Here is a 57,671-nt window from a genome sequence, read left to right as displayed (position 1 = left end):
AACACACTGCAGCTTATGGATGTTGAGTTTCATATCATCTAAATCCCTGGAAAGCAGTATCCCTCCCCTGTGAAGAAGCCCCACATGATCGCAGATATCCTCTAACTCCCTTAAGTTATGGGAAGCAATGATAGGAGTTAAATTTCTCTCAGACATATCATTTGCAAATATGCTCTTCACCGCCTGGCGCATCACCGGATCAAGCCCGTCAAAGGTTTCATCACAGAAAAGGTAATCCGTATTGGCACATATCCCGCAAATGACGGAAAGCTGTTTTTTCATGCCCTTAGAAAAAGTGTGGACCTTTCTCCGGGCTTCCAGTCCGAAACTTCCTAAAAGATTGTGAAAGCGTTCCTTGTTAAACTGAGGATAGATCCTGCTGTAAAACTCCATCATATCAAGGGGCGAAGCGTTATTAAAATAGTATTGGTCGTCGGAAATGTAAAAAAACCGGCCTTTCACCTTTTCATTTTCAAAGATCTGTTCTCCATCGATGGTAACGCTTCCTTCATCAGGCTTTAAGATACCGCTCAGCATCCTTAAAAATGTACTTTTTCCAGCTCCATTGGTTCCAATCAGGCCAAATACATTTCCATCCCTTATCTGTGCACTTACATGGTCCACTGCCACTATATCGTCAAATTGTTTTGTCAGATTCTCTGCTTTTATCATCCTCTCTCTCCTCCCCGGTCAAATATTCTTGTCTTACCCATTCCTCTGCAACCCATGTATGAGCTTTATCCTCTGTCAGACCTGCCCGCTTTGCTTCATGGATCCAGTTAAGAAGCTCCTTTTTCAGTTCACTGTTCTTAAGCGCACGAATGGAACTGGAGTCCGCCACAAAGCTGCCTCTTCCTTTCACGGAATAGATGAATCCTCTTCGTTCCAGCTCCGCATAAGCTCTCTGAATTGTATTGGGATTAATGGATAAGTCTGTTGCCAAAGCGCGGACAGACGGCAGCTGCGCATCCTGTTCCAACACGCCGCAAATCATAAGATCCTTTAGCTTTTCTACTACCTGCTCGTATATCGGCCTGCGGTCTTTGTAATCAAGCAGTATCATATTCCACCTCCTAGTCTGTATTAATACTCCTAATACACTTAGTATAGCAAAAAACCTCTGATCTGTCAATCAGAGGTTCCATTTTTTTCTAAGGCCTTTGGTCTTCAACAATCAGGATACGAATCGCATCCTCCACATTACTCCAGTTAAATACGTACAGGGTATAGGAAGCATTGCCCCGTATATAGATATCAGAGGTCAAAAGGAGGCTTCCGTTACGAGTGGTGCTGTTCATCACAGAGACCATATAAAAGCCTGTTGTGATATACTGAAAGCTGGTCACCTGCATATAATCAACATCAAAGAACGTTACGCTTCCTCCATTTAGGATCACATGAACCCCTGGGTTTGTTATGGATAAGTTGCATACGCGGAAACAGCCTGTGCTAATTCCGGCATTGCAATACATATCTAAGATTACCATCAAATCCAGTCCGTGATCCGTATTGATGACCGCGACAGTAACTGCACGGTCAACCGGAACCGTAATCTTCTTTTCCACGTATACATATCCGTTCTGCCCGCCTACGGTTATGGTCTGCTCTCCTGCAGAAACCCGGCCATATTGGCTCATTTCTCCGTTATTCAATCCGTTCACAACCAACTGATTGTTTATATATATAAGAAATGGATTATAGCCGGCTACCGCATTTAAAAACCGGACAAGGCCATTTTGATCCGTCTCGCAAAAGTAGCACGGGATGATTGGTTTTGGAAATACCGTAATAATAGAGGTTCCTGTGCCTTCAGGACCTGACTCAGGAATCTGTAAATCAGGAACAGGCTGTTCCGTTTCCAGATTCGGCGGAGGTGTGTTCTCATTATTTTCTTCTGATGGTTCCGCCCCTGGTTCTTCTGATGGTCCTTCTGATGGTTCTTCTGATGGTTCTTCTAATGGTTCTTCTAATGGTTCTTCTGATAATTCCTCCCCCGGTTCTCCTGTTTCATCTGTATGGTTTCCGTTTTCTTCATTCGCTGGAAACTCGTCTTCTTCCGGAGCTGGCGGCATATTCGGCTCCATATCCGTATCATTCTGCATATAAAATAAACTTTCCATAGAAGCCCTCATTTTTATCGTTATATAGTAAGTTTATTCTCTCATAAATGCCCAGTGCCTGTCTTATTTTAAATACTCCCGCCTTTTTGGGGAAATTCTTTGAATTCATCCATAAAAACAGGCCCGGATGGTTTCATCCGGGCCCGTAACTTATTATATGAAGATCAATTAATCATTGCCGTATAAAGTAACCAGCTTCTTCAGGTATTCATACCGATCTTTTGCATCTTCCTCATTCCTTGCAAATAATTCAGCTGCTCTCTCAGGATTCTTCATAGCTAAGGATGCATAACGAACCTCGCCCTTTAAGAATTCCTGATATCCTTCTAATGCAGGAGCCTTGCTGTCTAAGGTAAACTTCTTCTCAGCAGCAGGATTGTAGCGGAAGTTGTTCCAGTAACCGCACTCTACAGCCAGCTTCTCTTCTGTCTGAGCCTTGGACATACCCTTCTTGATACCATGGCTGATACATGGAGCATAAGCGATGATCAGAGATGGTCCTGGATATGCCTCTGCCTCAGAGATTGCCTTAACAGTCTGTGCATAATCAGCGCCCATGGCGATCTGTGCAACGTATACATAACCATAGCTCATAGCGATGCTTGCAAGATCTTTCTTTCTTGTTTCCTTACCGCCTGCTGCGAACTGTGCAACAGCACCTGTCTTGGTAGCCTTTGAAGACTGACCGCCGGTATTGGAGTAGATCTCTGTATCGAATACCATAACGTTAATATCCCTGCCGCTTGCAAGTACGTGGTCAACGCCGCCGAAGCCGATATCATATGCCCAGCCGTCACCGCCGAATACCCACTGGGATTTCTTAGCAAGGAAATCCTTGTCCTTAACGATGGCCTTGCAGGAATCACATTCAATTCCATCTAATGCTGCAACTAACTTATCAGTTGCGGAACCATTGGTTGCGCCTATCTCAAAGGTATCTAAGTATTCCTTGCAAGCTGCCTTCACTTCATCGGAAGCCTTCTCGGAATTCATGATCTCTTCAACTTTGGTCTTTAATCCGCCTCTGATGGCGCTCTGAGCCAGCATCATACCATAACCAAACTCTGCATTATCTTCGAATAAGGAGTTTGCCCATGCAGGACCCTGTCCCTTTGCATTTACGGTATAAGGTGTGGATGGTGAGGAGTTGCCCCAGATGGAAGTACATCCGGTTGCGTTTGCAATATACATTCTGTCACCGAATAACTGGGTGATCAATTTTGCATAAGGTGTCTCGCCACAGCCTGCACATGCTCCTGAGAACTCAAGAAGAGGCTTCTTGAACTGGCTGCCCTTAACGGTATTCTCTTTAAACTTGTCGATAACTTCCTGCTTGATCGGAAGTGTTTGGCCGAAATCATATCCTTTCTGCTTCTCTTCGCAGTTTTCTTCCATGTTGACCATAACAAGAGCCTTCTCGCCCTTCTTTCCAGGACATACGTTTGCACAGGAACCGCAGCCTGTACAGTCAAATGCGGATACAGTCACAGCGAACTGGTATCCTGGCATGCCTGTCATAGGAAGAGTCTTCATTTCCTCTGGCTTTCTTGCTGCTTCTTCCTCGGTCAGAGCCACGGAACGGATAACAGCATGAGGACATACATAGGAGCAGAAGTTACACTGGATACAGTTTTCCGGAACCCAGCCAGGAATAGTAACTGCGATACCGCGCTTCTCGTATGCAGAAGAGCCAGATGGTGTGGAACCATTGACATAATCGCTGAATGCGGATACAGGCAGGGAATTTCCTTCCTGTGCGTTTACCTTGGACTGAATGTTATTAACGAAATCAACAGCATCCTTTCTGCCTTCCGTAATAAACTTATAATCAAGGCCTTCATCTTCGCAGTTTTTCCAGCTTTCCGGAACGTCTACCTTAACAACGCCCTTTGCACCTGCATCGATGGCTGCCCAGTTCTTCATAACGATTTCTTCACCCTTACGTCCGTAGGTTGCCTTTGCAGCAGCCTTCATCAGTTCGTTGGCTTTCTCGGAAGGAATGATTCCGGTCAGTTCGAAGAATGCGGACTGAAGGATGGTGTTGATACGTGTCTGGCCCATACCGGTCTCAATACCGATCTTCACACCGTCAATGGTGTAGAATCTGATATTGTGGTCAGCAATGTACTTCTTCACCTGTCCTGGCAGATGCTTCTCAAGACCAGCTGCATCCCATGGACAGTTTAATAAGAAGATACCGCCGTCAACCAGTTCCTGAACCATGTTATACTTACGGATATAAGCCGGATTGTGACATGCCACAAAGTTCGCCTGACGGATCAGGTAAGTGGATTTGATCGGCTTGTGTCCAAAACGTAAGTGAGACATGGTAACGCCGCCGGACGTCTTGGAGTCATAAGCAAAGTAAGCCTGAGCGTACAGATCCGTGTTGTCACCGATGATCTTGATGGAGTTTTTGTTGGCGCCTACGGTACCATCTGCACCAAGACCCCAGAACTTACAGTTTGAAGTTCCTTCCGGAGTTGTAACGATTGGTGTTCCTGTCTCAAGAGAAAGATGGGTCACGTCATCTACAATACCGATCGTAAACGGACTCTTTTCCTTGTTATCATAAACAGCAACGATCTGAGTCGGTGTGGTATCCTTGGAACCTAAACCATAACGTCCGGTTAAGATCTTCACCTGGTCAAACTTAGTTCCCTTAAGAGCTGCAACAACATCAAGATATAACGGCTCGCCTAAGGAACCTGGCTCTTTTGTTCTGTCTAATACAGAAATGGTCTTAACTGTATCCGGGATAGCTTCAATGAAAGCCTGTGCGGAGAAAGGACGGTATAAGCGAACCTTGATTACGCCTACCTTGTTTCCTGAAGCAAGAAGATAGTCAAGTGTTTCCTCAATGGTATCGTTTACAGAACCCATGGAAATGATTACGTGCTCTGCATCCGGTGCTCCGTAGTAGTTGAATAATTTATAATCCGTTCCGATCTTTGCGTTAACCTTGTCCATATATTTCTGAACAATTGCAGGCAGAGCATCATAATAAGGGTTGCAGGCTTCTCTTGCCTGGAAGAAGATATCAGGGTTCTGAGCGGAACCTCTTAATTCCGGATGGTTTGGATTTAATGCGCGGCGGCGGAATTCGTCAATCGCATCCATGCTTACCATCTCTTTTAAGTCCTCATAATCCCAGGTTTCGATCTTCTGGATCTCGTGAGATGTGCGGAAACCGTCGAAGAAGTTGATAAATGGTACTTTTCCCTCGAGTGCTGCCATATGAGCAACCGGAGTTAAGTCCATAACTTCCTGTACGCTGGATTCGCATAACATAGCACAGCCTGTCTGACGGCAAGCATATACGTCGGAGTGGTCACCAAAGATAGATAAAGCATGGCTTGCAACTGCACGTGCGGATACGTTGATTACACCTGGTAACTGCTCGCCTGCGATTTTATAAAGGTTTGGGATCATGAGTAAAAGACCCTGAGAAGCTGTATAGGTGGTGGTCAGCGCACCTGCTGCTAAGGAACCGTGTACTGCACCTGCTGCACCTGCCTCAGACTGCATCTCTGTAATCTGTACTTTCTGACCAAAAATATTGGTTCTTCCGTCTGTCGCCCATTCATCTGTTGCCTCAGCCATAGGTGAAGATGGGGTAATCGGATAGATAGCCGCTACATCAGTATATGCGTATGACGCATGAGCTGCTGCATGGTTACCATCCATGGTTTTCATTTTTCTTGCCATTCTTGATTTCCTCCTGCAAATGTGAATAATGTATAAATTGGTTCCCGTATAGGGAAAGTGACCTGACATTATTATAACAATTATTCAACAAAAAGCAAATATTAAAACAGGAAAATTAAGTATTATTTTCGAAACAATCCGATAAAAAGGGACTGGAACGAGTATTCTGTCCAGTCCTGTCTGTTTTTGTTTTGTTTTTAATTTGTTTTTATTTTGTTTTTGTTTTGTTTTCAGTTAAAAGGATTGGGAGGAATCACATTCTGACCTCCGTTATCGCCTGCCGCTTCTGTGGTAGAAGATGGTCCCTGTGGCTGGGTAGGCTGAGTTTCCGGGGTACCGGGGCCTTGAGGTCCTCCGGAATTTCCAGACGTCTCATTATCGTGAGGTGCTGTGGTCTCTCCCGGTCCCTGCGGACTTGCTCCAGTGCTTTCAGGGGCAGAGGTCGCGGGATCAGTGGCCGGAATGACAACTCCGGATTTATTCCGCTTGATGGTAGCCGGCTTTCCACGGTACGTACTGTTATGGAAAAACTCATCGCTTACCACAACGCCATTCTTTTTGGTCACCAGATTGGTCACCCAGCGGCTTCCCTTGGTCTCAGCCTTAACGATCTTTTCTTCCGTAGGCTGAAGTGTCTGGTCTTCCTCGTAAACCGGCGCCGGAGCATCTAATTCCGCTGTTTTCTTCGATGTCATGGATAATGTGACACCCTCCTCCAGAATCGGAATTCCCACGATAGAGATCTTAAGCTTCCGGTCGGCAAAACTGGTCCTGATGGCTACTGCAGTGGAAGAATTATTGACAAATTTCATATCAGGTCCGCCGTAGCTGACCATGGCATCCTCTCCCGGTGTTACATAGGAAGGCTCGTAGCTGTGGGCGTGGCGCTCCGTAGTAGAAAGCCCTGAAAATACTACCGCATTATATAAGGTAGAAGACACCTGGCATACGCCTCCTCCGGGTTCCTCAACTAATTCTCCGTTCAAATAAGCGCCGGCCGGCCGATATCCCTTTGCCGGGGAACGCTCACCTGTGGCTTTATTAAAGGAAAATTCTTCTCCAGGCTGCAGGATTAAGCCGTTTAAGGCTTCAGAAGCCAGTTCAATATTCTTATTCCTTGCACTGTTAGCCGTAGTTGTTGTTGTATAAGTGCCTATGACCTTATACATTTCCTTTGCCTGGGCTTCGGTTATCTTAGGGGCAACTTCCTTGCCTTCTACCGGAATAACCGCCTGGAAATTCTTAGCCTCAAGCTGGGCCAAAATATCCGATGCCAGCTTATCCTGATTAATCACAACTCCGTTTTTCTCTCCGGAATAGACAAATTTCCCGGCACTTTTATCAAATCCTGAAATAGAACCGTTCTTGGCCGCAACATCCCATTTTCCTGCGATGGCTTTTACCTCAGCCTGAACGTCTTCATCCAGTCCGTCAAATTCAAGAGTATAACTTTCCTTCGGTTCCCCTGAATATATCTCTTCAAGCAGGGAGTCCAGCTTTTTGTCCAGCAGATTCTTAAGCTCGTACTGATCGTCATGATAGGTGACCTTCATTCCCCACTGGTATTTCTTTTCAATGGCATCCCGGGCCTCTTGCCTGGACATGCCGGCGATGGAGATTCCATCGACTTTAACTTCTTTCCGTAATTCCGTCTCTGAAACAGTTGGGGTATTGACCTCCGTCTCTTTTGCCTTACGGCCTCCAATAAGCTTAACAGCCGCCATAACGCAGATAAAAGCAGCAACAGCCAGAATGATCGCCAGAAGTATCTTTGTGATGTTATACTGAGGGCCTTTTTTTCTTTTCTTTCCCCGCTTTGACTGATAGGAGCTGCCTGTTCTGTAAGCCTGTCCTGTCCTGCGGCCTGTTTCCGATGCATTTTTACTGCTTCCATTCCGGGAAGAATTGGTTCTTCCCCCACCTCTTTGTCTGTTATCTATTTGATTCATTAACTTCACCTTTTTACATGATTTTGTAGCTTTACATTGAGTAGTATACCATACTTTGTGGGAAATGCTATTACGATTTTATGAATTTTCTTAATTATTTTTCGTCTTTTTTCTACATTTTACAGAATGAAAAAAACATGTTACTATAGTGTTACCAATCTATTTCAATTTGGAGGTTTTTATGAAATTTGTCGATTTGCATGTTCACTCCAATGCTTCGGATGGCACATTCACTCCCTCCGAAGTGGTGGCCCTGGCCGTAGAAAAGGGCCTGACAGCCATTGCACTGACCGATCATGATACCATAGACGGTCTTTCAGAAGCCCAGGCGGCTGCCGCCGGGCTTCCAATTGAAATCATTCCCGGAATTGAACTCTCCTGTGTGTACCAGGGAGAAGAAATTCACATCCTGGGGATTTATGTAGATCCCACGGACCGGGAATTTATCTCTGAAACGGATGCTCTTAAAGAAATTCGAAAAAAAAGGAATGAGGAAATGATACGCCGTTTCCAAAATGCCGGTATTTCCATCACATTAGAGGAAGTAATGGCAGGAAATCCTGACACGGTCATAACCCGTGCCCATTTTGCCCGGGTTCTTCTTGAAAAAGGCTATGTAAAGAATATGGACCAGGCATTTAAAAAATATCTGGACTATAGCGGTCCCTACTGCCCCCGCAAAGAAAAGATCACGCCAGAGCATGCCATGAAAATCCTTACCGATTGTAAGGCTTCCCCTGTTTTGGCCCATCCATACCAATATCACCTGGGAGATAAAAAAACGGAGGAACTGGTCTGCTATTTAAAGGATCTGGGGCTTCAAGGTCTGGAGGTCTACCACTCTTCCAACAATCAGCATGAAAGCGGCAAATTAAGAAAGCTGGCCCGTAAATACGACCTTTTTCCAACAGGCGGCTCTGATTTTCATGGAAGCAACAAGCCTGATATCCGCTTAGGTGTCGGACGGGGAGGCTTACGGATAACCGCGCTTCTTTTGGATGATATTAAAAGGATACGGAGGGAGAAGGGCCTTTGACCCCCTCCCCCGCCATCTTTCATCAGCCGATTTTTCCTTCGTCCATGAAACGGGCAAGTTCTATTGCGTAATACGTAATAAGGATATCCGCTCCTGCGCGGAATATACTCACCGCTGACTCGCAGACAATCTTTTCTTCCTCAATAAAACCGGCTTTGGAAGCCGCTTTTATCATGGCATATTCACCGCTTACGCTGTATGCGGCTACAGGAAGGTCGTGGCGGTCTGCCACCTCTCTTATGATATCCAGATAAGAAAGTGCGGGCTTTACCATCACGATATCGGCCCCTTCCGCCACATCTAACTCCACTTCCTTTAATGCTTCTTTCCTATTATGATAATCCATCTGATAGCTCTTCCGGTCTCCAAATGCCGGAGCAGATCCGGCAGCCTCCCGAAATGGCCCGTAAAATGCGGAGGAATATTTGGCAGAATAAGCCATGATCGGCACATTCACAAATCCTGCCTCATCAAGGGCCTGTCTCATGGAACCGATCCTGCCATCCATCATATCGGAAGGAGCTACCATATGAGCGCCTGCTTTTACATGGGACAGGGCTATCATGTTCAAATATTCCAGAGTCTTGTCATTATCAACAGATTCTCCGTCAAGGATTCCACAGTGACCATGGGATGTATATTCACACATGCATACATCCGTAACAATGTATACCATAGGATAATGCTCTCTTATAAAGCGGATGGCCCGTTGTACGACACCCTTCTCATCGTAGGCCTGGCTTCCGCAAGGGTCTTTATGATCCGGAATTCCAAACAACAGAACTTTTTCCACACCGGCATTTACCAGCCGGTCCATAATCTGAGGGAGCCGGTCCACACTATAGCGGTATTGTCCTTCCATGGAAGGGATTTCTTCCACAATCTCTTTTCCATCCACCACAAACAGCGGATAAATAAGGGATTCCTTTGAAACTCTGGTTTCCCGTACCATTTTTCTTAAGGTATCTGATGTTCGTAATCTTCTCGGTCTGTATATTAAATCCATATCCAATCCCTCCATTTTATTTCTGCAGGCAATGAGCCATTTGATCTTGTCCTATTATACACCCTCTCAAATAAGATTCAAGTAATTCTTGCAGCAATGGAAAAGATTGCTTATAATAGTATCCATATAAAATGAATCAGAAACGAGGTACTGCTTTATGGAAGAATTCTATCAGGCAATTGAAGAAGCCATCCGCATGACCGGCTATAAAGGCCCGGTGGACGGGGAAGAAATCTACGACGAGATCTGCGATGAAATTGAGGATAAGGAACCGGGGGCCTATGTATTCATGTCAAAGAAAACGGATGATACTTTTTTTGAATATAAAATCCAGGTTTTCGAAGACCAGTTTAATTTAAGCTCCATTGACATCCACTCACTTAATCAGGTTTATCACGCAGATTTTGATTAAGGCTGCTCTTTGGAAAGCCACAGGTCCGTCAGGGAATGAACCACGTTTCCCTTGCTGCCTGTGGTTGTTTTTGCCATGGCAAGAGAATTGAGGACCGCTTCCTCCGTCGCCTCTGCTGCGGCCGTAAAAGCCGTCTCCAGGGCACTTTCTTTTAGTATGCGGATAGAAAGCAGTTCTTTTTCTGCCTGTTCCGGTATCCTGTTTGCTGTGGTAAAGCCAATCATAATATCACCGCTTCCGTGACCCATATAGGAACCAGTTCTGGAAAGTCCTACCCCAGCCCGCTTTATAATTCTCTTTAACTGACGGTCTGAGACAGGAAGATCCGTAGCTATGACTGTCATTATGGAGCCTCTGTCCAGGATCTGCGGCTGTGTTATCCGGGCAATCTCCTTTCCAACCGTCCGTCCGCCTATCATCAGGTTCTCGGTGCTTCCGAAATTCGACTGCACCAACACTCCAAGGGTATAGGTCTCTCCTCCGATTTTAAACCTTCTGGAGGCGGACCCGATTCCTCCCTTTAAGCCATAGCATACCGTGCCGCAGCCGGCTCCTACAGCCCCTTCTTCAAAGTCCGGCAAAGCATCTTTTACTGCCGCCCTCACCTCTTTAAGTCCCACAACCCTTTCGCTGATGTTATTTAAGACCGAATCATTGCACTCTCCCACCACAGGATTTACAGAAGCCAGTTCTGCGCCCTCTTTCCTGCATGTCTCAAGCATCAGATCCACCAGAGCATCGTGAACCTTCCCCACATTTAACGTATTGGTAAGGGCAATGGGTGTTTCTAAAGTTCCCAGCTCTTCCACCTGGATCAGTCCCTGGCTTTTGCCAAAACCATTATGGATATAAGCCGCTGCCACCAGCTTCCTCCGGAAGGGATTATCCTTACAGGGTATAATGACCGTGACTCCTGTTTTGTGATCCATGGTATCGATTGTGGCATGTCCCACCATAACTCCTTCCACATCCGTGATTTTATTGAGGGGTCCCGGAGCCAGTCTTCCCGTGATGATGCCATATTCCCGTATCCTTTTCATGTTCCAATCCTCACTTTTCACATTTATGTTCTTATTATACATAATAAACAGTGGTTTGACTTCTTTTTCTGGTTTTTTCCATATTGTACCAGAGAAAGAACACTGCTATAATAAGGACGTAGGAAATGACATTCATTTCACGGACATTCCAGAGGAGGGATTCACATGAAAATTCAAAATATCACAGATGTAGAAAAATTCTTCAAAGTAATCGAGCAGTGCAAAGGAACCGTTGAGCTGGTTTCCAAGGAAGGGGACCGGATCAATTTAAAGTCCAAATTAAGCCAGTACCTCTCCATGGCAACCATTTTTTCCAACGGCAGCATCATCAATGAGTTAGAGCTTGTTGCCCATGACCCGGAAGATGTGGAAAGACTCATCAAATACATGTATCAGGGTGAATAACATAAAGAAGGATTTCATTTCTGATAAAAACCGTAGGATCGTGCCCTGCGGTTTTTATTTTGTTCCAGTCCCTGCCTTTATAGCGCTTAAAGCTTAAGCTTGACACTATACCCCCTTTATTGTATAATCAACTTGTTGAATATACAATAAAGGGGGTATTTATATGTCACTTAAGCATGGTCTGCTGGGATTGCTCAATTACGGCTCAATGACGGGCTATGAGCTGGATAAGGCGTTTAAGGATTCTCTTTCTTTTTTCTGGCAGGCAAAAAACAGCCAGATTTACCGTGAACTGGATGCCATGGAGCGCTGCGGCTGGCTGACCAGCGAGCGGGTTATCCAGAACCAAAAGCCAAACAAACGGGTATATAGCATAACAGACAGCGGAAAAGAGGAACTTGGCAAATGGCTGTCCTCGCCGGAAACAGATATTGCCGACGCAATGCGTATAAGAAGTGCATTTCTGATGCGCGTATTCTTTGCCGGAGAGACAAGTATCGATCAATCATTGGAAATGCTCCGCACATATCGCGGACAATGCACGGAAAGCAGCAAGGGACTGAGCGTTGCCCATGACATAATTTCCGAATATGGGGCAGTTGTCGGTGACGATAGAAAGGCGGAATACTGGAAAATAGCAGCCCTTTACGGTGAGATGTTTTATGATGCCAGCCTTAACTGGGCAGATAAGGCAATCGCTATATTAGAGGAGATGAAACGATGAAAATCTTAGTGATAAACGGTTCTCCCAAAAGCGAACGCAGCAACACCATGTGCCTTACCCGTGCATTTTTAGACGGAGCCCAATGGAACGACGCAGAAATTATTGATGCGGCCGAAGCCAACATAAAGAGCTGTTTGGGCTGCTTTGCCTGTTGGTATAAAACACCTGGAACGTGTGTCATAAACGACGATATGAATGAAATTCTCACCAGGATGATTGCAGCAGATGTGATTATCTGGTCCTTTCCGTTGTATTATTTCAGCGTTCCCGGCGGATTAAAAAACCTCATCGACCGCCAATTGCCGTTGAACTTACCATTTATGTCCCAGGGAAAGGAAAGCGGAAGTCATCCTGCAAGGTATGATTTAACGAACCAAAAACACCTTATCATTTCAACTTGCGGCTTTTGGACATCAAAAGGTAATTATGACGCCGTAATCTCCATGTTTGACCACTCTTGCGGCAAAGATCACTACACATCAATCCTTTGCGGTCAGGGAGAACTGTTCCGTTTGCCGGAATTAAAAAGCCGTACAGATGCATATCTGGATATCGTCCGCCGTGCTGGGGCGGAATATGCTTGCGGAGGAATTCGGGCCGAAACACAGGCAGAGCTTACGGAACCTTTATATCCCCGCGATGTGTTTGAAAAAATGGCGGATGCTTCCTGGGGCATTTCTAAAAGTGAGGATTTAAGTACTCCGGCAGACGACAGCCTAAGCTTTACCACGCAGATGGCGGCTTTATATAATCCGGACGGCGCGGAGCGCGTATTAGAATTTTATTATTCCGACATTGATAAGACCTATCAGCTCTTACTGACAAATCAAGGAGCTGAGGTCATAACGGATGGATTCAAACCGTATACCACAAGGATTGAAACGCCGTACTCGATCTGGCGTTCCATCTCACGCGGTGAAATTTCCGGGCAGGATGCGCTATACCGGCGGCTTTATAAAGTCCACGGTGATTTTAATCTTATGCTTAAGTGGAATGAGTTGTTTGGTATACATACGCCGTCAAAATCAACCAATAGAAAGCCGCAGGGCAAAACCAACATGAAAATTTTTCTCGCACCGTGGATTGTCATCTGGACCATAATGGGGATAAATTCCACTGCCGGTGCGGCAGCAGGCATTGCCATTGCAGCGTTTGTTCCGCTTTTATGGATTGTGTTCCGGCCTGTTGTCTATGAGCAAATCAGCATTCCATTCGTAGCCGGACTTTCCCTGGCAGTATTATTCGGTGCAGATACAAGGATTGTCGTTTCCGGCAGCTATTTGATATTCGGTTTGATATGGATCATCGGTGCCTTTACCAAAATACCGCTGACCGCCCATTACAGTGCAGAGCACTATGGCAGGGAAAACGCCCTTTCGAATCCGATTTTCATGAGAACAAACCGCATATTGACCGCCGCTTGGGGAGGGTTGTATCTTATCACGCCGATTTGGACGTATATGCTGATGGGCACTGGTTTCTCAGCTTATATAGGTTTCATCAATTCCGCTTTGCCTGCGTTTATGGGTATTTTTACCGTATGGTTCCAGAAATGGTATCCGGCACGCTGGGCGAGAGGATAATAACAGGAAGTTACTAATATAACAAATAAAAAAGCTGCCCTGCTGGCCGTAAGAACCAGCAGGGCAGCTTTCTTATTTGTTGTTTTTAGGCCTCTTCTGCTTATCCAGCCTTTCATTCACGATTTCCCGAAGAATGGCATACACCACAGAACAGAGAGGAATAAAAATCAGCATTCCTACAATTCCCATGGCGCTGCCACCGATGGTGACTGCAGCCAGGACCCAGATGGAAGGAAGTCCCACGGAGTTTCCCACTACATGAGGGTAGATAAAGTTTCCTTCCACCTGCTGAAGCACAAAGAATATGATTAAAAAAATAAACGCATCCAAAGGCCTTACCATCAGCATTAAAAATGCCCCGATAGCACAGCCGATAAATGCACCGAACATCGGTATCAGGGCTGTAAATGCAATCAAAACGCCGATAAGTATCCCATATGGAAGGCCAAAGGCCGTCAGGGTCAAGAAAAACATGCTCCCAAGAATGACTGCTTCCATGCACTGCCCCGTAAGGAAATGGGAAAAGGTTTCAGAAACCAGCGTTAAAATCTCAAGCGTCCGCAAGGTTACCGCTTCCGGAAGAAATGCCTTCATCAGCTTTTGTATCTGCCGTGAAAGAATCTCCTTCTGAAGAAGAATATAAATGGCAAAGACCAGGGCGATTAAAAAGGCGGTCATCCCACTGATAATGGAAAGGGCGGCCGAAACGGTGGAAGTAAGTACCGTACCTGCTCCTGCAGATAAAAATCCAACTGTTTTTTCCAAAAAGGATTTCCAGTCAATCTCAATGCTGCTGATATAATCTGCAATATCAGGGTTCTGGGCAAACAGCCTCTCCGCTTCCTCCTTAATACTTGTAAGAAACGCTGGAATACTGTTTTGCAGGCTCATAACGGTTTCAAGAAGCTGAGGTAACACAACAAAAATAACAAGCAGCAGGAGCCCAATTACAAACACCAGGGTAAGGCAAAGGCTTAATGGCCTGCGGACTTTGTTATCTTTCTTTACCGGCAGCAATTGTTCGATCCTGCGCATCGGCACATTGAGGATAAAAGCCATGACGCCTCCCAAAAGAAAGGGCGAGATAAATCCCACAAGCTTCATCGTCAGGGCAAATAAGCTGCGATAATTCCAGCCTGCCACCACCACGATTACGGCAAATACGATCAGACCCCGTATTTTTTTAATTGTACTGTCATCGAATTCCATCATACTCTCCTTTTATGACTCCTCTTCAAAAGCTTTTCTGATATCTTCCTGTAAAGCCTGAAAGGTGCCCTGGGCCATCAGGGAGCTTCCTCCTCCCCGGCCGTTTAATCTTCCATTCAACGCTTTGCTAAGCGTCCTCATGTCCTCCCGGCCGCTTCCAAGTGCATACTGAAAGACACCCTCATCTCCGGAACATGCCAAAACAACGCTTCCCTTCTTTCCTTCATACAGCATCGTGCAAAACTGTCTCAGCTGTACCGGGGATAAGTCACGTTCAAAAACCAGAAGAGGCGCATCCAGTTCGGGATAATCTCCGGCCTTTCTTTCTAAAAGCTCTTTGGAAAGCTGGCCGATTCTTCCATCCTTTTTCTGTCCTTCTTCTTTTAATCTGTCAACTGCCTCCAGGAGATGATCCGGTTTTGCCGACAGCAGGACGGAAATACCGGACACCGTCTTCTGTTTCTTGCGGTAATCTTTGAGAGCCATCCTTCCGCACAGCATGGTCACCCTGACACCGCCCTTATAATGAATCATCCCCGTCACTTTCAAAATACCGATTTCTCCCGCCGTTATCACATGGGTGCCACAGCAGGCGCACACATCGCCTCCCGGAAACTCGATCAGACGGACTTGTCCGGTCAATTCCTTTTTGCTCCGGTAATCGATACGGGAAAGCTCTTCCTTTGACGGATAAGACTCCAGAACCAGGATATCCTGCCAGATGAGTTCATTCACTTCCGTTTCTACCGCCTCTATCTGTTCCATGGTCAGGATTCCGTTAAAGTCCACGGTCAACTCATCCTTTCCCATGTGAAATCCTACGTTATCAAAGCCATAATGCTTATGTACGATTCCCGACAATAAATGCTCTCCGGAATGATTCTGCATATGGCAGAATCTCCTCTCCCAGTCTATGATTCCATTCACCCTGCTGCCAGCCTTTAGGGGCTTATCCGTAATATGAACAATGCCTTCCGGCCTTTCCCTGACATCTAGGACCGCCGCTTCTCCCAGACTTCCCATATCAGCCGGCTGTCCGCCGCCCTCCGGATAAAAAGCCGTCCGGTCTAGTAACACCTCAAATAAGCAGTCCTTTCCCGGTCTGCAATCTATTACTACCGCTTCGAATGTTTTAACATAAGGCCTGTCATAATATAATTTTTCCATCTTTTGCTCCTCATTTCTCTATTGTACTAATTATACACAACAATTGGATAAGTTCAATCATAACAAATCTAAAATTTTTAGAAAAATTGGAAACAGTGGCAAGCTGACATTCATACACTTACATTGTAAACAAATTATTTGGAGGAACCAATATGAGTGATCTGGCAGCAACTAACTGTGGATGCGGATGTGATGGAGGATGTGGTAATAGTGGCGGCTTCAATATTATCTGGCTGATCATTATCCTGTGCTTCTGTGGCGGTGGCGGCGGCTTCGGTTGCGGTGGCGGTTGCGGTAACAGCTGCGGTGGCGGTTGCGGTAATGATGGTGGATGCAGTTGGATTTTAATCATCATTCTGCTCTGCTGCTGCGGAGGTGGCGGAAATAACTTCTTCTGCTAAGCAAACATAAAACAAGGCCCGATCTTTTACAGATCGGGCCTTGTTTTTTATTTATTAGCGGCTCTGACCGTTGTTTTTGCCAGGTCGTTGAAAAGAGTTCTGGCTGCTTACTCCTTTTAAGGAGCTCTTGTTCTGTTTTCTCTTCATGCAATCTTCATCAATTTCATATACTGCATTTCCATCTATGATTAATCGGCTATTCATATCTAAATCACTCTCCTGTAATACTAATATATGCAGACGCATATATTGTCAACAAGAAAAGTAAGGAATCTTATGCCATGAACAACGAGCAAAATATTCGCGCAAATGATCTGGACTCCCTTATCGGTGATAATCATCTTCAGATGATGAAGGCTGCCCTGCCTTATATGAGTGTTTCCCAGCAGCGTTTTATGTCCTACTTCGTTAAAATAAACGAGCTGCGCCGCACCATTAACCTTTTTGAAGAAGGAGAGGTGGCTGCCATGGGACTCAACTCCTCAAGGGAAAGAGAGCGGAATAACAACCCCATTGACATGCTGAACACCATAAAGTCCTTTGCGAATCCGGCGGAACAGGATCTCATTGACCTTATTATCAACTTCTCCCAGGGCCTTAGGCTGGCCAACTCTTCCCCGGATCCAGGCCCGGTACCTAGTTCCACCATTCCGGTCCAGGCCCAATCCCAATCCCAGTTCCAATCTCAATCCCAGCCTGAAGGATCCGGCAGGCCTGCTGGCAGCCACCGGCAGAATAATAATCCCTTTGGACGGATGCCACTGGATCAGCTCAAGAATTTCATGCCGCCGGATCAACAGGCCCGGCTTGAAACCATGCAGCTTATGATGTCCGCCATGCAGCAGATGAATTAGTCCATGTTCCTCCCCTGGCTCCCTTACCATATCCCATAGAAAGGAAGAATAACAACCTATGAACATTAACTGGAAACAAGACCCCAGACTTAAAAATATGAATCCGCAAAAACTCTCCATGCTGACTGAATTTGCAAAGCGGGTAGAATCCACTCCAAAAGACCAGCTTGTTCCAACGCTATTAAACTTAAATGCAGAAGCAAGCCGAAAAGGCATTCAGTTCAGTAATGAAGAGACTGACCTTCTCATTACCATTATGAGCGCCAACATGACTGCAAATGAGCGGAAACGAATGGATACCTTGCGGATGCTCTCCCAAAATATAATGAAGCGCAATACAAAATAAGAACAAGGACATTATGGGCGGTCCCAATAGGGTTCCGCTATAATGTCCTTATTTTATCACTCAGCACTTTGGCCTGACCCTTGGCCGGCCTCCCTGCTTAGTCACACTCTCCATATGCTTTTCTATGTAATATTGAGTATTAATAATAAACCACATTTGATCATCGAATCTCATGATCGTCCAAATAGATAAACCCTGAAGGTTATATTCTTCTACCAGATCTGCTCTTGCATCAAAGCTTCTTGCATCTTTAAACCATATTAAATGCAAACTCCCATCACAATTCTCATAATAGAAGTAAGGCGACTGAGCTGCTTCATTAAATTGTATAACCTGACCATGTTCCGCTGCAATCTGCACCGCTCTGTTATTTGACATTACAACAGCCCCTGTGGCACCTGGAATATATGGAAGCGTCCAATCATAACCCTGAGTGGTGACTCCCAATAAGATTTTTTCACTAGGAATAATACTAACTGCGTAATCTAAGAATTCTCTTAAAAAATCAACCGGGAAAATTGAGCTTGGATAGCTGAAAGACCTTGCCCAATCATAAGAAGCAAATATGATTCCATCTACATAATCAGATAATTGGGAATAGTCCAGTTTTTCAAAGCCGGCGTAAGGAGTTTCAATATTTGTGATAGGTGTTATAGTAATCACCATCCTGAAACCTGCTGAACGAATTATCGCCGAGGCTTTTTTCAAATATTCTGCAATACTGTTTAAATTGTCATAGGTGATGTCTTCGACATATATGTTTATGCCATAATAACCTTTACTATTTAGTGTTTGAAGAGCGTTATCAATAAGACGATCTTGTACAGAAGGATTATTTAAAATAACATAGTTCACTTCATGACTGGCGATTCCTTCTTCAGAAATAGTGGAAACGAACAACATGGGCGCAACACCATATGTTTTAGCCAGCTGGATAAGTTCCGTATCGTCACTTCTTGCGACAATTTCTCCCTCACCTGTAGCCCTATAATTGAAAATAGTCAAATACGTCAGAAAAGGAAGTGTTTTTATTAAAACAGATTTATCTATATGCGGAAAGGTATAACCACTCGCAGCAATTGTTCTTGTTTTATTCGTTTGATAACTTATTACAATCGTTTCACCGGAGTACAGAAATTCTCTATCAGAGAGATAGGGATTGTTTCTTAATAATTCCATTGGTGAAACGTTATGCTGCAACGCAATGCTATTTAGAGTATCTCCAGGCTGGACAGTATAGAGTATTTCCGGTTGAACAATCACAATGGTTTGGCCTACTGCTAAATTGTCAGGATTTATAATTCCGTTTTCTAATATTATTCTGTCAACAGGTATTTTGTAATACTCTGATATTGAATGGATGGTTTCACCAGGTTGGACAACATGTATGATCATGGCTTCCCTCAAGTGATCTTATTAATTCAATTATATGCTAATCCCACCTGTTCATACGATTAAAATTCCACTTTCCTTTGGTTGAAGGCAATCTAATTATTCTTAGTAACTCTCATTCGTATCTTGCCATTGCGCCAGCTCTTCCAATTTCTTCATTTGCCGGTCAGCTCGTTCGTCCATTGTTGGAAGCCTCCGACTATCGCCTCTATAATAACTTGAAAAAATAACACTTGCAAACAACAGTGTATTGACCACCAGCAATAAAATTACACCGTTCCATGTTACGTCTTGATTTTGAAGAACTTCTTCCGTATAATTTCCGGTAATAATCGGAACCAAATTATTGTTGACAAAATGCAAAATAACAACCGTCCATATGTTATCGGTTTTTAAATAAGCCCAACCATAAAATATTCCCAATGTAACACATGTAATTAATTGTCCTGCCAAGCTTATAATCCCAACAGAGGGAGATGAATAATAAAAGAAGTTAATGGGCAAATGCCATACGCCCCAAGCAATTCCAAGAACAAACACACCACGAACCAGTCCAAACTTTTTTTGCAATATAGGCTGTAGAAAGTACCTCCAACCGTACTCCTCTCCCAAAAATGCGATAAATATCAAAAAATAGTTTATGGGCAATGTTAATAACATCAGCCAAGTAACAGGCTTTTGCATAATATCTAACATGTTTTGCATTTCACCGCTTAAGATATACATGATAACGGTTCTGCCAAAGTAAAGAATTAAATATAGCAGAATAATGAGAGCAGCTGTTTTCCAATGCCCTCCTTTCAATCCATAAGCAATACGCTTATCTTTCTTCTCCGTAAGCAGTAAAATCCATGCTATAACAGAACCAAGTATCATTATATATTGAGAAATAACATTCCAACTCATTCCAGGCACAATCATGCTTGCCACTGTACAAACCAATAACAGTAAAGTAATAATTAAAAAACCAATAAAAAATCTCTTAGGAATCAGATGATCTTCCTTGTGTGTAATGAAAGCAGCCAGTATCGCCCCCGAAGCAGGGTAGAACATTTGGGCTGAGGGGAAAACCGATACATCAAGCCCCTTCCTATAGCCAAATCCCATTAAAATCCCAAGTATATAAGGTAACGCAAAGGCTACTCCCAGAAAAATAAGCATCTGAGTTTTCTCATGATTTTTTTGACGTTCCATTTCGTTCTCCTTTTTAATAACATTTTACCTTGCTTATCTTACCACGGAATAAACTTGGATATTAATACCCTAAAAATCTTCGCTCAAGAGATAGACAGCAAAGGTGACCCCGGTCTGTGTATCGTAAATAACGGATATATAACCATCTTTATATTTAAAATGCATGTCACCATCTTGATCACTAATTGGTTCCCCAAAGGCATTATGAAAGCTTTCTGTTTTATCACCGATTTTAGCACCTTTGAAGTCCAAATCTTCCCGCTGGGTAAATACCTGGTTGACAGTACCGGTATCCGTATTAAACCATACTCGAATCCCAGTCTCTTTAAACTCCAAACCACCTTCGTCCACTGATTCCGGCTTCTCACTTATATCATTGATCAGATCCTGTTTACCTGAACCCAATAAGTCAAAATATTTTTCAAATGAATTGACTTCGGTATCCGGAGAAGGCGCCTGGTCATGAGTAACTTCTTCCTCCTCGGAAACCACAATAGGGGGAGCCTGTGTGGCAAAATCCTCACCGTCCTTTGAACTGCTTTCCGCTTCTGTGGTATTTTGCGGATTCGTTTCCGGGGCAGAACTGGACGTACTTGAGCATCCGTTTAATAAGACAAGGCACAGCAAAGCTATAACAGTCCATTTAATGAGTGTGTTTTTGTATTGTGTAATCATAATAATTCTCCTCTTGTTTTTACTTTCTGAAGCTCCTGGGTTTAAAGTCAATGTTTTATTATAAAACCCCTTCCTTATTTAAAATTGACTTAACCGACTTTTTCTCCATACAATATATTCCAGCAACCTTTTTGATGTCTCCACATTTTATATATTCATCAATAATATCCTGTACCGTAAACTCATAATAAATTGGCTCATTCATGTATTCAATCATTAAATAATAACTCTCTTTCTAGTATTTGCTATCATTATACTATTTTACGGACACAAAAACTACCGGATTTTTTAAATCCGATCGTTCTAATCGTTACTTCCAAACGGAAAGCCGCAAATGACGGTCCGGTTTCAGCAGCGGATATGCCTGGTAAAACTTTTCCGCAATCCATGTTCCAAGTGCACCTCTGCAATGCCTCTGTAACGCACCAGAACACCCATATTGCCCTTTTAACGCCATTGGTGGTATGTGTGGAAGTACCACCCTGATAACCCTACCGACAGTACAGAAGCAACACAGGCCATTAACGAAGAGTATGACAGTTTATTTAAGGAATTAAAGGATAGACATGATAACAGATCAAACGGCAACAGAACCGACTATGATAATATGAAGTATGACTTTGCAGAAGATGAAAGGATAAAGGAAGTGTTGCGGCAGGTCATTTCCTTTGTAGGTATTAATATAGAGTGTGTAGGCGCATGGATTTGGATAGATGGAAACACATACGGTTATAAAGCTGAACTGAAAGCCCTGGGATTCAAATAGGCATCAGATAAAAAGAAATGTTACTTTCATACCGAAGCATTCAGGAAACGCAGTCATAGGAAATTGAGCTTTGACGATATCAAGAACTATTATGGAAGCGCAAGAGTTAAACCAGAAGGGAAAGTGTTATTGCAACCGTAAAAAATAAGGGTGTGACCACAAATTGAAACGACTACACCCTATCACTTATAAAGGAGAATATAAGACTATGAAGAGAACTGTCAGAACAATCGGGAGCTATTGCTATTATGGGAATTATGCTAACAGGTGCTTATCTCTTCGGTACTATACAAGCTGATACTATCACGCCAGAAAGGGGCGTTGAAGTCGTGCCAGATGGATATATAGACAGCACAAGCGAAGAATTTTACAATAACTATGTGGACATGAGAAGCGTTACTGACTTTGAAACCGATGGAAACGGTTTACAACTGTATTGCAACGATGTCAGCGGATACTATTGGGAAAGGTAGAACAATATAAAACAAGTAAAAAAACAGGGCCAGGAGCGGTTAAACTCCCAGCCTTTTCTTATGATATTCTATGGAGTGACTCTATTGTCTTATAAAGCGTTTTACGGCTCATATTCGGCTTGTATTGTATAGATGTAGAAATGCAAATATAGGTCAATTTTAACGTGTAATAACTATGTGTATAGTGATAGTTGGTGGTGGTGAGTTAGTTGGGTGGTGATGGAGTGATAGTAGCAGGAAAAACAGCAAAACCATAAACTATGTATTTAGTATGTTATTAAGTGTGTGGGTAGTGGATAGGACGTCCCCCCCGGTATATTTACATTTCTAAGTTAATGCAGCAATGCAGCAAAGGGTCTATCTGTTCTACTCACACAATACGTTAAAATTTAGACCTTTCCGAACTATCAATCTTTTGTATAATTTTAATCATGTTTTAGGCTGAATTATCTTCCGTGTAAATGGTAATAATCTCCATAAGAAGAACTGGATGTTAAAAAATGAGGACATCAAAAGACATTCTTACAGAGAAAGAGATGGAATACCTTGGTACACAATAATTCATGTTAAGCATATCATCCATCCAATAAGATATAAAATTGCAATATGAACTGGATAAAATACATAGAAAAAGTATTTATATCCCCTTCCCTTCTTTCCATTATACAGTAAAAGGATAGGTAAGGCTGCCAGCATCATCCATTGATAGTTGTCAAATAGTATGTACTCCAGATTAATCTGGGGAATTGAACAATCTATTTGAATGATATTATCACATACATATTTCAAAAATTCATATGTACGCTGATATCCCCAAAAATCTATACGATATAAAACTCTGGTTGTAAACCCTGAAGCAAAAAGTATAAAATGCAGAAAGCAAAATACAATATAAAATACAGAAAAAAGTTTTTTATTAAAACTGCAGTAATATATTCCAATCCCTAATATAACATATATAATCCCACCTTCTAGGAATAAAATGCTTCCACAGATTGCTGTCAGGATCAAATCAAAAAATGTTGAATTTACAACATTTGGGATAATCACAATTGCGCTAACAATTTGCCATAAGACATAATATAGTAAAAGGCGATAGCCTTGCTTCTTATTTTCTATAATCTTATCAATAATGGAAACTAGGATTGCTATTGTAAAGATTACTCTAAATATATTATTTGTTATGTAATATAAATATTGACTATTTGGCATATTATCTATCTCAATTAATATAGCATCCACAATTCCCATAATAATACTGGAAACATATAATTTTAAAAGATATTTTTTTCTGTCTTTTGTATAATGCATTGCCAATGCACTACAATAAAAAAAAATGGGTGCTGATATTCTCCCAACCCATCGTAAATATATAGGCATACCAGGTATGAATTCCCCTATATGATCTATTAACATTAATATAGCCGCCAATATTTTTAAAGATGTGCTTGTCATTATGCCTCTTTCTTGGAGTTGAATATATATAATTATGATTATTCTACAAAAAATCAGAAGCCAGTAAAGACCAAAAACTTTTTATCCAAACAAACTTCTGATTTTTTGCTAGATGGTCAAGATACTTGCATTGAAACTAAATTACACGATTACAGCTATTTTTCCTTATTTTACCGTCCCATCAAAGTTTGATGGAGCTAAAAATGATATATAAAACGTGTTATCTACTTTATTTGTGGTAACTGTAAACGTAGCAGAATTACCGCCTTTTATTTTTTTATTTCCACCTTTGGCACCTACACACTTAACGGTTAAAGTTTTATTATGGTCGTTATTTACAGTAATTGTGTAGGAGGTCTTGCCTTTAAATTTATAGTTTGTATAAAGAGTTGAATTATCGGCTGATCCGCCAAAATCATATGGTTCATTTGAGATGTTCCATACATCAGTCGGTTTGCCTAAGCCGCGAGTTGCCACACTAGTCCCTGGTATTTCAAATCCCACACCATAATCTCCTGCAACTGTCGCAATAGACTTATTGTTAGCCATACCAATATTTGTATTTGCGTAAACTGGGATAGTAAACATCATTACAGACATGCCTATAACTAATAACTTCTTTACACTTTTTTTCATTGTCTCTTTCTCCTATGTAGATTGAATTTAAAATAATAGTTCTTGTTGGAGGTGGCTTAACCCATTGGACTCACTCTCTTTCTAATAAAAAAGTCAACAATATACAATAATCTTATCGCTTTGTATAGATGCTCGCTATTAAAAAGAATAACTATCCATAAAACCAGCTATCGCAATTGCTCGTCTTGCAAGCCCCTTCTGTAATTTCTACTACATGTAGTACTTTGAAATTAACATCTATCGTAACATTTGTCAATACTTTTTTTATAAAAGTCAACTCGTACTAATTGACATTGCTACATTTAAGTAGTAATATTTAACTAAATAAAGAAAAAGGATGTGCGAATATGAGATATACTTTATCGCAAACAGAACAAGATATTATGACATTACTTTGGCAAAAAAAGCAATGGCTATCCGCGGCGGATTTTTGGGTATATTTTAATAATAATGGAAAAGAATGTAAAAGGCAGACTATACACACATATTTAGTCCGTATGGAAGAGAAGGGTCTTCTCGTGAAAAATAAGAAAAAGTATATGTATACTTTTAACGAAGTCGAATTTGCGCAAAAGAAGGCAAAAGAAGTGCTGGATACTATGTTTAATGGCTCATTAAAGCAACTAATAGTAGCTTTAGCTGGAAATAAAAATATAAGCTCCGAAGAGGCTAATGAATTAAAGGACTATTTAAACGATCTGGATTAGGTAAACAATTATGAATATAATTTTTACAATGATAATATCAAGCAATACATTATTTATGATATTTATGATTTTGGATTATTATAATAAAAATCTCTTTAGTCAATACCAACGATATACCATCTTGAAGATATCCTTATTCATGATGCTCATTCCGCTTGGGTATATAAAGGTGGTTTTCGCTTTGTTATTTCAATATTTTCCCGATTGTCAGGAAATTGAGTTATTGATTAAAGGAAATGCCCCAATAATAATGATAACACCAGAAGAATCTCATTTTAATAGCTCTTATGGAATTGATATGATTGTTACTTATCTATGGATAGGTATCACCTTTATATCCCTATCATATCATCTATGGAAACATCTAAGGTTCAGAAAATTTATTCTTCGCATAAACCATGAAACCTTTTCGCCCGAATTATTGAATATTGTAGAAAAGTACAGAAACCAATTACATATCAAAAGAAACATAAGAGTTTATCTATCAGATATTAATATTTCACCATTCACCATTGGTATATATAAGCCTATCATTGTAATGCCTGGACTAAAAGATACTTTTAAACATGAATTAATTATAAAACATGAACTATATCATATTAGAAGATATGATATTTTAGTCAAGCTTTTGCGTACAATAGCAATTGGAATCTATTGGTTTAATCCACTAGTATATATACTGGATTCTTATTTAGATGAGTCATGTGAATTCGCATGTGATGAGGCCATAACTCAATCTCTTAGTAGGGATAATAAAAGGAAATATGGGCATTTAATTATTGATATGGCTGCGCTCAATCCAATTGGGCCAATGAATTATATTACTTCCTTTAGCAATAATAAAAATAAGATAAAAGAAAGGTTAAACTTAATTATGAAAGAAGAAAGAAAGAAAAACAGTTTGGCAATCTTACTTTCCATTGTGGCAGTAGCATGTAGCAGCTTAACAGTATTTGCCTATGACAAACCACATACGATGACATGGGCAGAGCAGCCATCTGATGATGTCTATCTTACAGACTCAAACCAGATGATTATATTTTCAAGTAATCTGCAACCTGAAAATTCAAAATTTCTGCAAATCACATATGACTCACAATTTACAGATATTTATGGAAATACTTATCGTATTGATGATCGCCCACTTACAAGAAAAAAATGCTCACATACCTATGTTGATGGAAAATATTCAAAACATACAAAAAATAAGAATGGAAGTTGTTTGACAAAAACCTATTCTGCACAGAGATGCAGCAAATGTAAGGCTATGAAATTAGGTTCTCTTGAAAGCGAAACCAAATACACCAAATGCCCTCATTAAACATTGAACCACACTTGCCAAGTGGTTATAAAAGTCTCTTCAACTTTCACTAATGCTCTTTAAATTTACTTCCTCCGTGACACTACAAACGACAACCCCAGCACAGAAATAACAGTATGTTCATCTCATGGCAGCTCATGCTCATAAAAATATAATTAGCAAAAGGGGTAGTAACGAGGCTGCTCTATGCTACTACCCTATCCTTTTAACATTATATATCTAATATGCCTTAACTTTCACCTTCAGCAACGCATCATAAATGTGCTTTCGAACCTTATTCTTATATTTTGCCGCCATCAATAACACATCCGCTTGTTTAATCTTCTGATATTCCTCAAAGGCTTCTTCTGGTGTATCCCAATAGGATAATTTGATCACATTATTGGTTCCACATAGCTTAATCTCACCATAATACTTTTTCATGCTATCATTATAACGAACACCTAAAGGAAGGTTTTCTTTTGGTTCGCTCCATTTTGAACGATTAACATGTTTCTTCTTGCAATTTGCCAACATAGTATTCTTGTAGTAATTATTGTTTATGTCTCTGTCTATATGCCAAACGCTTTCACAGCCAATAGGCTTAATCAGGAAATGCTCCGCTGTTAATCTATCAAGTGTTTTCTTCATTTTAGTTCTTTCTCCTCTGGTGTTATAGCTTGTCAGTGTGAAATGTATGGGGAATTTCGTATCTGTTGTTGTCTTGTGGTAGTAAATCTTTCCTCTGAGATCATTAATGAGCCTCCAATAATTAGATAATCCAGTAATTACGTGTATCCTTTTCTTCTTGCCATAATTCTTTGTTCCTTCCTTTTCTGTTTAATTGACGACGGGATTAAACCCGTCGTTACACCATAGTTCCTTTTCCTTATATCAAACGAAACACAAGCTTGTTAGGTAAGTATTCCTTCACCAAAGGTAGTGAAATTTTCTGTACGATGGTGGTTATTAAATTTTTAAGCTTAAAATTCATTCTACGTAGTTTTGCTTACTGAGCTTGTAATCGACTCTTGGGCTTTGGATTATGACGTTCTTCTTCGATGACGAATGGAATATAATCCTTGTTTCAAGGTGTGCTTTTACAATGACTCTGTGACGCACCAGAATCTCCATCTAGGCATCCGAATCTATGGGAGTGGATTTGTTGAATGTATTATTTGAACGCTAAATAAGGACACTATAAGCCATATTTCCATAGCCTATAATGCCCTTACCTTAATGCTTAAATTGTTCAATTTCTTATTAGATTTTACACCAATTTCTTTACTCCATTACACCAATCCTACACCAAATAGGTAATAAAGCTTAATAAGATATAACAAGTTATAACAGGTTCAAGTCTAGTAAAATCAAGATTTATCGCCTATTTAAAGTTTTTGATATAATGACGGTTTTATTTGCACACAATATTTACAATTCTTCCAGGAACATAGATTTCCTTAACAATGGTTCCGGTTATCTTATCCGGGATCAAAGCCTTGCCCGCTTCAATGGCATCTTCCTTTGATACGTCCGCTGGAAGCTTTACCACTGCACGGGTTTTTCCATTCACCTGGACTGCGACTTCGATCTCGTCATCCTTCATAGCCTCTTCATCACATTCCGGCCACTGAGCATGGAATACGGAAGTCTCACCGCCAAGTTGCTGCCACAGCTCCTCACCGATATGGGGAGCAAAAGGAGCAACTAAAACTACAAAGGCTTTCAAGGTTTCTTTGTCAATGCCACCGGTCTTCTTGGCCAGGTCGATCAATTTATTGTTATATTCCATGAATCCGGAAATTACTGTATTTAAGTTAAACTGATTGAAACGCTGTTCAATATCAAAGATCAGCTTGCTGCGAAGACGAAGCATTTCCCTGGTGGCCGCTACATCCTTATTGCTGTTATCCGCTACCAGATGCCAGAAGCGGTGCAAGAAACGGCTGACGCCTTCGATTCCCCTGTCATCCCACTCCGCATCTAATTCCGGCGGCCCTACGAAGAGCTCATACATACGAAGAGCATCGCAGCCATAGTCACGCACCAAATCATCAGGAGATACCACATTTCCCTTTGACTTGCTCATCTTGATTCCATTCTTTCCGTTGATCATGCCCTGATTAAACAGCTTGGTAAAGGGCTCATCAAAGTCCACCACACCGATGTCGTTTAAGAACTTGGTGTAAAAACGGGAATACAGAAGGTGAAGTACCGCATGTTCCACACCGCCGATATACATATCAACCGGAAGGTATTTTTTCGCTTTCTCCCTGGATACCAGTTCATTATCGTTATGGCTGTCAACATAGCGAAGGAAATACCAGGAAGAACCGGCCCACTGAGGCATGGTGTTGGTCTCTCTCTTAGCAGGAGCGCCGCATACCGGACAGGTAGTATTCACCCATTCGTCAATATCTGCCAGCGGAGATTCTCCCGTACCCGTAGGCTGGTAGCTTTCTACCTCCGGAAGGGTGAGAGGAAGCTGGTCTTCCAGAACCGGAACGTTGCCGCAGTGCGGACAATGAATAATAGGAATAGGCTCTCCCCAGTAACGCTGTCTGGAGAATACCCAGTCACGCAGCTTAAAGTTTACGGTTTTCTTTCCAAGGCCACGTTTCTCGATCATTGCCGGAGCTTCTTTTTTAAGGGTGGAGGACTCCATTCCGTTCCATTCACCGGAATTGATCATCGTTCCGCTGGCATCGGTATAGGCTTCGGCCATGTTTTTGATTTCCTCGCCGTCCTTTGAGATAACCTGGACAATGGGGATGCCGAACTTCTTCGCAAACTCAAAATCCCTGTCATCATGGGCAGGCACGCACATGATGGCGCCGGTACCGTAGTCGGCAAGCACATAATCGGAAAGCCAGATGGGTACCTTGGCACCGCTTAAGGGATTTACTGCATAGCTGCCGGTAAATACACCGGTCTTTTCTTTATCCTGAAGACGGTCCACGTTTGACTTCATGGAAGCGTCGTAGATATACTTTTCAACCGCTTCTTTATTTTCCGGAGAAGCAAGGCCTGCGGCAAGGGCGTGTTCCGGCGCAAGCACCATAAAGGTGGCTCCGTATAAGGTGTCAGGTCTGGTAGTATAAACTGTGATGTTCTCCTCTTTTCCGTCTACCTTAAAATCAACCTCAGCTCCATAGGATTTGCCGATCCATTCAGACTGCATCTTCTTGACCTTTTCCGGCCAGTCAAGCTTATCTAAATCATTTAACAAACGGTCTGCGTAAGCAGTGATTTTTAACATCCACTGTCTTAAGTTCTTCTTTGTAACGCCGGTTCCGCAGCGCTCGCAGCAGCCGCCTACCACTTCTTCGTTTGCAAGTCCTGTCTTACAGGATGGGCACCAGTTGATGGGGAATTCCTTCTCATAGGCCAGGCCCTTTTTAAACATCTGAACAAAAATCCACTGGGTCCATTTATAAAATCCGGGATCCGTGGTGTTGACCTCCATATCCCAGTCATAGACGGCTGCGATCTCATTGATCTGACGCTTGATGTTTGCCACGTTCTCCGCCGTGGATTTAGCCGGATGGACTCCCATCTTGATGGCGTAATTCTCTGCCGGAAGGCCGAACGCATCCCAGCCCATGGGATGGATCACATAATGACCTTTTAAAATCTGATATCTGCTCCACACATCGGAGATTACATAGCCTCTCCAGTGGCCTACATGAAGGCCGCTTCCTGACGGATATGGGAACATATCCAGACAGTAATATTTCTCTTTTTTCCCATCGTCAACATTGATGGGATTCTTTGCCCAGTTCTCACGCCACTTTTTCTCAATAGCGCTGTGGTTGTAGGATGATGCCATAACAAAATTTCCTCCTTTTGCGAAAGGGATTCTCCCTGTTTTAAATGTGTTTCCTTAGCTTGTCGGCCGTGAACATAAAAAATGCGTCTCCGACCGTAAAAACAGTCATAGAGACGCAGGATCTACCGCGTGGTACCACTCTATTTCATACAAGGTTGTATGCTCTCACTGGATATGGCAAAGCATATCCGCCCGCTTTAACGGTCGGGACACCGGCAATGCCTACACAGAAGCTTCCTTCAGCACGCTACTCAAAGGCCAGTTCAGCGGTCATCCTCAACCGGCTTCCACCACCCGCCGGCTCTCTGCATGTTTCAGACAGCTTACTACTCCTAATCACAGTATTTTTGCTAACTACAAATGTAACATAATTGACAAAATGTGTCAACCGTATTTTATGAAATCTCCGAGATCACAAAGGTTACGGCAGAAACCAGGAAAAACAGGATCATTCCAAGATTTAAAAAAAGCGTTTTAAAGAACCCTCTGCCCCAGTTCTCCATAAGCCCCGGATACAGCACCAGCTTTTTTTGACTGATAAAAAACAAAATGGTTCCTGCAATAACCGCTCCAAGCATAAATATGGAATAGCCTGCCGTAAGCAGCGGATTTTCTCCAATTTGAAGTGCCACAATGGAACCGAGAAAATTGATCACCATGTGAAAAATAATGGTATAGCGAAGTCTTCCCGTCTTAATATAAATATATGCAAATACCAGGCCGATTCCAAACGCATAAAAGAACTGATAGAAGTTTCCATGGCTTAAGGCAAAGACAACACTGGACACCAGAATCGCTGCCTTGTCTCCATATAGCCGGATACGGTCGATCAAGACCTTGCGAAACAGGATTTCTTCACAAACAGGAGCCATTATTACCATGGTGACAAAAATCGCCCAGGTGTTTAAGCCCTTCATCACTTCTTCCACCGGGTTGATCATAGGCTTTCCCAAAAGGGCACTTACAATGGTCATGAGGGCCTGACCAATGAGATTTCCAAAAAACAAAGCGCTCATGCAGATCAAAAATCCGGAAACAAGCATTCCTGCTCCGGCCTTTTTTGCCTCAGGCCTGCATAAAACCGGCATATCCCTCACAATGATATAGGCAACAATGCCTCCAACAACGTAATTAACCAGGGAGACAATCACCATATACCAGTTCCCAAAGGTTATTACTATTCCAAAGCGGGACAATGCAAGAGCAATGGCCCCTATCTCAAGCTGTATCACAAGCGTCACAAGGAGGAATGCTCCGTAACCGATCCCAACTCTTGAAAATGCTTTCCACGCATTTCTTCTGTCTTCCACTATTCTCATACCTCCTGCCAGTAGGTATCAGTTTATCACAAATCAGAAAAAAGCGCAATTATTCCGGGTCTGGCATCCTGCCGGAATAAAGCGCCTTCATCCTGACACAATGCTCATTAAAAAAAGAAAACAACTGGTTCATAGCAGGAGCAGAATCAATTAAATTCTCCGGATGCCATTGGATCCCCATAATAAGCCCCTCCTCGTCCTCCAAAGCCTCTATCACTCCGTCGGCCGCATAAGCGGAAGCCTTAAGTCCCCGTCCCAGCTTTTTCACTGCCTGATGGTGCATGGAATTGGTTTCCAGCTTTCCTGCCCCCAGTGCAGAGGCAAGCCTTGTTTCTCCTAAAACCTCCACGCGATGGGTCAGATAGCTTCTTTTCCGTTTCTGCATATGCTGCAGGCTTTCTTTCTCCCGTAAGGAGATATCCTGATATAGGCTTCCTCCCATGAGAACATTTAAGAACTGATGCCCTTTGCATATCCCCAGCATGGGGATTCTCCGGGTGATGGCATACTGCCCCGCACGAAAAAGCGCTTCGTCGATCTCCGGCCGGATTTCCCCAAGTACCGGAAGGGGTTCCTCCTCATAATACCATGGTTGAAGATCCTCGCCGCCGGGAAACAGCAGGCCGTCGCAAAATGCCATCGCCTCTTCCGGCCCGTTAAGAATCGGGGAGGCCGGTATGACAACCGGAATACCTCCGTTTCTGAGTACCGCTTCCACGTAGGCAGTGTTGGCATAAACCCGTTCTATGCTGTTGAACATTCCCACTTCTGTCATAAATGTATTGCCCATAATACCGATCACAGGTTTTTTCACATCATCACCTCTTTTATCATTTTTCGCTGAGACTTACAGCAAATCCTGGCGGCAGATATGGCGGATCAGCGGTATATCCAGTCCCCTGATCACCTGGGCTGCCAGCTCAGACGCTGCCTCTAAATCTTCTGCTGCACAGAAATTATAGTGGGTGTGAATATATCTGGAAGGAACGCCCAGTACCAGGACGGGTACCGCCTTTCCTGTCAGGCTGATTTTTCCCGCATTGGTGCTTCCGCCCCTGCGGACTGCCTCCTGGTACTTGATCCCCAGACTTTTTGCTGTTTCTATGGCATATTCTATAAATACAGGATTGGAGATATAGCTCTTATCCATATGCCGGATCTGGACACCGCCCTTCATCTTCCCCTGGGTAAGACCTATATCGAAAAAGAAGTCATCGGATGGGGATCCTTCAAAAACAATGGCAAGGTCCGGCTTTACGACCTGGCTTGTTACGGTGGCTCCTCTCATCCCCACTTCCTCCTGGGCTGCAAAGGCTCCTGCCACATTGACCGAAAGCTCATTCCTGCCTCCGTAAAGCTTATTCATGGTTTCAATGATACAGGCGCACCCTGCCCGGTTGTCAAAGGCCTTCCCAAAACAGATGCCGTGTTCCTCATCGTATTCAAAGGATACATCGGGGATCATGGGATCTCCCACGGATATGCCGAAATCCTCTTCGGCCTCTTTTCGGCTGCCTGCTCCTACGTCCACATAGATGCTTTCTATATCAAGGGCCTGGGAATTACGCTCCCTGTCATTCATAAAATGCACGGGTTTTGAGGTAATAATGCCTTTCACAAGCTTTCCGGCTCTTGTCCTGACCAGCACGGAATGAGCCGGAATATTGGTGAGATGGAACCCTCCCAGCATCAGGATCCCCAGACAGCCGTTACTATGGATGCACTGTACCATAAAACCACATTCATCCAGATGTGCATCCAGCAAAATGACAGGTTTTCCAGCCGCAATACCGGGCATACGGGCATATAAGTTATTCATTGCATCGTTTTCCACCTGATACTTCCCCAGATAGCCTGCTGCCGTCCGTATTACATCCTCTTCAAAACCGCTTGGTCCAAAGGCATCTGACAATCTGCCAAACATTTCAATATCCATAATCTCTTTCTCCTCTTATTCGTCAATCGGATATCCGCAATCCGCGATCCTACTTGATAAGGTTAAAATTCTGTTGTTTTTCCTTGTTTATCTTATCGTCATACAAATGGCAGTATACATAATGGTCTTCATCTGCCTGATACCGCTCCGGCGCCGTGATACAGCAGCATTCCATACACTTCGGACACCGGGTGTGGAACTTGCAGCCGGCAGGAGGATTTAAAGCAGACGGTATGCTCCCTTCCAGAATCATCCGCTTCCGTTTTACCTCCGGATCCGGGACCGGAACTGCTGACAAAAGCGCCTGGGTATAGGGATGGAGTGGATTTTTATAAAGCTTCTCTTTTAAGCCCACTTCCACAAAATTCCCAAGGTACATGACTCCCACCCGGTCACTGATATGTTCCACCACACTTAAGTCATGGGCTACAAAAATATAGGTAAGGGAAAATTCTTTTTTAAGCTGGTTTAATAAGTTTAATACCTGAGCCTGAATGGAAACGTCCAGGGCCGATACGGGTTCATCCGCGATTACAAGCCTGGGTTCTACCGCCAGAGCCCTTGCGATGCCGATTCGCTGGCGCTGTCCTCCGGAAAACTCATGAGGGTACCGGTTGGCATGATAATCATCCAGTCCCACCTTCCGCAAAAGCTCAAGGACCTTATCCTTCCGTTCTTCTTTGGTCTTTGTGAGTCCATGAATGATCAGGGGTTCCGCAATGATATCAAACACCGACATTCTGGGATTTAAGGAAGCATAAGGGTCCTGGAACACCATCTGGACCTTTTTGCGCACCGGACGCATCTGTCTGCCGTTATAGGCGGAGATGTCCTCACCGTCAAGGAGTAATCTTCCGGAGGTAGGCTCTTCCAGCTTACAGATTCCTCTCCCCAGTGTGGATTTTCCGCATCCGGACTCTCCGACTATGCCGAATACCTCACCTGTTTTTACATCGAAGGAAACTCCGTCTACCGCCTTTACATACTCCGTTTTCCCAAGCCTGCGGCCGGAAACGGGATAATAAATCTTCATATCCTTAACACTTAACAGGTTTTCTGTCATTTGCCCTCACCGCCTTTCCCTTCACATAGCCAGCATCTGCTCACATGACCGTTCCCCATATGGAAAAAATCCGGCTCCTCTTTCCGGCACTTATCAAAAGCCCGGGAACATCTGGGAGCAAACTTGCAGCCCTCCGGCATGTGCCTGGGACTTGGGACATTGCCGGGAATGGATTCCAGCTCATCAACAGGAACCCCAAGCTTTGGTATGGAGGCCAGCAGACCTCTGGTATACGGATGGGATGGTGCGGCAAAAATGGACTTAACATCGCCTTTTTCCACTACACGCCCGCAGTACATGACCGCCACTTCATCGCAGGTTTCCGCCACAACCCCCAGATCGTGGGTGATGAACAGGATGGAAGTCCCTGTTTCTTTTTTCAAGTTGTTCATCAGATCAAGGATCTGGGCCTGAATGGTCACATCGAGGGCCGTGGTAGGCTCATCTGCAATAAGCACCTGGGGCTTGCATACCAGAGCAATGGCGATCATAACCCTCTGGCGCTGCCCCCCGGAAAGCTGGAAGGGATATTCCTTCATCATCCGCTCCACTCTTGGAACGCCGGTCATCCGCAGCATATCCTCTGCCTTCTTATAGGCTTCCTGCTTTGAAACAGCTTCGTGCTGGAGCACACACTCCGTCAGCTGTCTCCCGATTTTCATGACCGGATTGAGGCTTGTCATGGGCTCCTGGAAGATCATGGATATCCTGCCTCCTCTTAATTTCCGCTTTTCTTCTTCTCCGATCCGCACCACATCCTTGCCGTCGAGAAGGATTTCCCCCTGGGCAACCCTGCCTCTGGTCCCCATTAAAAGGCTCATGACAGACAGAGCGGTTACGCTTTTTCCGCTTCCGGATTCCCCGACGATTCCCAGAGTGGAGCCCTCCTTTAACTTAATATCCACTCCATCCACGGATTTAATGATTCCTCCGTCCGTATAGAAATAGGTATGGAGATTTTTAATTTCAAGTATGTTTTTCTTTGTTTCCATATAGTCAGCATATCCTCCTTAATCCGTAAGTTTGGGGTCAAGCGCATCACGCAGGCCGTCACCAAGAATATTAAAGCTCAGTACGGTAAGAAAGATGGCAAGGCCGGGAAAGAGAGTGGTATGGGCACTGGTCATCATATAGGTTCTCCCATTGGACAGAAGAAGGCCCCATTCAGGTGTAGGCGGCTGGGCTCCCATGCCCAGAAAGCTTAAGCTGGAGGCCGTCAGAATGGAGGAACCGATGGACATGGTATACTGTACGATAATGTCCGGCACCGCACCCGGCAGGATATGCTTAAACAGAATCCTGGCGTCCGTTGCCCCTAAGTTCCTGGCCGCATGTACAAACACCGTATTCTTAAGGGAAAGGGTCCTTCCTCTTACAAGCCTTGCAAACGTAGGGGTAGAGAATACCGCCACAGCAATGACCACATTATACAGGCCGCTGCCAAGGATCGCTACGATGGCAATGGCCAGGATGATACCCGGAAATGCAAACAGAGTATCGCAGACCCTCATGATCACGGAATCAATCATGCCTCCGTAATAACCGCCCATGAGGCCAAGGATGGTGCCGCATACCGCTCCCGCCGTAACTGCAAGCAGCCCTATGGAAAGTGAGATCCTGGTTCCGCAGAGAATCCTGGAAAACAAATCCCTCCCGAATTCATCGGTACCGAAAAAATGGGCCGCTCCGGGTCCCTTAAGTATGGAAGAATAATCATATTCATTGATACCATAAGGCGCCAGTGCCGGTCCAAGCAGGGCAAGAACTACCAGGAACAGTACAAACACCAGTGCCGCCACCGCATTTTTCTGTTTCTTAAACTTTCGCACCATCTCGGATACAGGAGTTTTGATATCTGCTCTTTCATTTATTTCTATTTTCTCAGCCATACGTTGTAACCTCCCTTAACCAAGCTTGATTTCCGGGTTGAGGACCGCATAAAGGATGTCTACAACCAGGTTGATGATAATAAACTGCAGAGAAAAAATAAGGATCAGGGATTGAATGGCAGGATAATCCCGGTAATTGACGGATTCAATAAGAAGAGATCCCAGACCAGGATAAGCGAATACCGCTTCCGTAACCACGGAGCCTCCAAGGAGATAACCGAACTGGAGCCCTACTACCGTAACCACTGATATCATGGAATTCCGAAACGCATGTCTCCAGGTTACAGCCTTCTCTTTAAGCCCTTTTGCTCTGGCTGTCCGGATATAATCCTCTTTTAAAACCTCTATAATTGAAGATCTTGTGAACCTTGCGATCACTGCCGCTATGCTGATGCCCAATGTGATGGAGGGCAGAACCAGATTTTTAAAGCTGCCGGCTCCTGTGGTGGGAAACCAGCGGAGCTTTACGGAAAATATCATGATCAGGAGAAATCCCACCCAGAATGCAGGCAGGGAAATTCCGGAAACCGCAACGGTCATACCTGTATAATCCTGCCATTTACCCCTGTTTTTACCGGACCATACGCCAAAAAGCACTCCGGCAAGGGTACTCCAGACAAGGCTTGTGGCAGTAAGGGCAAGGGTATTCCTATATCTGGTCCCGATTTCAACCGCAACCGGACGTTTGGTCCGCAGGGAATTACCCAGATCCCCTTTTAAGAGTCCTCCGATATAGCGGATATACTGAACTGCCATGGGCCGGTCCAGACCAAGCTGCACCCTGACTGCCTCCACATCCTGCTGCGTTGCCTGTTCTCCCGCCACCAGCCTGGCAGGATCACCGGGAATCAGCCTTACAAAGAAAAAAACAAAGGTTATTACAATAATCAGCGTGGGGATCGTTCCCAGCACACGCCGGAAGGTATATTTCAGCATCCTCTTTCATCTCCTTTGGTTCTATGGGGTAATACGGCAAAGGTGCCCTGGTAACAGGACACCCCCGCCGCATCAATGATACCGCACCAAATCACTTGGACATTTTAGCATTCTTCATGTTAATGGCACCATCCGGATAAATCTTTACATCCGACACCTTACTGCCGGTCACCCATGTATTGTAATCCAACGAAACACATACCATGGGCACATCCTTCCATATAATATCCTGGGCTTTCGCATAAGCCTCCTTACGGACCGAATCATCCGCACTTTCAAGACCTGCCTTTATGTACTCTTCCAATTCGTCATTTTCATAATAACACATGTTATAACTCATAGGCGGTTCTGATTCCTTGGCAAGCAAAGGTCTGATCCCCCAATCCGCATCACCTGTGGAAGGAGACCAGCCGGATAAATAGCACTCCACCTCTACCTCAGAACCCGGGCCGGTAGCTCCCTGTATCTTTTCATTGACGATAGCACTTTCCATTCCGTTTAATTCCAGATTAATGCCGACCTCGGCAAGCTGCTGCTTGTAGAACTCTGCCTTTTTCTGATTGGCGGAAGTATTCTGATACATGAGACTGGTTGTAAATCCATCCGCATATCCGGCCTCTGCCAAAAGCTCTTTCGCTTTTACCGGGTCATAGGCAAGGGGATCATTTCCTTTATAGTACTGTACTGCCGGACCAATGATAGACGTTGCAGGCGTTCCCAATCCGTTCATAACGACGGAAACATAAGCATCCTTATTGATGGCATAGCTTACTGCCTGGCGTACCCTTACATCATTAAACGGAGCCTTCTGGTTGTTCATCATGAAATACCATACCACAATGCCTTCGCCCTGATATACTGACACATTGGAATCTGTCTTTAATGCCTCAACGCTTTCCGTGGGAGCCGGCCATATAATCTGGGCATCCCCGGACTGGATCATAGCCACACGGGTGGCATCCTCTCCCACGGGTTTAAAGGTTATGGATTTAAAGCCGGCATCTTTATCAGCCAAAGCAGTTCCTCCGCAGATATCTGCGTCGTAGCCCCACCAGTCCTTATTTAGTTCCAATGTCAAATGATCGCCTGCCACCCATTCCACATATTTATACTGTCCCGTACCTACCGGAGCCTGGGCGCATACCTCCGGACCTGCTTCGATCTGCCTGGGACTCATGATAACACAGGCCGGATGAGCAAGGTTATTGATAAATGCGCCGAAAGGTGAGGTTAAAGTAACCTTAATGGTATAGTCATCAATCTTATCCACATGATCCAATGTATTGCTTAAGAATGTGGTACGCTTTAATCCAAGAGTCTTATCTCCCCACTTGGTAAAGTTTGCGATGGCTGCATCCGCATCCCAGGGAGTCCCGTCCGTAAAAGAAATGCCCTCTCTTAGGGTGATGGTAAACTCCGTGGCATCCTCATTGGCTTCATAGCCAGTGGCAAGCATAGGGTAAATTTTCATATCATCATCAAAGCCGAACAACCCATCCATAATCATACGCTGGATACCGCCGGAAAGGGTATCGCTGGTGTCCATAGGGTCCATGGTAGTAAAATCAACTCTAACCGCCGCCGTGATATCCGTATCCTGAGAAACCGATTCCCCCTCTGCTGCGGCCGCAGCAGTTGTTTCTGCGGTTCCTGGCGGGCTTTCTGTTCCTGCGCTCTGCTTCGTACCTGACGAAGAGCCGCAGGCTGTAAGTACCATCATCGATACTACCAGGGCCGCAGCCGTCAACAGCTTCCATCTTCTTTTCTTCATCGCATTTCCTCCTCATTTTCTGACATATACAAAAAAGCAAGGTAAGCTACTGTTCCTTAAGCTTCCTTGCTTTTTCATCATTTTATATGTTACATTTATGAGTTGTCAAATAAATATCAGGCTTTTTCATCGCTGACACTTTAGAAATTAAGATTATAAATCATTTAGGTTGTTTAAGACGGACTTTATTGATACAATATACCCAATAATCTCAATAGGAGGCCGGAACACCATGGAAAAATCACCTAGATACCACGCTTTGATCGTATGTATAAGTGCTGCCATACGTCTGGAATTTCAATCCTATCTTCATTCCATATTAGGCAGATATATCTCTTTTGACACCATTGACCTATACCAGGTCCATACACCCTCCCAGATCACAGGCTACCAGTGCATCTTATTCTCCAGCGACCGCGTGCAAGATGAATTCCCCCTTCCGGTCTCTGCCGGTGTGGCCCAGTTTGTCTGCACCCGCACATTCAACCATGCCTTTCTGGATCAGATCATCCGCATCCCTCCGGGAGAAAGGGTCTATCTGGTCAACGATACCTACGAATCCATTCCCATCCTTATCCAGCAGTTTCGGGATGCCGGAATCACCCAGTACCAGTTTATCCCCTATTATCCGGGCTGCGGTGAGTCTGATGAAACCATACAATACGCTGTGACTGTGGGGGAACCCCAGCTTGTGCCTGCTCATATAAAAAATGTCATTAACATTGGGAACCGTATCATAGACATTTCAACCATCAACGAATTGTGTGTCTGCTTCCATCTGCCGGCCAGCCTTTCCAACCAGATCACTCAGGGCTACATCAACCGCATCCTGCAAATCACCAAGCTGACCGAAACCTATTACAGCAATTACATTTTTTCCCACCAGCTTCTGCAGGCAGTCATTCAAAACCTGCCCGCAGGAATCTGCTTAATGTCCTCAGAGGGTGAGATCACCATGCTGAACCGGCAGTTTTCCCTGGATCTTGATACACCGGAAGCAAACGCCTGCGGAAAATCCCTTTCCGCCCTGCTTCCTGACGTTTATTCCGGCCTTCCGTTCTGCCAGAGCACAGATTACCAGTTGGAAAGCAAAAGCGGAAGCCCCTTGTCCATAAGCATCCTGGAGCTTTCGCTTCCCAATCACCCTCCTCTTTACCTGGTTACAAGCAAAAAAATACCCCTTACCCCGGAACAGGAAAAAGAGCTGCATGGCAGGCGGACGGACCATATGGAGGCCCGGCTGTTAAGCAATGGTTTTTCAAATATACTGACCAATCAGGTTTTAGTAAAAAACATGCTGGAATATGCCAGAAGACTGGCCCTCTATGACTTCCCTGTGCTGATCCAGGGAGAAAGCGGAACCCAGAAAAAGATGATCGCTGAAGCCATTCACCGGGCATCCAACCGAAGGCAGCAGCCCTTTGCAGTTCTTCCAGGTACAACCAGCCCCCAACTGGCCGGAATTCTCAGTTCCGCAGAGAAAGGCACCCTGCTCATAGACCGGGCAGAGTACCTTTCTCTGGAAATGCAGGATTTCCTCATCGAGGTCCTTCAGCACGGCAGTCAGGAAAGCGGAGGCTTTCAGTCCCCTCCTTCTTCCAACTTCCGAATAATAGCAACAGCCGGCCATGACCTTTATGAAGATGTCTTAAAGGGCACGTTCCGGGAAGAGCTGTTCTTCCTGCTGAACACGGCTTCCATCGATACTATCCCCTTGCGGGAACGCAGGAACGACATTCCTGTATTAATGGAACATTTCTTTCAAAACTTATTTCACGATTCCAACCTCCGCTTAAAGGATATCATTTCCCCCAGCCTGATGGAATTCTTATTAAGCTATGATTATCCCGGAAATGTTCAGGAGCTCCTAAACTTAACCCGTTTCTTTTTCACCAATTATGCGGCCCACCCCCTGATTCTCTCCCAGCTTCCCTCCTACATCAGAAAGAGGCTGAAAAAGCCCCTGGCAAGGCAGAGTGCCGTTAAAAATTCCATTCTCTCCCTGATTGCCGCTTCTCCCCGTATCGGCCGCTCCAGCATAAAGGAAGCGCTCGCAAGGCGGGGAAACGATTTAAGCGAGGGAAAGCTGCGTTCCATATTAAAGGAGCTTTCCGACGAAGGCCTCATTAAAATAAACCGCACCAGGGGCGGGTGTGAGATCACAGAGTTGGGGATGACCGTGCTTTAAATGCTATTTCAAACCGGATCCGGGCTATGCATGATATTTCAGTTTTGTATCCACCAGAAAGTCAATGCCCAGCTCATCCGGTTCTCTTCTTATTTCTTTATTTTCACGATCAAACAAGTCCGGATATTTGGATACCAGAGGCCGTTCCTTGCTGATCAGACGGTTCAGATGATGGTTTAAAACTCCATGAAGCTGTTCAGAATCCTTTGCAAGGATGGCATCCACCATTTCTCTATGCTGCTTTACAACCCCAGGTTCAATTCCGGAGTCCGCCATGGCAAGCATCTGGATTCTTCTGTAATGGCCGGAGTTTGCCGCCAGTATATCATTGCAGTATCCCTTGTTGGCTCCTTCATAAAAGATGGAATGAAAATACATATCCTCTGCCCGAAACGCCCGGATATCTTTTGTTTTTTCAAGCTGCTCCTGTCTGTCCAAAGACATTTCCAATGCGGTGATCGCCTTTAAATTACATACCGCCATAAATTCCAGCATCACATTTTCTTCCACGCAAATCCTCAGAAACCGCTCATTGCGCACCTTATCATAATCAATCTTAGATATCATGGTTCCGCGCTGGGGAAGAAATGTAATGAGTCCCTCCTTGGAAAGGCTGATTAATGCATCCCTGACCGGAGTTCTTCCAACCTCATAGGACTCGCTGATGTCCTTGATGCTGAATATCATTCCAGGGCGCAGCTTCAAATCCAGTATATCGGATCTCAATACATCATAAATGGTATCTTCCTGGTTATTTTCTATGACGCCCATGAATGCCTCCTGTTAATAACTTAATACTTCCCTGTACATCTTCAGGGCTTCGTTTGAATTATAATTATAATACAAAAGAATATCAAGAGCAAATGGTGAATAAAGAAATCCATTTATTTTCTTGGAAAAATACATGCCGGCAATCTCAGATAACGCCCTGACGGTTGATTTACTCTTGTAGCCGAACAGTTTCCACAGAATCACTTTTTCCCTTCTGGTATAGATTCCTTCCTCCTCTTCCTCAAGGAAATGAAAAATCTCATGTCCCAGGATCAGCCTTTCAATCTGTTCCATGGTCAACAGGCCTTCAAACAGGCCATTTTTCGCCGCCAGCTCTATGGGTTCCTTCATGATCTGTATCTGGTCAGGAGGGGTAAAAAGAGCAAATAACACACTGTCTGCTATCTGCCCACTGTCCGCGTACTCCACGTTTAGTTTTAATTTTTCCGCCAGTTCCCAGGGATCCCAGGTTCCCAGACTGCTCATAACCTGATCTGCCATTTCATATCCGCAGCAGATCGCCTGTTCAATCATCCTCTTTTTTTCCGATTCGCTGACTTTGTCACGCAGGATGTCCCTGGAGAATGCATACATTCCCCAGGACAGATCATCCACCTGCGCAAGGCTTTCTGCCATTTCCCGCAATATCATCTCCGACATATCCGTCTCCATACAATTAATTCTGTTTTACATTGGCTCCAACAATCATAATTTCATCCTCTGGCTCCAAAGATGATACCTCCAGATCGATCAAAAGTTCCAGCTGTTCAAAATCCTGTGCAGCAAAATCCGTGACCCGGGCACCCATACAAATGTAAAAATCCGGCCTTATAATCAGGTCCGTCTGGTAAACAGCCATATCATCCCAAAGCTGTTTTAACGCTTCCAGATAATCTGCCGCTTTGACCTTCCGGCACATACCTCTTCCTCTCTGCACCTTAATAAAACCCTTTTTATCAACGATACGTATGGCACCGGGAGAGTCGTCCTCCACCTTTTCCCCGTAAATATAGAAGTAATCCGAACTTGCCAGCAGCTTTGTTTCCTCATCTATAATCCGCATATCCTGGGCAGCCAGATGTCTGGCTTCCGTTTCATCGCATTCCTTTAAAAGATCCGCTGTTTTAACCTCTGTGGATCCGGTCGCAATCGCCGTTACCTTGGAGGTCTGAGAATCAATCTCAATGTGGATTTCTACTGATTCCGCGGTTGCTCCGGACTCAATGGCCTTGTTTAATGCCTCATTCTTAATGGCACGGATATCTTCCTTAGATGGAGTAGGTATAATGCGTTCCACCACATCCCGCACCATGGAAAGAGCAACACCAATGGAAGAAATGACTTCTGCATTTTCCGGTATGGAATACTTAACGCCCATCTTTTCACTAAAATAGATAATCAGGGAAGCAGCTCCTCCGCCTACGCCGACCAGGGAGATCTGATCCTTTTCCAGCTTATATTTCTCCGCCAGTTCCAGTATGACCGGTTCAATCTTTGCATAGGCCTTTTCCATGATCTGCTTTGCAATATCTTCCACCGTGGTTCCGCAGTAATCAGCTAAGGCCGCCATGGCCTTTCTGGCAGCTTCCACATTTCCGTAAGAAAAATGCTCCGGCTTTACCAGTCCCAGCACATTGGCTGCGCAGGAATTGGTAAGCGTAACCGCAGAACCGTCCTCCAGCCGGATCCTGACATAATCGGCAGGATCACCGGGCTTGGGTGAAAAGAACTCCACCTTTGGTCCTTTGATCTTAGCCGGATCCATAAACACGGAATAATCCAGTCCTGCAATATGAGCAGAACGGGGACCTACATCCAGAACCCCCTGCTTATTCGCCCGTACCATAGACCCACCGGCTACGCCCAGAACCCGTACATCAAGAGAAGAGATATAAGTAGGATGTCCGCCGACAATGGAGTAATCAATGGCAGGACGCCCGTTTTTAATGACGCCGATGTTGGTGGTGGTTCCTCCCACCTCAAAATAAACGCCGTTGGATGCACGAAGATACATGAGTGAACCCATCACGGAGGCAGCAGGCCCTGACAGCATGGTCAGAACGGGACGCTTCTTCATTTCTGAGATTTCCATTACCCCGCCGTCGCCTCTCATAATCATCAGCGGCACATACACCCCCGCCTCTCTTACGGAGTCCTCTGTAGAATTGGCAGTATCCAGCATCTTGGGAAGGATGGAGGCATTGATGGCAGCGGTTCTTGTCCGTCTGGTAAGCCCGTAAAGCTTGGTAATATCGGAGGCCATGGTAGTGGGGATGCCTCTTTCGCTGGCCGCCTCGTAGACCTCCTGCTCCGGCCCTCCGTCGTCTACCCCAAAAGCCATGGAAGAAACAAATACCTCTGCTCCTGCTTTCTGCATCTCTCCAATGGTTTTTTCCACTACGGACTTATCCATTTTTTTAATATTCAGAAAATCATTGATAATTTTGATTTTCTTATGATTTCCCAGATCAATATCCGCAAGTCTTGCCTGCTTTTTTGCAAGGATTCCTTCCAGGCCGCCCTTTGCCATGCCGATAACGCCCACTGCAGCCACATCCCCCTCGATCAGCGCATTGGTAGCCTGTGTTGTAGAGTGAGCGACGAATACTACATCTTCCGGGCTGATATGATTTTCGCGCAGACAATTTTGGAAGGATTTCACCACTCCTGCCGCAACGCCTCTGGGATCGTCATGGGTTGTCTTCACTGAGGACTTTCCAATAATTTCATGGGTGGCATTATCAATGGCAACCGCCTTTGTATGAGTGCCTCCCACATCGATGCCCATTCTTACTGATCTTCCCATTATGACCATTCCTTTCTAAAGAGGGAACTGGCAGTATTCCCTGCCAGTTCCGTATTTATTTCATATTATATTACATTAAACCACCGTAAAGGACAAAGGCAAGAATACAGCAGATAAAGCCGACGATCCATCCTGTAGGTATGGACATCTTCATATAATCTTTTGTCGAAACCTTTGTATAGCCAAAGCCCCAGGCTACCCAGGACTGGGTAATGTCCAGATGCTGCGGTGCAATGGTCGTGATAGCAAACAGAGGATATAAGAATGCAACGGGTGCGTCCGGAAGTGCGGCAATGACAACCGCCAGAATCGCAGTTCCGCATCCAACAAGGTTCAAAGGACCTCTAAAGAAGCCCAGAGGAGTCAGGATTGCAAAAATAAGAGCAAGGACCAAAGCGCTCCTCGGAACAAAACCTCCCAGAATCGCAGTAAAATACGGTGCGGCATATGCAGCAGCGTTGTTGAACATGGACAGGGTAAGCAAAAAGCCGATCATAGGAGCAACATCAATGGAACCATCGGTAAACAGCTTAGCAAAAAGCCGGCAGATATCAGAATAGGTTCCTTTCAGCTTTCCAGTGGTTATAAGTGCATAAATACCGGCAAGGCAGAATCCAAGGATGATCGGGATCTGAAAAACCACAACACCCAGAACCGGAAGAATTACGGAAATCCAGGAAATGGCCGGAGCATTATCGCTTACGGTAAAAGATTTTGCCGCCCAGGCATGAGCCGCCTTTTTGCTCATGAAAATGTTGGCTACGATCAGCACCACCACCAGCGCGACTACCATACAGATAACGCCCATCTGGAAATAATCATTGTAAGTATAGTTTTCCGCAGCAGGGTTAAAGCCTGCATAAATCGTCTGATACTGTTTGAAGTTTACAATATTGCCAAAGATACCGGCCATAATGGAACCCATAAAGCTGAACATGGCAACAGGTGCCGGCACGCCCAGCGACAGCATGATCGGAAGCACGATAACCGCAATGGAGATTACAGGACCAATCCCTGTCATGGACATAAAGATAATTGCCGTAACGATACATAACAATCCCATGGTGATCCTCGGTTTGTCTCCTCCCAGCTCAACCACCTTACGGATAAGTGTTGATGCAATTCCCGTTTCTACCAGAACTCTGCCGAAGAATGCTCCGAAGAATACGTTGACCAGGATAGATTTTGCATATCCGGCCGGACCATCCGCATAAACGTAGGTCAGTACATCAATAAATGACTTGCCTTCCATAGCGGAATTGGGTGAAATGGAATTTCCCACCAACGCAAGCGCTGTCCAGAAAGTTGCCATGACTGCAAATCCCACCATGAGGTTCAGCCCTTTTACACAATACCATACCATGCCCAGGAAAGACAGAATCATGATAATGCCGATGAAAACATTGACGTTCATATGAACCCTCCTTTAAAAAATAAAGTTTATAGAAACCTGCAGAAAGCCACTTAAGCTTTCCGCCACCCCTTAAGCGGCAGCGAACCACCGTTCATACTAATATATTAGTACTAAAATATTAGATTGTATACGGGGATAATCCCAGTTTTTTTGGAATATTTTTAGTTATTATTTACAAAATATTATGATTTAATCTTCATTAATTCTGCATTTTAACAACGTCGAAAGTATGATAATGATGTCGAATTTCTCACTAATATATTAGTCCCCTATTCTCTCATACCGCATTTTTCTTATTGCACAAATCTTTTAAAAAATATTTTTTTCCTTACTATTTTTCCAATTTAACTTAGTTTCAAATGGATTTGTTTCATATTATTTATCCTTAACTTTATTTTAGCATTTATTCCTTTTTATCGTTGACACCCAAAAATCATTTCCGTATAATGCAAGAAATTGTTCACCTGACCAAATGGAGGAATGCTTATGAAAACAAATAATCAGGAATCAAAAGGACGCCGGGGACCTTCCACCGAAGAGCGGATACTGGATGCCGCGCTTGATATCATTCAGGAAAAAACCATAGGCGGACTCAGAATGAGACAGATCGCAGAAAAAGCTGATGTGTTTCAATCCAATATCCAATACTACTTCATCAGTAAAAAGGATCTTCTCCTTGCCGTCCAGAAAAAAGTCTTAAACCACTACCGTGAAATCCGTCAGCATTCCATCAGCCTTCTAAAAGCCGAATCCCGGTTATCTCTCGAAGATCACTTAGGCGTTTTCATAAATCAAAAGATATATACCATTCGAAGAGAAAAGAAGTATGATATTGCAGAGCTGGATTTCTGGAACCAGTCACGTCTGGAACCGGATATGCACCGGGAATTCTGCCGTTCCTACGAAAGCTGGCGCCAGGAAATCCGTGATATGATCGGAAATTTTGCGCCGGAAATGCCTCTCCTAAAACAGAATCTGCTTTCAGGCATTGCAATCTCCCTGCTGGAAGGGGCTACGGTTCAGTTTCTGGCAGATAAGCAGGCATTTGACCTGGATTTGTATTTTGCATACTGCAAGGAAATCCTGATAAAGGAAATAAAAGGATAGGAGGATTCCATGAAAGAATTGCTGAAAATGGAACATATCACAAAGCGTTTTGGTGAAGTATATGCAAATCGCAACATCAATCTCTCAGTACAGGAAGGAGAGGTACATACCCTGTTAGGCGAAAACGGGGCCGGAAAAAGCACTCTGATGAATATTCTCATCGGCCTATACCAGCCTACCGGCGGGGAAATCTATCTGCACGGAGAGAAGGTAAAAATCGATTCTCCCAAGGCCGCCGTCCGGTTGGGAATTGGTATGGTACATCAGCATTTCATGCTGGTCGAAGCCATGACTGTCTTTGAGAATATTATTTTAGGCAGCAAAAAGGATTCTTCTATATTTATTGATAAGGAGCAGCTGAAAAAGGATATTCTTGAACTGGCCCAAAAATATGGTTTGGATGTGGAGCTTGATAAAACTGTTACAGAAATTTCCGTCGGAGCCCAGCAAAGAGTTGAAATTCTAAAAGCCCTATACCGCGGGGCGGAAATTCTCATCCTGGACGAGCCTACGGCCGCACTCACTGACATTGAGGCGGAAGGCCTCTTTGCCATCATCCGAAAGCTGACAGGAGAAAACAAATCTGTTATCTTTATTTCCCATAAAATGCGTGAAGTACTTGCCATCAGTAACCGTATCACCATACTCCGGGCAGGAGAAACAGTTACCACTCTGGACAAGGATAAAACGGACGGTATTCAGCTGGCTAATTTAATGATCGGGCGGGAAATGGTTCCAAGCCACTACCGGAAGGTCACAGCCCCTGGGGCCGGGGTACTGAACTTAGCGCATGTGGATTACCAGAAGCTTCACAAGCACAGCGGTTTAAATGACGTCAGCCTTACCGTAAAAAAGGGGGAGGTTCTGGGCATTGCCGGAGTCGATGGGAACGGCCAATCCCAGCTTGCTCAGCTGGCTGCAGGAATCATCTCACCGGATGCCGGTACTGTAACGTTAAAAGCAGACCGGGTTTCTAAATTTGCTCCGAACGGATTTATCCTTTCCCATGTTTCCCACGTACCGGAAGACCGGAACAAAATGGGACTGGTCGGCAATATGACAGTACGGGAAAACCTGGTATTAAAGTCCACGGAAGAAAAGCGTTTCTCCTATGGCCGCGGCGCACTGTTAAAAAGTAAATCCATCACAGCATTCGCTCTTTCCATGCAGAAAAAGAATGACATTCGCTGTGCTTCCATTGAACAGGAGGTCCGAAATCTCTCAGGCGGAAACCAGCAGAAAATCATTCTGGCAAGAGAGCTGGAAAATGATCCGGAGCTTCTGATAGCGGTCCATCCCACCAGAGGACTGGATATCGGGGCTGCCAGATATGTTCACGATACCATGATCGCTGCCAGAGACAAAGGCTGCGGCATCCTTTTAATCAGCGCGGACTTTGATGAGATCTTAAATCTCTCCGACCGGATTATTGTTATGTTTGAAGGCCGGGTCATGGGTATTTATGCCGGGGACAACCCGCCCATCGAAGAAATCTCACTGGCTATGGCCGGAAGGGGGAACTAGGACATGAAACAAAAAGATAACCTGATGAAAGTCATCGTGCCGGTCATTTCCATTCTGTTCGCGTTTGTCATTGGAGGCATCATCATACTATGTCTAGGAAAGAATCCACTCCAGGCATACGGTTACTTATTTTCCGGTGCTTTTGGAAGCAGCAGAAAAGTCGCTCAGACACTGGTCATCGCCTGTCCGCTGATCTTCACAGGTCTGACCGCTGCCATCTCTTATAAATGCGGTGTTTTTAATCTTGGAGGAGAGGGACAGTTTATGATAGGTGCCATCGCAAGCATCTTCTTTGTCACTAAATCCGGTATGGAAGGAATGCCAGGTATTCTTTTGAGCCTGCTCATCGGTACAGCAAGCGGTGCCATATGGGGGACGATTCCCGGAATCTTAAAAATCACCCGGGGACTAAATGAAATGATCGTCAGCATCATGCTGAACTATGTGGCAGTTCTGTTTATGGGTTATGTTTACACCACTTTGCTAAGGGACGGAAGCGTTCCTCAGACCTATGCCATTCCGGACAGCACGAAAATCGGCGTTATTTCCAAAAGCTTTCCCGTACACTGGGGAATCGGAATTGCACTTTTCCTGGCTTTTGCAGGCTATTACTTCCTTTTTCACACCTCCAAAGGCTTTAAGCTGCGGGCAGTGGGCTTAAATGCAACCGCCTCATTTTTTAACGGCTTTCCGGTAAACCGGTATATCCTCTTTTCCTTTATCATCTCCGGAGCGACAGCCGGCCTGGGGGGCAGTGTAGAACTTCACGGTAAGCAGCTCCGCCTGATGGACGGCTTTGGTCAGGGTTATGGCTTTGATGGTGTGGCAATTGCGCTCATCGCTCAGTTAAACCCCATTGGAACAGCAATCGTTGCATTTATCTTTGCTGTCCTGAGAAAGGGGGCAAGCACTCTGCAGACTGGAATGCAGGTGCCTACCGCAGTCGTCGACATTATTCAGGCACTTGTCATTATATTTGCTGTCGCTGGTACCGCTCTGCTTAAACTGCCGTCTATCAAACAATACTTTAGCAGACACCCCGTAAAAAAGGAGGGAAACAACTAATGGAAGCTTTTTTCAATTGGAATTTTTTTGTGGAACTGCTTTTATCCACGGTCCGTATGGCAACCCCTATCCTTTTTGTAGCTCTTGCGGAAACCTATTCCGAACGGGCAGGCATGGTCAATATAGGTCTGGATGGCATAATGTCATTTGGCGCCTTAATAGGCTTCCTCGCCGGCTTTCGTACCGGAAGTCCTATGACAGGAATTGCAGCCGGCGCTTTATCCGGAATCGCCATCAATATGATCTATGCCTTTTGCACCATTAAACTCTGCGCTCCCCAGATTGTATACGGCATGGCCCTCAATATCTTTGCTCCGGCTCTGGCCTCCTTTATTTACCGCCTGTCATTTTCAGATACCTCCACACTGATCCAGGGGGTATCCATGAAAGCGATCCCTATCCCAGGGCTCAGCAAGATCCCGATTGCAGGGCCAGTCTTTTTCAACCATATTCCACTGGTATATTTTGCTTATCTTCTGGTCCCGGTCACTGCTGTTTTCTTAAACCAGACAAAAGCCGGACTGAATTTTAAGGCAGTCGGGGAATTTCCAAAGGCAGCCGAGACACTTGGAATCAATGTGATCCTTCAAAAATACATTGCCTGCATCATCTGTGGTGCCCTTGCCGGCATCGGCGGTGCATACTTAACCATTTGCTATACCAGCACCTATTCGGAAGGAATCGTTGCCGGGCGTGGCTTCATTGCTTTATCCGCTGTTATCTTCGGCCGTTGGATGCCTTCGGGTGTACTGCTTGCCTGCCTGCTCTTCGGCTTCTGCGATGCCCTGCAGATCCGCCTGCAGCTTTTAAGCCCCTCCACCCCTTACCAGATCTTACAGATGATCCCTTATTTGTGCACTCTGTTCGTCCTGGCATTCTTCGGAATAAAAAAGAGTGGTCCCAAAGCAAACGGGCAGCCTTACTACCGGGAAGAACGATAAAGATAATTACAGGATCTTTTCCTGAAGTTATATACTACTTCAAATACAAAAAAGGAGGATTTAATTATGAAAAGGACTATGAAAACTGCTTCTCTTCTTCTGGCCGCTGCCCTTACAGCCATAAGTTTGTCGGCATGCGGAGGTTCTGCCGCTCCAACTTCGGCCGAAACGGCTGCCGCAGGTACCACCGCCGCTGCTGAAACCACTGCTGCTACGGCTGAAAGTGAGAAAGCCAATGATTTTAAGGTGGCCATGATACTGGACTCCTCTGTTTCTGACGGAGGCTGGGGCGCAAGCTGTTACCAGGCAATGATTGGTGCCGCCGGGGAAAGCGGTTGGGAAACTGTGTATACCGACAATGTGGCTACTGCAGATTTTGCAACGGTCATGACAGATTATGCAGAACTTGGCTATAGCCTTATCTTTGCTCCGGGCAACCAGTATACCGATGCGGTAAAGCAGGTTGCAGAAGAATATCCCGAAATCAATTTTGCTTTGTTAAACGGGACGGTAGAAGCGGATAACATCACCTCTATACTTCCGGATGCAAAGCAGATCGGTTATATGGCAGGCGCACTGGCAGGACTTATGAGCAAAACAGGCAGCATCGGCTTCATCGGCGGTGTGGAACTGGACACGACTAAGGCAAAACTGGAATGCTTTGAAAAAGCTGCACAAAAGATAAATCCGGATATCAAGGTTTCCTCCGCTTACGCAGGTTCATTCAGCGACACGGCCAAAGGAAAGGAAATCGCTTCCTCTATGATTTCCACCTATGATGTAGACGTAATGTTTGGCGACGCATCTGCAGTCGATACCGGAGCCCGTGAAGCTCTTGCAGCTTCTGAAAACAGATACGATATCGGACAGCCTGGAGATTTAGGTTCTGCCGACAACAAGATCATCATATGTTCCGTAGTTACCGACAACGCTGCCTTGCTTAAGGCCTGCATGAATGATGTGGAATCTGGTTCCTACGGTAACAAAACCATCTATGGGGACTTAAGCAACGGCTGTCTTAACATCGGTACTTTCTCAAGCCTTGTACCGGAAGATATTCAGGCCCAGTATAAGGAAATCGCTGAGCAGATTAAGTCCGGAACCTTTATCCAGTAATAAGAAAAACCCATTGCAGGCGCATACAAGCAGGCGCTGCAATGGGTTTTCCTATGATTTATTTAAGCTTCTATCCTGTCAATCTTTGATGCTCTTTCTTCTACTTCTCTCTTCTGCACATCTCCCGGGGCCAGTTCATAGCGGCTGAATTCATATTCATAGGTTCCGATGCCTCCGGTCATGGAGCGCAGATCCGTATTATAGCCGAACAGCTCAGACATAGGCACATCCGCCTCAATGACCTGCTTCCCGCTATGGTTGGAATTCATTCCCAGAACGCGTCCTCTCCTTCGGTTTAAATCTCCCATAACATCTCCGGTAAATTTATCCGGTACCGTAACCTTAAGGAATGCGATCGGTTCAAGCAGAACCGGATTTGCCTCCATAAAGCCCTTTTTAAAGGCCATGGTTGCAGCCATCTTAAAGGCCAGCTCAGAAGAGTCAACCGGATGGTAAGAACCATCAGTCAGCGTAGCCTTTAATCCCACTACCGGATAAGCGGCAAGGGGTCCTTTTAAGACGCACTCGGCGATTCCCTTTTCAACTGCCGGAAAATAGTTTCTCGGCACAGCCCCGCCAAATACGCTTTCAGCAAATACATAAGGGGTTTCTAAATCCCCGGAAGGTTCAAAGGACATCTTTACATCGCCGTACTGTCCGTGTCCGCCGGACTGTTTCTTATACTTGCCCTGGACTTCCACTTTCTTACGAAGGGTTTCCCGGAAAGCAAATTTCGGTTTACTCAGTTCAATGTCAACCTTATAGCGGTTTAATAGCTTGCTTACAACCACCTCCAGTTGCTGGTCGCCGATGGCATAAAGGAGAGACTGGCGGTTTTCCGTATCATTGACTGCCTTTAAGGTCCAATCCTCTTCCGTCAGCTTTGCCAGAGCGCTTGAAACCTTATCTTCGTCGCCCTTTGTCCTGGTCTTATAACGCATATACGTATATGGAGTGGATATCTCCGGTTTATGATAGACGATCGGTGCAGAGCGGAGAGCTATGGTATCACCGGTCTGTGTCACGTTAAGCTTTGACACTGCTCCGATGTCTCCTGCTTTTAATTCCGTAACTTCAATGGCCTCCTTGCCTCTTAACACATAAAGCTTTCCGACCTTTTCCTCTGTATCCTTATTCACGTTATAGATGGCGGAATCAGGCTTTAAGGTGCCGGTACAAATCTTTAACAGGGAATACTTTCCAATAAACGGGTCCACAATCGTCTTAAACACACGGGCTGACAGGGACACATGATCGTTATATTTCGCTGTAAAGCGCTCACCCGTGGAAATATCCACGCCGATGCACTCAAAATAGTCGGGGGACGGAAAATACTTATCTATAGCCTGAAGCACCATCTTGGCGCCCTGGGCGTTAATTCCGGAACCAAGCATGACCGGAACGATATTTCCTTTTATCACATGTTCCCGAAGGGCTGAAGAAATCTCATCAAGGGTAAACTCATCACCGGAGAAATAGCGTTCCATATATTCCTCGCTGGTTTCTGCTACGGCCTCCATAAGAGCTTCACGGGCAATTCCCAGGTTCTTCTGGCTATATTCAGGAATCTCACATTCTTCATAATCACTGTTGACGGTAAAACGCCGGCCTGCCATTTTTACAATATTAACAAAACCTACGAACTTTTCGTTTTCACGAATCGGGAGGTGGAACGGCGCAATCTTTCTTCCGAACTCTTTATCAAGCTTTAATAACAATTCACGGAAACTTGCATGGTCGTCATCCATATTTGTCACAAAGAAAAGTCTGGGAAGCTTGTACTTTTCGCAGAGTTCCCACGCCTTTAATGTTCCAACTTCAATACCTGCCTTACAATTCACAACTATTACTGCTGCATCCGCAACACTGATGGCCTCTTCAACTTCGCCAACAAAATCAAAATATCCGGGAGTATCAAGCAGGTTGATCTTGATGGGGCCATCCTCTCCTTTATACTCCAAAGGAATCAGGGTAGTAGAGATGGAGAACTGTCTCTTAATCTCTTCTTTGTCATAATCGCTGATGGTATTGCCATCGGTAACTTTTCCCATTCTGCTGATGGCTCCGGTAATCAACGCCATAGCCTCTGCCAGGGTGGTTTTACCGGCGCCCCCGTGCCCAAGTAAGGCGACGTTACGGATCTGTTTGGTTCCATACACGTTCATAAACATTCCTCCTGTTCGGTATTTAAGTCTATAACGATATTTTACTAAAAATGTCTTATAATTGCAAGCAAAAGGTGCAATTTGCACAAATATTTTTTATGCATATCCCAATTCAATAAAAGAAGTGGTTACTGTTATGAAAGATGTTAAAATTTTTATACAATCTTAACAACATTCATGTTGAAATATACAAAAATCGTGATAAAATATACAATGAAATAATAGCAAATTTTTTCAAACTGAAGAAAGTAGGAGGTTAATGGTGTTATGGGTAATTTAAGCTTATTTCTAATCATTTCCATTCTTGTTTCTATTTTTGCGTTTGCTTTTGCAGTGTGGTTGTACCGCTGGGTATCTGCACAGCCATCTTCAAATCAACGGGTGAAAGAGGTTGGGAGCTACATCAGACAGGGGGCAAATACATTTTTAAAAAAAGAATACATTGTTTTATCGAAGTTTTGTGCGGGAGCAGCGCTTCTGATTTTTCTGTTCCTTCCGGCTCCGATCTGGAGCGGAGGCACGGTTTTACATAACCTTACCATTGTTCTGGCATACCTATGCGGAACTGTTTTTTCTGCCATCGCAGGTAAAATAGGAATCCAGGTAGCTACCATAGCCAACATTAAGACGGCGGAAGCCGCTCAGAGAGGCGGCTTAAAGCCTTCTTTTCTCTCGGCATTCCGCGGCGGTGCAGTAATGGGAATGGCAGTCGTGGGAAGCTCACTTTTAGGAGTGACTCTTGTTATGATGATCAGCGGAGATTCCGTTGCACTATTGGGCTTTAGCTTTGGTGCCAGCTCCCTGGCATTATTTGCCAAGGCAGGCGGCGGTATTTTTACAAAGACTGCGGATATCAGTGCAGACCTTGTGGGGAAGGTAGAACTTGGGATCCCTGAGGATGATCCCAGAAATCCGGCGGTAATTGCCGATAATGTTGGAGATAATGTAGGAGATGTTGCCGGAATGGGCGCGGATCTTTTTGATTCCAACGTGGCTTCCACAGTATCCGCCCTGGTCATGGCTATCGCTCTGGGCAAAAAGATAGGAGTCGACTATGCAGCCATGGTATTCTGCTACGCTTCACTGGGACTTTTATCTTCGATCATAGGAGTTATGGCCGCCCGTATGGGAAAGAAGGGCGATCCTACCATGGCTCTTAATATGAGTACTTATCTTACCACGGGCATATTTGCCGTACTTACTGCCGGGGCGACAATCGTGTTTCAGTTTGACTGGCGTATCTGGGGAGCAACGGCTATAGGCTTATTTGTTGGTGTCATCATAGGAATTACCAGTGATTACTTTACAAATGATAATAAAAAGCCTGTACGTAATGTTGCAAAGGCCTCTGAGTCAGGACCTGCATTCACCATTCTTTCCGGTATTTCCTATGGCTTTTTAAGTGTACTGCCTGCTATGGTGGGAATCGGTATTTCTGCCATGATTTCCTATAATCTCTGCGCTTCCATCGCTCCTGAGGATCCTACTGCAGGAATGTTTGGAATTTCTATGGCCGCAGTTGGAATGCTTTCCATCGTCGGCATGATCATCTCCAATGATGCGTATGGTCCAATTGCCGATAATGCCAGAGGACTTGTGGAGATGGGAGATTTAGGAGATGAAGCACTTGAAATCACAGACTCGCTTGACAGCGCTGGAAATACAGTAAAGGCAGTAACAAAAGGATTTGCCATTGCGGCAGCTGGATTGACCATTATCTCCTTGCTAGGTGCATTTATGAGTGAGGTAAACGATGCAGCTGGTACTACAGTACTTACCGGATTCGATATTATCAACCCCACAGTATTTTTCGGAATGCTGGTGGGAGCTTCCGTTCCCGCTATTTTCTCTGCTATGCTAATGCTTGGAGTAGACCGTAATGCACAGAGAATGGTATCGGAAATCCACCGTCAGTTCAGGGAAATCAAGGGACTTAAGGAGGGCAAGCCGGGAGTGGTACCGGAATATGACAAATGCATTGATATTGCTACCAATGGTGCATTAAAGGAACTGATTCCTGCCGGGCTCATCAGCATTCTCGTGACCATTGTGGTCGGGTTTGTAGGCGGCGTTGAATCCGTAGGAGGATACCTTGCAGGAAACATTATAAGCGGTCTTTTGCTTGCCCTGTTTATGAGCAATTCCGGAGGGTTGTGGGATAATGCAAAGAAATACATTGAGGCCGGAGGAAATGGAGGAAAAGGAAGCGAAGCCCATAAGGCAGCTGTCGTAGGGGATACGGTTGGTGATCCCTTCAAGGATACGGCTGGCCCGTCCATCAATACACAGATAACCGTGGTTTCTCTGGTAGCTTCTTTGATGTCTTCCTTGTTTTTGGCATTTTCTCTGTTTTGATTGATAGCGGCAGGACTTAATAAGATCGTGGCAGGCTGCCGCGCACAGACTATAAAAAAATGGTGTCAGGACGCAAATCCTGGCACCGTTTTTTAAGATTCAGCTGATCCCGTCTCTTTCAATCCGTTTTATAAAATTCTTCTTTCCGTTTCCTGTGTTCTGGCGGCTTTAAGAGCCGTATCCAGCGCGTTCATCTTTGGTATCCCGATCTCAGTGCCCGGCAGTTCTGCCAGGACCTTCTCTTCCACCATACTCCGGATTATATCATTTTTAACCAGAACACTGCCCCAGAGCCAGAGGTTTCGCTTGTCCGCAGGACCCGTTCCAGCCATCTTTGCTTTCGTATCCCGAATAAGCCCCCACAAGGCATCCCCGCATTCCCGGTGAATGCGAACGGCTTCATGATCACCAAGGACCGCCGCCTGATATGCAAACAGGGATAATCTGGCGATCTCAGACTTTTCCATAAGATTGGCATTGATAAAATCATCTATTTTCTCCAGCGTATCAAGTCCTGTCTCCTTAATAATAAGAGGTGTGAGAACGGGACATTTGATTCGTCCGGACAGATCATCTCCTACTGCTTTTAAGGTTTTCAGCCCCATATCAAACCCGCTTCCCTCATCGCTAATGATGTGATTCCAGCCGCCGGTTCGATAGATACTTCCTTTTTTATCTCTCCCAAAGCATACCGAACCGGTCCCTGATATGACTACCAAAGCCGGATCCTCTGTCATGTGAAGGAAAACCTCGCAGTCATTTAGCACCAGCAGCCTTTCATGAGGAAATCCCATCTCCTCAAAGCTGGATCTGCAATCATGCTCATCTGACGGGGAATCGATCCCGCTGGCTGCAACACAGATGCCCAGACAGCAGTCCGGATCCAGATTTAGTTCTTTAAGAGCCGGGAGTACCAGA

51 protein-coding genes and 1 other annotated feature (1 of these 52 running past the window's edge) are annotated in these 57,671 nt (G+C 44.6%); of the genes, 19 read left to right on the top strand and 32 right to left on the bottom strand.

All coding sequences use genetic code 11. From position 1 onward, the window contains the following. From RT269_RS11770 to RT269_RS11750, 5 genes are all read right to left on the bottom strand, one after another. Positions 1-672 carry the 5' portion of an ABC transporter ATP-binding protein gene (locus tag RT269_RS11770; RefSeq protein WP_313182828.1) on the bottom strand. Its footprint begins 228 nt before the window's first position, so 672 of the gene's 900 nt are visible here — the first part of the coding sequence; its start codon is at positions 670-672; the stop codon falls past the left edge of the window. Then, positions 638-1,063, bottom strand: coding sequence for a GntR family transcriptional regulator (locus RT269_RS11765; RefSeq protein ID WP_313182826.1), 426 nt, complete (start codon positions 1,061-1,063; stop codon positions 638-640). Before RT269_RS11765 ends, RT269_RS11770 begins: the two co-directional genes overlap by 35 nt. An 88-nt stretch (positions 1,064-1,151) precedes the next feature. After that, positions 1,152-2,120 (bottom strand): DUF4397 domain-containing protein, encoded by a 969-nt coding sequence (locus RT269_RS11760; protein ID WP_313182824.1) that lies wholly within the window; start codon positions 2,118-2,120, stop codon positions 1,152-1,154. Between the two features lie 168 nt (positions 2,121-2,288). Then, a complete protein-coding gene (gene nifJ / locus RT269_RS11755) occupies positions 2,289-5,828 on the bottom strand; it encodes a pyruvate:ferredoxin (flavodoxin) oxidoreductase (RefSeq protein WP_313182822.1) in 3,540 nt (1,179 codons plus the stop codon). Positions 5,829-6,058: 230 nt separating this feature from the next. Then, on the bottom strand, positions 6,059-7,777 hold the full coding sequence (locus RT269_RS11750) for a VanW family protein (protein ID WP_313182821.1): 1,719 nt from the start codon (positions 7,775-7,777) through the stop codon (positions 6,059-6,061). A 181-nt stretch (positions 7,778-7,958) separates the two neighbouring features. Between RT269_RS11750 and RT269_RS11745 the strand changes: the two genes are divergently transcribed. Further along, positions 7,959-8,813 (top strand): PHP domain-containing protein, encoded by an 855-nt coding sequence (locus RT269_RS11745; protein ID WP_313182819.1) that lies wholly within the window; start codon positions 7,959-7,961, stop codon positions 8,811-8,813. A 22-nt stretch (positions 8,814-8,835) separates the two neighbouring features. On the opposite strand, the gene hemB is transcribed toward RT269_RS11745, so the two are convergent. Further along, a complete protein-coding gene (gene hemB / locus RT269_RS11740) occupies positions 8,836-9,819 on the bottom strand; it encodes a porphobilinogen synthase (RefSeq protein ID WP_313182818.1) in 984 nt (327 codons plus the stop codon). A gap of 157 nt (positions 9,820-9,976) precedes the next feature. Between hemB and RT269_RS11735 the strand changes: the two genes are divergently transcribed. Further along, a complete protein-coding gene (locus RT269_RS11735) occupies positions 9,977-10,231 on the top strand; it encodes a hypothetical protein (protein WP_313182817.1) in 255 nt (84 codons plus the stop codon). On the opposite strand, the gene RT269_RS11730 is transcribed toward RT269_RS11735, so the two are convergent. Continuing rightward, entirely contained in the window at positions 10,228-11,271 is a 1,044-nt protein-coding gene (locus RT269_RS11730) for a P1 family peptidase (RefSeq protein WP_313182816.1), read from the bottom strand. The genes RT269_RS11735 and RT269_RS11730 overlap by 4 nt on opposite strands. 165 nt (positions 11,272-11,436) lie before the next feature. Between RT269_RS11730 and RT269_RS11725 the strand changes: the two genes are divergently transcribed. The 3 genes from RT269_RS11725 to RT269_RS11715 all read left to right on the top strand — a co-directional run bounded on the left by RT269_RS11725 (position 11,437) and on the right by RT269_RS11715 (position 13,983). Beyond that, positions 11,437-11,676: a hypothetical protein gene (locus tag RT269_RS11725; protein ID WP_025232640.1), complete on the top strand. Its 240-nt coding sequence runs from the start codon at positions 11,437-11,439 to the stop codon at positions 11,674-11,676. A 163-nt stretch (positions 11,677-11,839) separates the two neighbouring features. Continuing rightward, on the top strand, positions 11,840-12,400 hold the full coding sequence (locus RT269_RS11720) for a PadR family transcriptional regulator (RefSeq protein WP_313182813.1): 561 nt from the start codon (positions 11,840-11,842) through the stop codon (positions 12,398-12,400). Then, positions 12,397-13,983, top strand: coding sequence for a flavodoxin family protein (locus RT269_RS11715; protein ID WP_313182812.1), 1,587 nt, complete (start codon positions 12,397-12,399; stop codon positions 13,981-13,983). The genes RT269_RS11720 and RT269_RS11715 overlap by 4 nt, the downstream gene beginning before the upstream one ends. A 72-nt stretch (positions 13,984-14,055) precedes the next feature. On the opposite strand, the gene RT269_RS11710 is transcribed toward RT269_RS11715, so the two are convergent. Then, on the bottom strand, positions 14,056-15,192 hold the full coding sequence (locus RT269_RS11710) for an AI-2E family transporter (protein ID WP_313182846.1): 1,137 nt from the start codon (positions 15,190-15,192) through the stop codon (positions 14,056-14,058). A gap of 12 nt (positions 15,193-15,204) precedes the next feature. Next, positions 15,205-16,359: an alanyl-tRNA editing protein gene (locus tag RT269_RS11705; protein ID WP_313182810.1), complete on the bottom strand. Its 1,155-nt coding sequence runs from the start codon at positions 16,357-16,359 to the stop codon at positions 15,205-15,207. A 152-nt stretch (positions 16,360-16,511) separates the two neighbouring features. Between RT269_RS11705 and RT269_RS11700 the strand changes: the two genes are divergently transcribed. Further along, complete coding sequence (locus RT269_RS11700) at positions 16,512-16,760, top strand: hypothetical protein (RefSeq protein ID WP_313182808.1); 249 nt, start codon at positions 16,512-16,514, stop codon at positions 16,758-16,760. Between the two features lie 54 nt (positions 16,761-16,814). Here the strand turns inward: RT269_RS11700 and RT269_RS11695 are convergent, their stop codons facing one another. Then, complete coding sequence (locus RT269_RS11695; RefSeq protein ID WP_313182806.1) at positions 16,815-16,964, bottom strand: hypothetical protein; 150 nt, start codon at positions 16,962-16,964, stop codon at positions 16,815-16,817. A 77-nt stretch (positions 16,965-17,041) separates the two neighbouring features. Here RT269_RS11695 and RT269_RS11690 point away from each other — a divergent pair, with 77 nt between their 5' ends. Continuing rightward, on the top strand, positions 17,042-17,614 hold the full coding sequence (locus RT269_RS11690) for a hypothetical protein (protein WP_313182805.1): 573 nt from the start codon (positions 17,042-17,044) through the stop codon (positions 17,612-17,614). Between the two features lie 58 nt (positions 17,615-17,672). Continuing rightward, positions 17,673-17,960 carry a hypothetical protein gene (locus RT269_RS11685; protein WP_313182803.1) on the top strand — a complete coding sequence of 96 codons (288 nt, stop codon included), beginning with the start codon at positions 17,673-17,675 and terminating at the stop codon, positions 17,958-17,960. Positions 17,961-18,020: 60 nt separating this feature from the next. Here the strand turns inward: RT269_RS11685 and RT269_RS11680 are convergent, their stop codons facing one another. The 4 genes from RT269_RS11680 to RT269_RS11665 all read right to left on the bottom strand — a co-directional run bounded on the left by RT269_RS11680 (position 18,021) and on the right by RT269_RS11665 (position 21,438). Next, on the bottom strand, positions 18,021-19,355 hold the full coding sequence (locus RT269_RS11680) for a LysM peptidoglycan-binding domain-containing protein (RefSeq protein WP_313182802.1): 1,335 nt from the start codon (positions 19,353-19,355) through the stop codon (positions 18,021-18,023). A 102-nt stretch (positions 19,356-19,457) separates the two neighbouring features. After that, positions 19,458-20,546, bottom strand: a complete 1,089-nt coding sequence (locus RT269_RS11675) for a CPBP family intramembrane glutamic endopeptidase (RefSeq protein WP_313182800.1) — start codon at positions 20,544-20,546, stop codon at positions 19,458-19,460. A 69-nt stretch (positions 20,547-20,615) separates the two neighbouring features. After that, complete coding sequence (locus RT269_RS11670; protein WP_313182799.1) at positions 20,616-21,221, bottom strand: hypothetical protein; 606 nt, start codon at positions 21,219-21,221, stop codon at positions 20,616-20,618. Between the two features lie 58 nt (positions 21,222-21,279). After that, a complete protein-coding gene (locus RT269_RS11665; RefSeq protein WP_313182797.1) occupies positions 21,280-21,438 on the bottom strand; it encodes a hypothetical protein in 159 nt (52 codons plus the stop codon). Positions 21,439-21,687: 249 nt separating this feature from the next. On the opposite strand from RT269_RS11665, the gene RT269_RS11660 reads away from it, so the two are divergent. Both RT269_RS11660 and RT269_RS11655 read left to right on the top strand, forming a co-directional pair. Beyond that, positions 21,688-21,987, top strand: coding sequence for a hypothetical protein (locus RT269_RS11660; RefSeq protein ID WP_313182796.1), 300 nt, complete (start codon positions 21,688-21,690; stop codon positions 21,985-21,987). 248 nt (positions 21,988-22,235) lie between these two features. Then, positions 22,236-22,460 (top strand): hypothetical protein, encoded by a 225-nt coding sequence (locus RT269_RS11655; RefSeq protein ID WP_313182794.1) that lies wholly within the window; start codon positions 22,236-22,238, stop codon positions 22,458-22,460. A 561-nt stretch (positions 22,461-23,021) separates the two neighbouring features. Here RT269_RS11655 and RT269_RS11650 read toward each other — a convergent pair. Then, entirely contained in the window at positions 23,022-23,915 is an 894-nt protein-coding gene (locus RT269_RS11650; RefSeq protein ID WP_313182793.1) for a TraX family protein, read from the bottom strand. A 165-nt stretch (positions 23,916-24,080) separates the two neighbouring features. Further along, on the bottom strand, positions 24,081-24,551 hold the full coding sequence (locus RT269_RS11645) for a hypothetical protein (protein WP_313182791.1): 471 nt from the start codon (positions 24,549-24,551) through the stop codon (positions 24,081-24,083). A gap of 347 nt (positions 24,552-24,898) precedes the next feature. Between RT269_RS11645 and RT269_RS11640 the strand changes: the two genes are divergently transcribed. After that, positions 24,899-25,258, top strand: coding sequence for a BlaI/MecI/CopY family transcriptional regulator (locus tag RT269_RS11640; RefSeq protein ID WP_313182790.1), 360 nt, complete (start codon positions 24,899-24,901; stop codon positions 25,256-25,258). Positions 25,259-25,268: 10 nt separating this feature from the next. Continuing rightward, entirely contained in the window at positions 25,269-26,579 is a 1,311-nt protein-coding gene (locus RT269_RS11635; protein ID WP_313182788.1) for a M56 family metallopeptidase, read from the top strand. Positions 26,580-26,798: 219 nt separating this feature from the next. Here the strand turns inward: RT269_RS11635 and RT269_RS11630 are convergent, their stop codons facing one another. The 10 genes from RT269_RS11630 to RT269_RS11585 form a co-directional block, all read right to left on the bottom strand. After that, on the bottom strand, positions 26,799-27,209 hold the full coding sequence (locus RT269_RS11630; protein WP_313182786.1) for a hypothetical protein: 411 nt from the start codon (positions 27,207-27,209) through the stop codon (positions 26,799-26,801). Positions 27,210-27,972: 763 nt separating this feature from the next. Further along, positions 27,973-30,387, bottom strand: coding sequence for a leucine--tRNA ligase (gene leuS / locus RT269_RS11625; protein ID WP_313182785.1), 2,415 nt, complete (start codon positions 30,385-30,387; stop codon positions 27,973-27,975). A gap of 106 nt (positions 30,388-30,493) precedes the next feature. Then, positions 30,494-30,736 (bottom strand) — a binding site (T-box leader). A gap of 46 nt (positions 30,737-30,782) precedes the next feature. Next, a complete protein-coding gene (locus RT269_RS11620; RefSeq protein WP_313182783.1) occupies positions 30,783-31,706 on the bottom strand; it encodes a CPBP family intramembrane glutamic endopeptidase in 924 nt (307 codons plus the stop codon). Between the two features lie 49 nt (positions 31,707-31,755). Beyond that, on the bottom strand, positions 31,756-32,520 hold the full coding sequence (locus RT269_RS11615; RefSeq protein WP_313182781.1) for a gamma-glutamyl-gamma-aminobutyrate hydrolase family protein: 765 nt from the start codon (positions 32,518-32,520) through the stop codon (positions 31,756-31,758). 33 nt (positions 32,521-32,553) lie between these two features. After that, positions 32,554-33,642, bottom strand: coding sequence for a M42 family metallopeptidase (locus tag RT269_RS11610; RefSeq protein WP_313182780.1), 1,089 nt, complete (start codon positions 33,640-33,642; stop codon positions 32,554-32,556). 49 nt (positions 33,643-33,691) lie between these two features. Then, a complete protein-coding gene (locus tag RT269_RS11605; protein ID WP_313182779.1) occupies positions 33,692-34,705 on the bottom strand; it encodes an ABC transporter ATP-binding protein in 1,014 nt (337 codons plus the stop codon). Then, positions 34,702-35,697 carry an ABC transporter ATP-binding protein gene (locus RT269_RS11600; RefSeq protein WP_313182777.1) on the bottom strand — a complete coding sequence of 332 codons (996 nt, stop codon included), beginning with the start codon at positions 35,695-35,697 and terminating at the stop codon, positions 34,702-34,704. The genes RT269_RS11605 and RT269_RS11600 overlap by 4 nt, the downstream gene beginning before the upstream one ends. Before the next feature lie 18 nt (positions 35,698-35,715). Continuing rightward, the gene (locus RT269_RS11595) at positions 35,716-36,594 is read right to left on the bottom strand and encodes an ABC transporter permease subunit (RefSeq protein ID WP_313182775.1); all 879 of its coding nucleotides are present in this window, start codon (positions 36,592-36,594) and stop codon (positions 35,716-35,718) included. A gap of 15 nt (positions 36,595-36,609) precedes the next feature. Beyond that, positions 36,610-37,530: an ABC transporter permease gene (locus RT269_RS11590; RefSeq protein ID WP_313182773.1), complete on the bottom strand. Its 921-nt coding sequence runs from the start codon at positions 37,528-37,530 to the stop codon at positions 36,610-36,612. 91 nt (positions 37,531-37,621) lie between these two features. Further along, positions 37,622-39,301 carry an ABC transporter substrate-binding protein gene (locus RT269_RS11585; RefSeq protein WP_313182772.1) on the bottom strand — a complete coding sequence of 560 codons (1,680 nt, stop codon included), beginning with the start codon at positions 39,299-39,301 and terminating at the stop codon, positions 37,622-37,624. A 232-nt stretch (positions 39,302-39,533) separates the two neighbouring features. Between RT269_RS11585 and RT269_RS11580 the strand changes: the two genes are divergently transcribed. Beyond that, positions 39,534-41,489 (top strand): sigma 54-interacting transcriptional regulator, encoded by a 1,956-nt coding sequence (locus RT269_RS11580; protein ID WP_313182771.1) that lies wholly within the window; start codon positions 39,534-39,536, stop codon positions 41,487-41,489. Positions 41,490-41,513: 24 nt separating this feature from the next. On the opposite strand, the gene RT269_RS11575 is transcribed toward RT269_RS11580, so the two are convergent. From RT269_RS11575 to RT269_RS11560, 4 genes are all read right to left on the bottom strand, one after another. Further along, positions 41,514-42,260, bottom strand: coding sequence for a GntR family transcriptional regulator (locus RT269_RS11575; protein WP_313182769.1), 747 nt, complete (start codon positions 42,258-42,260; stop codon positions 41,514-41,516). 12 nt (positions 42,261-42,272) lie between these two features. Next, positions 42,273-42,920, bottom strand: a complete 648-nt coding sequence (locus tag RT269_RS11570; RefSeq protein WP_313182767.1) for a hypothetical protein — start codon at positions 42,918-42,920, stop codon at positions 42,273-42,275. A 16-nt stretch (positions 42,921-42,936) separates the two neighbouring features. Continuing rightward, positions 42,937-45,066, bottom strand: a complete 2,130-nt coding sequence (locus RT269_RS11565; protein ID WP_313182766.1) for a hydantoinase/oxoprolinase family protein — start codon at positions 45,064-45,066, stop codon at positions 42,937-42,939. Between the two features lie 70 nt (positions 45,067-45,136). Beyond that, complete coding sequence (locus tag RT269_RS11560; RefSeq protein WP_313182765.1) at positions 45,137-46,480, bottom strand: citrate transporter; 1,344 nt, start codon at positions 46,478-46,480, stop codon at positions 45,137-45,139. Between the two features lie 486 nt (positions 46,481-46,966). On the opposite strand from RT269_RS11560, the gene RT269_RS11555 reads away from it, so the two are divergent. The 5 genes from RT269_RS11555 (at position 46,967) to RT269_RS11535 (ending at position 52,233) form a co-directional block, all read left to right on the top strand. Further along, positions 46,967-47,587 carry a TetR/AcrR family transcriptional regulator gene (locus RT269_RS11555; RefSeq protein ID WP_313182764.1) on the top strand — a complete coding sequence of 207 codons (621 nt, stop codon included), beginning with the start codon at positions 46,967-46,969 and terminating at the stop codon, positions 47,585-47,587. 9 nt (positions 47,588-47,596) lie between these two features. Beyond that, complete coding sequence (locus RT269_RS11550) at positions 47,597-49,111, top strand: ABC transporter ATP-binding protein (RefSeq protein WP_313182762.1); 1,515 nt, start codon at positions 47,597-47,599, stop codon at positions 49,109-49,111. 3 nt (positions 49,112-49,114) lie between these two features. Beyond that, on the top strand, positions 49,115-50,176 hold the full coding sequence (locus RT269_RS11545; RefSeq protein ID WP_313182761.1) for an ABC transporter permease: 1,062 nt from the start codon (positions 49,115-49,117) through the stop codon (positions 50,174-50,176). Then, positions 50,176-51,117 carry an ABC transporter permease gene (locus tag RT269_RS11540; protein ID WP_313182759.1) on the top strand — a complete coding sequence of 314 codons (942 nt, stop codon included), beginning with the start codon at positions 50,176-50,178 and terminating at the stop codon, positions 51,115-51,117. Before RT269_RS11545 ends, RT269_RS11540 begins: the two co-directional genes overlap by 1 nt. A gap of 66 nt (positions 51,118-51,183) precedes the next feature. Next, entirely contained in the window at positions 51,184-52,233 is a 1,050-nt protein-coding gene (locus RT269_RS11535) for a BMP family protein (protein WP_313182757.1), read from the top strand. A gap of 62 nt (positions 52,234-52,295) precedes the next feature. Here RT269_RS11535 and RT269_RS11530 read toward each other — a convergent pair whose 3' ends face one another. Beyond that, entirely contained in the window at positions 52,296-54,398 is a 2,103-nt protein-coding gene (locus tag RT269_RS11530; protein WP_313182755.1) for an elongation factor G, read from the bottom strand. 267 nt (positions 54,399-54,665) lie between these two features. Between RT269_RS11530 and RT269_RS11525 the strand changes: the two genes are divergently transcribed. Next, entirely contained in the window at positions 54,666-56,753 is a 2,088-nt protein-coding gene (locus RT269_RS11525) for a sodium-translocating pyrophosphatase (RefSeq protein WP_313182753.1), read from the top strand. Between the two features lie 128 nt (positions 56,754-56,881). Here RT269_RS11525 and RT269_RS11520 read toward each other — a convergent pair. After that, the coding region (locus RT269_RS11520; RefSeq protein WP_313182752.1) for a BadF/BadG/BcrA/BcrD ATPase family protein at positions 56,882-57,671 on the bottom strand (790 nt) is incomplete at its 5' end.

The sequence above is a fragment of the Lacrimispora sp. genome (assembly GCF_032078915.1).
In the GTDB taxonomy this organism is placed as follows: domain Bacteria; phylum Bacillota; class Clostridia; order Lachnospirales; family Lachnospiraceae; genus Lacrimispora.
Note: the sequence above shows the minus strand (reverse complement) of the source record. Positions and strands in the feature narration are given on the sequence as shown.

Bases quoted from the DNA above. Each gene is read 5' to 3' on its own strand.
- RT269_RS11765 (WP_313182826.1), bottom strand. From the start codon at position 1,063: ATGATACTGCTTGATTACAAAGACCGCAGGCCGATATACGAGCAGGTA.
- RT269_RS11760 (WP_313182824.1), bottom strand. From the start codon at position 2,120: ATGGAAAGTTTATTTTATATGCAGAATGATACGGATATGGAGCCGAAT.
- nifJ (WP_313182822.1), bottom strand. From the start codon at position 5,828: ATGGCAAGAAAAATGAAAACCATGGATGGTAACCATGCAGCAGCTCAT.
- RT269_RS11750 (WP_313182821.1), bottom strand. From the start codon at position 7,777: ATGAATCAAATAGATAACAGACAAAGAGGTGGGGGAAGAACCAATTCT.
- RT269_RS11745 (WP_313182819.1), top strand. From the start codon at position 7,959: ATGAAATTTGTCGATTTGCATGTTCACTCCAATGCTTCGGATGGCACA.
- hemB (WP_313182818.1), bottom strand. From the start codon at position 9,819: ATGGATTTAATATACAGACCGAGAAGATTACGAACATCAGATACCTTA.
- RT269_RS11735 (WP_313182817.1), top strand. From the start codon at position 9,977: ATGGAAGAATTCTATCAGGCAATTGAAGAAGCCATCCGCATGACCGGC.
- RT269_RS11730 (WP_313182816.1), bottom strand. From the start codon at position 11,271: ATGAAAAGGATACGGGAATATGGCATCATCACGGGAAGACTGGCTCCG.
- RT269_RS11725 (WP_025232640.1), top strand. From the start codon at position 11,437: ATGAAAATTCAAAATATCACAGATGTAGAAAAATTCTTCAAAGTAATC.
- RT269_RS11720 (WP_313182813.1), top strand. From the start codon at position 11,840: ATGTCACTTAAGCATGGTCTGCTGGGATTGCTCAATTACGGCTCAATG.
- RT269_RS11715 (WP_313182812.1), top strand. From the start codon at position 12,397: ATGAAAATCTTAGTGATAAACGGTTCTCCCAAAAGCGAACGCAGCAAC.
- RT269_RS11710 (WP_313182846.1), bottom strand. From the start codon at position 15,192: ATGGAATTCGATGACAGTACAATTAAAAAAATACGGGGTCTGATCGTA.
- RT269_RS11705 (WP_313182810.1), bottom strand. From the start codon at position 16,359: ATGGAAAAATTATATTATGACAGGCCTTATGTTAAAACATTCGAAGCG.
- RT269_RS11700 (WP_313182808.1), top strand. From the start codon at position 16,512: ATGAGTGATCTGGCAGCAACTAACTGTGGATGCGGATGTGATGGAGGA.
- RT269_RS11695 (WP_313182806.1), bottom strand. From the start codon at position 16,964: ATGAATAGCCGATTAATCATAGATGGAAATGCAGTATATGAAATTGAT.
- RT269_RS11690 (WP_313182805.1), top strand. From the start codon at position 17,042: ATGAACAACGAGCAAAATATTCGCGCAAATGATCTGGACTCCCTTATC.
- RT269_RS11685 (WP_313182803.1), top strand. From the start codon at position 17,673: ATGAACATTAACTGGAAACAAGACCCCAGACTTAAAAATATGAATCCG.
- RT269_RS11680 (WP_313182802.1), bottom strand. From the start codon at position 19,355: ATGATCATACATGTTGTCCAACCTGGTGAAACCATCCATTCAATATCA.
- RT269_RS11675 (WP_313182800.1), bottom strand. From the start codon at position 20,546: ATGGAACGTCAAAAAAATCATGAGAAAACTCAGATGCTTATTTTTCTG.
- RT269_RS11670 (WP_313182799.1), bottom strand. From the start codon at position 21,221: ATGATTACACAATACAAAAACACACTCATTAAATGGACTGTTATAGCT.
- RT269_RS11665 (WP_313182797.1), bottom strand. From the start codon at position 21,438: ATGATTGAATACATGAATGAGCCAATTTATTATGAGTTTACGGTACAG.
- RT269_RS11655 (WP_313182794.1), top strand. From the start codon at position 22,236: ATGGGAATTATGCTAACAGGTGCTTATCTCTTCGGTACTATACAAGCT.
- RT269_RS11650 (WP_313182793.1), bottom strand. From the start codon at position 23,915: ATGACAAGCACATCTTTAAAAATATTGGCGGCTATATTAATGTTAATA.
- RT269_RS11645 (WP_313182791.1), bottom strand. From the start codon at position 24,551: ATGAAAAAAAGTGTAAAGAAGTTATTAGTTATAGGCATGTCTGTAATG.
- RT269_RS11640 (WP_313182790.1), top strand. From the start codon at position 24,899: ATGAGATATACTTTATCGCAAACAGAACAAGATATTATGACATTACTT.
- RT269_RS11635 (WP_313182788.1), top strand. From the start codon at position 25,269: ATGAATATAATTTTTACAATGATAATATCAAGCAATACATTATTTATG.
- RT269_RS11630 (WP_313182786.1), bottom strand. From the start codon at position 27,209: ATGAAGAAAACACTTGATAGATTAACAGCGGAGCATTTCCTGATTAAG.
- leuS (WP_313182785.1), bottom strand. From the start codon at position 30,387: ATGGCATCATCCTACAACCACAGCGCTATTGAGAAAAAGTGGCGTGAG.
- RT269_RS11620 (WP_313182783.1), bottom strand. From the start codon at position 31,706: ATGAGAATAGTGGAAGACAGAAGAAATGCGTGGAAAGCATTTTCAAGA.
- RT269_RS11610 (WP_313182780.1), bottom strand. From the start codon at position 33,642: ATGGATATTGAAATGTTTGGCAGATTGTCAGATGCCTTTGGACCAAGC.
- RT269_RS11605 (WP_313182779.1), bottom strand. From the start codon at position 34,705: ATGACAGAAAACCTGTTAAGTGTTAAGGATATGAAGATTTATTATCCC.
- RT269_RS11600 (WP_313182777.1), bottom strand. From the start codon at position 35,697: ATGGAAACAAAGAAAAACATACTTGAAATTAAAAATCTCCATACCTAT.
- RT269_RS11595 (WP_313182775.1), bottom strand. From the start codon at position 36,594: ATGGCTGAGAAAATAGAAATAAATGAAAGAGCAGATATCAAAACTCCT.
- RT269_RS11590 (WP_313182773.1), bottom strand. From the start codon at position 37,530: ATGCTGAAATATACCTTCCGGCGTGTGCTGGGAACGATCCCCACGCTG.
- RT269_RS11585 (WP_313182772.1), bottom strand. From the start codon at position 39,301: ATGAAGAAAAGAAGATGGAAGCTGTTGACGGCTGCGGCCCTGGTAGTA.
- RT269_RS11580 (WP_313182771.1), top strand. From the start codon at position 39,534: ATGGAAAAATCACCTAGATACCACGCTTTGATCGTATGTATAAGTGCT.
- RT269_RS11575 (WP_313182769.1), bottom strand. From the start codon at position 42,260: ATGGGCGTCATAGAAAATAACCAGGAAGATACCATTTATGATGTATTG.
- RT269_RS11570 (WP_313182767.1), bottom strand. From the start codon at position 42,920: ATGTCGGAGATGATATTGCGGGAAATGGCAGAAAGCCTTGCGCAGGTG.
- RT269_RS11565 (WP_313182766.1), bottom strand. From the start codon at position 45,066: ATGGGAAGATCAGTAAGAATGGGCATCGATGTGGGAGGCACTCATACA.
- RT269_RS11560 (WP_313182765.1), bottom strand. From the start codon at position 46,480: ATGAACGTCAATGTTTTCATCGGCATTATCATGATTCTGTCTTTCCTG.
- RT269_RS11555 (WP_313182764.1), top strand. From the start codon at position 46,967: ATGAAAACAAATAATCAGGAATCAAAAGGACGCCGGGGACCTTCCACC.
- RT269_RS11550 (WP_313182762.1), top strand. From the start codon at position 47,597: ATGAAAGAATTGCTGAAAATGGAACATATCACAAAGCGTTTTGGTGAA.
- RT269_RS11545 (WP_313182761.1), top strand. From the start codon at position 49,115: ATGAAACAAAAAGATAACCTGATGAAAGTCATCGTGCCGGTCATTTCC.
- RT269_RS11540 (WP_313182759.1), top strand. From the start codon at position 50,176: ATGGAAGCTTTTTTCAATTGGAATTTTTTTGTGGAACTGCTTTTATCC.
- RT269_RS11535 (WP_313182757.1), top strand. From the start codon at position 51,184: ATGAAAAGGACTATGAAAACTGCTTCTCTTCTTCTGGCCGCTGCCCTT.
- RT269_RS11530 (WP_313182755.1), bottom strand. From the start codon at position 54,398: ATGAACGTGTATGGAACCAAACAGATCCGTAACGTCGCCTTACTTGGG.
- RT269_RS11525 (WP_313182753.1), top strand. From the start codon at position 54,666: ATGGGTAATTTAAGCTTATTTCTAATCATTTCCATTCTTGTTTCTATT.